Genomic DNA, 57,671 nt, shown 5'->3' with positions numbered 1-57,671 from the left:
AGAACGGCAAGAGCGAGCGTGACGAATCTGGAGATCATCCGCCACGCTACCGCCTCCACCGCTCGCTGTCAGCGGCCCCGCGACACGATATTGCGCGCGGCAAAGTTTTGCTTGGGTTTGCACGCCCGCACGCAATGCGTATCCGGGGAGCGATGACCGATCTCGCCATTCTCTACGAGCACCCGCTCTGGTTCGAACCGCTGTTCGCCGCCCTCGACCGCCGCGGCGTCGACTTCTCGTGCACGATGCCGGACGGCTTCTGGAACCCTGCTGACCAGAGCGCCCCCGCCCCTATCGTCTTCAACCGCATCGCGATGTCGAGTTTCCTGCGCAACGACGAGCATCCGATCTTCGATACGATGGCGATGCTCGATCACTGGCGCCGCACTGGTGCGCGCGTGGTAAACGGCACCGACGTCCTCGCGATCGACGCGTCGAAGGCGCGGCAATTGTCGCTGATCGCCTCGCTCGGCCTAGCGATCCCCGAGACCCGCGTCATTCACCGCGCCTCTGACGTCGTCCCCGCCGCGCAAACACTCCGCTTCCCTCTGGTCGTCAAAGCGAACATCGGCGGATCCGGCGCCGGCATCATCCGCTTCGACAGCCTCGACGAACTGCGCACCGCGGTCGCTAACAGCGACCTGCCAAGCAGTGTCGACGGCGTGCTGCTGGTCCAGGAATACGTCCCCGTCCGCGACGGCGCGATCACCCGGATCGAGACGCTCGACCGCAAATTCCTTTACGCGATCGACGTCGCGGGCGGCGGCGCATTCGATCTCTGCCCCGCGGACGCCTGCGTCGTCCCCGGCTCGGGCATCAAGATGGCCGCGGTCGAGCCCTCACAGACCTTGAAGGACGCCGCCGAAGCGATCGCACGCGCGGTCGATCTCGATGTCGGCGGAGTCGAGGTGATGATCGACGACCGCGACGGCGTCGCGCGCTTCTACGACATCAACGCACTGTCGAACTTCGTCGCCAAGCCATTGGATGTGCTCGGCTGGGATCCGCACGACCGCCTCGTCGATTACCTGATCGAACAGATCGAGAAGGCCCGCTGATGCGCTATGGTTACTGGACTCCCGTCTTCGGCGGCTGGCTCCGCAATGTCCCCGACGAAGGGATGGAGGCGAGCTGGGCGTATACCAAGGCGCTCACGCAGAATGCCGAGCGCTGGGGCTATGACCTGACGCTGATCGCCGAGCTGAATCTCAACGATATCAAGGGCATCGAACAACCCGCGCTCGACGCATGGTCGACCGCGGCGGCGCTCGCTGCGGTGACCGACAGCATCGAACTGATGGTCGCGGTCCGCCCGAACTTCCACCACCCCGCGCTGTTCGCCAAGGCCGCGGCGAATATCGACCGCATTTCGGGCGGCCGCCTCGCGCTCAACGTCGTGTCGTCGTGGTGGGCGGACGAAGCGAAGCAATACGGCCTCCAGTTCGACCAGCACGACGATCGCTACGCACGCACCGCCGAGTGGCTGACCGTCGTCGATGGGTTGTGGACGCAGGAGCGGTTCGACTTCGCGGGCCAGTTCTACACCACCGAACAGGCGATCTGCGCGCCCAAGCCCGCAAAGCGCCCAACCGTCTACGCGGGCGGCGAGAGCGAGAAGGCCAAGGCGATGATCGCCGCGCAGTGCGACGCGTACGTCATGCACGGCGACCCGGCGGAGGCGATTGCACCGAAGATCGCCGACATGGCGGCGCGGCGCGAAGCAGCTGGCGGCGCGCCGATGCAATACGGCATGGCCGCCTACGCGATCGTCCGCGACAGCGAGGCGGAGGCCAAGCGCGAGCTCGACCGCATCACCAGCGTCACCGAACTCCCCGCCGGCTATGCGAACTTCGACCAGTGGCTATCGGGCACGCAGCTCGAACGCGAGCTGAAGATCCAGGAATATTCCGTCTCCAACCGCGGCCTGCGTCCTAATCTGGTCGGCACGCCCGAGCAGTTGAAGGAGCGCGTCGCTGAGTATGAGGCGGCCGGTCTCGACCTGCTGCTGCTCCAGATGAGCCCGCAGGCCGAGGAAATGGAGCGGTTCGCCGCGCAGGTCATGGGCACCGCATGATCCGCCTGATCGACGTCATCAAAACCTACCCGGCAAGCGAGGCGGCGGCCCTCGACGGCGTATCGCTGGAAATACCGGCCCGCGGCGTATTCGGCTTTATCGGCCAGTCCGGCGCGGGCAAGTCGACGCTGATCCGCCTGATCAACGCGCTCGAACGCCCGACTTCGGGCCGCGTGGAAGTCGATGGAGTCGACGTTGCGTCGTTGCCCGCGGCCGACCTGCGCGCACTACGCCGCCGCATCGGCATGATCTTCCAGAACTTCGGCCTGTTGTCGTCGCGCACGGTCGCGGCAAACGTCGCGTTCCCGCTCGTGCTGGCCGGTGTCGCCAAGTCCGAACGCGAGACGAAAGTCGCCGCACTGCTCGACCGCGTAGGCCTCGCCGATCACGCCGCCAAATACCCCGCCCAACTCTCCGGCGGCCAAAAGCAGCGCGTCGGCATCGCCCGCGCGCTCGCCACCGATCCCGACATCCTGCTCTGCGACGAAGCCACCAGCGCGCTCGACCCCGAAACGACGCGCTCGGTCCTCACCCTCCTCAGAGAGCTGAACCGAGACCTAGGCCTGACGATCGTCCTCATCACCCACGAAATGGACGTCGTCCGCTACGTCTGCGAACGGGTAGCCGTCCTCGAACGCGGCCGCATCGTCGAGACCGGAGACGTCGCCGACATCTTCGCCAACGCCGCCCACCCTGCGACGCAGCGCATGCTGGCAGCGCTCGCGGCATGAGCTTCTTTGCCAACATCGACTGGTCGGACATCGGCCAAGCCTGCCTCGACACGCTGATCATGCTCGGCGGATCGCTGATCCTCACGATCGCGTTCGGTTTGCCGCTCGGCGTTCTGCTCTACCTCACCGGCCAAGGCCGCCTGTCCCAAAACCGCGTCGCCAACGTCGTGCTCGGCATCGTCGTCAACATCCTCCGCTCGGTGCCGTTCATCATCCTGCTGATCGTGATGATCCCGCTCACCGTCATGCTCGTCGGCACCTCGCTAGGCGTCGCCGGCGCGATCCCGCCGCTCGTCGTCGGCGCCGCGCCGTTTTACGCACGGCTCGTCGAGGGATCGCTGAAGGAAGTCGACCGCACCACGATCGAGGCGGTGCAGGCGATGGGCGCCACCACGCGCCAGATCGTCACCGGCGCGCTGATCCCCGAGGCCCTCCCCGGGCTGATCGCAGGCGCCACCGTGACCGCGGTCGCGCTCGTCTCGTTCACCGCGATGGCGGGCGTCGTCGGTGCAGGCGGCCTCGGCGATCTCGCGATCCGGTTCGGCTATCAGCGCTTCCAGACCGACGTGATGGTCGTCACCGTCGTGCTGCTGGTCGTGCTCGTCCAGATCATCCAATATGCCGGCGACGCGCTCGCCCGCCACTTCACCCGCCGCTAGGAATCGCCATGAACCGCCGCACCTTGCTCGCCTCGTTCTCGCTGCTCGCGCTCGCCGCGTGTGGTGGCGCCAAGACCAACGACGGCAAGACGCTGACCGTCGCCGCGACCGCCGTGCCGCACGCCGAGATCCTGGAGTCGATCAAGCTGACGCTCGCCAAGGAAGGTGTCGACCTCCAGATCCGCGTCTTCAACGACTACGTCCAGCCCAATCTCCAGGTCGAGCAGAAGCAGATCGACGTCAGTTATTTCGAGACCAAGCCGTATCTCGACCAGTTCAACGCCTCGCGCGGCACGCATCTCGTGACGTACGCCGGCGTCCACGTCGAACCGCTCGGCGCCTATTCGCGCAAGTGGAAGTCGATCGCACAGGTCCCCAACGGCGCAACCGTCGCGATTCCAAACGAGCCGAGCAACGGCGGCCGCGCGCTGCTGCTGCTGCAAAAGGCCGGGCTGATCACGCTCAAGAACCCGACCAACCCGCTGGCCAGCCTCAACGACATCGCCACCAACCCGCGCAACCTCGAGTTCAAGGAGCTGGAGGGCGCCACCCTACCCCGCACGCTCGGCGAGGTCGATCTTGCGCTGATCAACACCAACTACGCGCTCGACGCGAAGCTCAACCCGGTCCGCGATGCCCTCGCGATCGAGGACAAGAACAGCCCCTACGTCAATTTCGTCGTCGGCCTGCCCGGCAACGAGAAGGACCCGCGCGTGGTAAAACTGATCGCGGCGCTGCGCAGTCCGGCGACCAAGACGTTCATCGAACAGCATTATCGGGGTGCGGTGCTGCCGGCCTTCTGATACCGGCGCGAGCTCTTTCGTATAATCCCTGAGGCTCCATGACGGTCGTCGCCGCGTATCTCTATCGTCATGGCAAGCGCGTCCGGGCGGTCTCTATCGACGAAAAGGTCGACTGCCCCGCGGACCGTTCGGAGTTCGTCTGGATCGGCATCTGCGATCCGTCGGCCGAGGAAATGCGGACGCTGCAGGCGCAGTACAACCTCCACCCGCTGGCGGTGGAGGACGCGATCAAGGCGGACCAGCTGCCCAAGGTCGACGTGTACGGCGACCAGCTGTTCGTGGTCGCCCGCACCGCGCAGTTGGAAGACGACAAGATCGCATACGGCGAAACCGCGATCTTCGTCGGCCACAGCCACATCATCAGCGTCCGCCACGGCTCGGCGCGGTCACACAAGGCGCTCCGCGAACAGCTCGAAGCCGCGCCCACTCTGCTGATCAACGGCGTCGACTACGTCCTCCACGCGATCCTCGATTACGTCGTCGACGGCTATCTCCCGATTGTCGAAAGCATCGAGGACGAAGTGCTGGCAATGGAACAGCGCACGATCGACGCGTTCTTAGGTCGCGACGAGATCGTCCGCATCTTCGGGCTGAGGCGCGAGATGATCCGATTCCAGCGCATCCTCGGACCAATGGGCGAAGTCGCAGGCAAGATCGTCCGCCTCGACCTGCCGTGCATCGATACCGAGGCGAAACCCTATTTCAGCGACGTGCTCGACCATGTCCGCCGCGTGCAGACGATGGTCGAGGGCCTGCGCGAAGTGCTGACTTCGGTCTTCGAATTCAGCAACCTTCTCGAACAGCAGCGCACCGGCGCGATCACCCGCCAGCTTGCCGCCTGGGCCGCGATCCTCGCGGTGCCGACAGCGATCGCCGGGATCTACGGCATGAACTTCGAGAACATGCCGGAGCTCAAGACCGACTACGGGTATTTCGTCGTGCTGGGCGTGATCGCGGTCGTCTGCTGCGCGCTGTATGCGAAGTTCAAACAGGCGAAGTGGCTGTAGACCCGCGGATCGACCTGATCGTCATTTCAGCCAAGCGGTCAGACCTTCCCCCCCGGCGAAGGCCGGGGCCCAATTGGGGGCCGCCCATGACGGGCGTTACGCTCCGTTACTGCGACCTTTCCAATTGGACCCCGGCCTCCGCCGGGGGGGGTAGGTACAGGAATGGAAGAAGGTTAGCTCAAACCTTGACGAGCATCTTCCCCGTGTTCCCGCCCGAGAACAGCCCAAGAAACGCATCCGGCATCGTTTCCAGCCCCTCGTGCACGGTTTCCTGACGCTTCAGCGTCCCCGCCGCCAGCATCCCGCCCATGTCCTTGTAGAACTCCTCGGCGCGATTCATGTAGTCGCTGACGATGAACCCGCGGATCTGGATCCGGTTACCGATCAACCGCGCGAGATACTTCAGCTGCGTCGCCGCACCGCTGTTATACACGTCGATCATCCCGCAGACCGCGAACCGCGCATGCATATTCGCATGGGCGAGTGCCGCGTCGAGATGCTCGCCGCCGACATTGTCGAAACACACGTCGATGCCCTTGGGCGCGGCTTGGCCGAGCGCCTTCACCACCGGCACGTCACCCTTGTAGTCGATCACTGCGTCCGCGCCGAGCGACTTTACCCACGCGCATTTCTCCGCGCCGCCGGCCGACCCGATCACCGTCATGCCCTTGGCCTTCGCGACCTGCACGACGGTCGATCCGACCGCACCTGCCGCCGCCGACACGAACACCGTGTCGCCCGCCTTCGCCTCTGCAACCTGCAGCAGCCCGAAATACCCCGTCATCCCCGGCATGCCGAGCTGACCCAGGAATGCCTGCGCCGGCACGTCGAGCGCGGGCAGTTTCTGCACCTGCGCGGCCGGAACCACCGCCTCGTCGCGCCAGCCCGCCATGTGCAACACCATGTCACCGACCTTGATGCCGTCGTCGTTGCTCTCGACCACTTCGCCGACAGCGCCGCCCTGCATCGCCTCGCCCAGCGCGAACGGCGGGACATAGCTCTTCACGTCGTTCATCCGCCCGCGCATATACGGATCGACCGACAGCCAGCGGTTCGCGATCCGCACCTCACCGGCGCCGAGCGTCGACTGATCGAGATCGATGATGGCGAAGTCGGTATGCTTCGGCATGCCTTGCGGACGCGCCTTCAAGCTCCATGCACGGGCCATAACGTAACTCCATTCGTTAATATTCGTGCAGTGGGTATGGCGAAACACCCCCACCACGCAACCCACAAAAAAGCCCGGACGTTCCCGCCCGGGCCCCTTGCCGGCCAACGTCATGCAACGGTGGCCGACGTGTTCAGGTGATCAATAGGTACCCGAACCGGTCTTGCCGAGCGTATCGGCCGACGTGCCCGTCATCGTCCCGCCAGTCGTGGCCTGGTCACGATTGCCCATGCCACTGCCCGTCTGGCTGCTCGATGCAAACCCGGTGGTGCCAGCGTCCTTCTTGTCGCCGCCGGTGCGGTCGCCACCGGCCCGGTCACCATAGTCGAACATCGCCGAGTTGCGCTCTTCCTCTTTCCACGCCGCCTTGGCTTCGTCGGCCGACTTCGACAGCGTCACCTTGCCATCGACGGTCTTGATCCAGCGCGATGGGATCGAATGATGCACGCCGCCCGCATCGCGGTCGGTCTTGGTCAGCAGGATGCGGTCGCCCTTCACCTTGTCGACCGTGCCGACATGGCTGCTGTCGGAGCCGACGACTTCCATATGCTCCGAAACCTGCGACAACGCGCTGCGCTGGCCCTGACGCTCGGTCCGCCACGACGAGAACTCGTTCTCAAACTTCGAGCGGTTTTCGGTGCGATACTCGTCATAGTCACGATCGAACGCCGCGATCTGCGTGGTGCGCCAGTTATGATAATGATCGTCGTGCGTGCCCGACGAGCGGCTCCCGAACGAACGATCGCCCGGACTGCCGTAGGAGCGCTCGTCATAGCGTGCATCCGCCTCGCGACGACGCTCCGCCTCGTCGTCGCCGAACCACGAACGCACTTCGTCGCCGGCACGCGCGATGAAACCCCGATCGTCGTAATCATAGCCCTGCGGCTGACGACCGTAACCACGGTTATTGTCCTCACCACGCTCCGCATGGGTACGCCGATTGTCATCGTCAGCGTGGCGGTTGCGGCCTACATCCTCGAAGCGGCGACCGTCGGACGCGTAACTTCCATGGTATTCGGCGTTACCCGAACCCTGGCTGCGCTGACCATAAGACTGTTGGCCATAGCCCCGCTGCCCGTAGGACTGATCGGAGCGCCCCTGGCCATAGCCCTGCTGGCCGGATCGCGGCTGGCCGCGATCACCATTGCCCGATGGCTGCGAGCGGTCGTTGTGACCGCCATAATAATCCCGGCCGCCTTGTTCGCGACCATATTGCCCGCCGCGCCCCTGGTCCTCTCGACCGCGATCGCCACGATTGTCGTCACGATCATATTCGCCGGCGGCTTCATATTCGCGCGCGCTGGAGCGACCATATCCGCCACCGTCGGACCGGAAGTCCCGACCGTAATCTTGTGAGTTGGGCCGGCCGAAATAATCGCCCGATTGGGGATCGCGCGTGTTGCGTTCGTAAACCATAGGAAACTCCTATATTGACGTCCTGCGGCTGCCGGCCCCGTCGGATGCGACGCCGTACATTCCATGCCTTACAAAGGTCGGAAATCGCGAATGTTCCGATAGTTACGCCGCTGTAACGTCGGTCGGCCCTGAACGTGCGACGACCTGCCGAACGGCCTGTCGATACCGCCATCAGACCGGTTGCATGGCGTAAAACGAGTTGGTAATGGCGCGTCGTGGCCGATGGCCAAAGGCGCGGGGCCGTAGCTCAGATGGGAGAGCGCTGCAATCGCACTGCAGAGGTCAGGGGTTCGATTCCCCTCGGCTCCACCAGCGCCAAGATTTTTAGCTCATGCGGTATTATGCGGTGCGACGTACCCCAGCTTGGGTCAGTGCAATCATGTTGGCCGCTGCGTCCGGAGGTAGGGCCCTTCCACGAACTCATCGTCTTGGCGCTTGTGCAGGCCGGGTACGTTTGGCAATGCCACTACTTATTTCGTGACACGCGCTGCGGTGATTTCGTCGATAGCCGCATCGATTTCATCCATATCAATGATGCCATTACGCTCTAGGTAATCCGTAAAAAATCGTTCGGCTGCATCTCCGGTTACATCAGGTTTCCCATTGAAATATGTAGGCAACCAGGGTCTCAATTTTGGCAGCCAAGTGGCGGAATATTGCATCATGAAACCGCCCATCTTCTTTAAGTCTTTAACTACCTTTATAAATTTATCCATGTCGATCGACCAGTACACAATACCGTCACCAGTTCTAATGCTCGCGCCCACTTTTTCATTGGCATGGGCAAATATTAGCATATTGCATCTTGGTTCCCACCGGCAAGAAGAGTGTGCAACTTGGTTTCGCAGCGAAAGAAGTCCCTTAATTATAACGATTAGTCGAGGAAAGTGCTTCTTTTTGTAAAGCTTAACAGGTGAGGACTCGATGGCCTTGGGAAGCCGATCTAACATTTGAAAAAGGGTAGCCTTCTCTTTTCCTCTCGTCGTATTATCGCCATCGGCGAGCAACGCGAAGTATATACGCCGGATGACGAGATCAATTGCCGCAGCCCCCTGCATATACAAACCTATATGAAGAAACACATTATCTGGAGGATATGGAAGAGAATCGTAATAGGTGAAGCTGTGATCGCTGTTTAGCTTCGCCGCCACTTGAAGGCGGTATGCAGTTAAATCGTCCATTGATCTAACGTACGCGTTTTATGCAGAGTGGCAATAGTCGCGGCAGAGAAACGGCAGTCGTCGACCGACGCTCAACAATGAGCGCCGGTCGAGCGGCCTACCTTCTACTGAGCGACGAAAGTGTAACGAACCGTGTGCGCTTTTTTGGGATCACTCGTCATAACCACAGAGCGAACAGACATAACTCCTCCGGGGTAATCGAGCTCATATGTCGACCGCGCCCCACGCGGCTAAAAATCTTCAACTGGTCGCCAATCGGTAATTAGTTGACCTAATAGTCAAGCTGTCTTGGCAAACTCAACCGCATTGCGCGGCCTGATCGGGCGGAGCGCTCAAGCAACTTGGTATCGCGCTGACCTCGCGAATCGCTCGATCGTGGCAAAATAGCGGGGTATTGCGGCACCCTCCCCTCATAAACGCCCGCAAGTGCAGCATTGTGAGCAAGCGAACTGCAAAGGTCAGGCGTTCAGATCCTTTCGACTTTACTAAGACCCTCCCATCCGTATCGCCATCGCGGCAGTAAGATCGCCAGACATGCGTCAGAGCGGATCGTTATGCCGATTAATCGATATTTAACGGCAGCTGGCACATACTCCCGTCGAAGGCCATTCCAAGGCTGTCGGACGAGGCGAATTATGGTGGCATTGCCAAGAATTTAAACGCATGCGCTCGGCAAAATTGTAATTTTATGATTTATAAATCAGTGATTTAGCTTGCGCTTGATCTGAATTATATACATAGATCAAGAATTATACGGAGTGGGTCGGCACCGCGAGTGACGCGATCGACAACGCTTCCGACAGTGCCTGGTATCGTGTTTCTGATCGCGGCGGATATCGACGCTTGTCGACCGCCGACAGTCATGAAGGCTTCGCCCTTGCTTCGGGCGCATTTCACTTTCCTGTTCCAAACGGCTCCCGCTGCTGCGGATGGGAGATCCGGCCCTTCCATCCGCGGTGACTTTCGAGGTGTTCATGTTCAAGTCGACCCTTCGGGCGGCCGCGCTTGCGGCTGTGAGCCCGGTTGCCTTACTGGTTTCGACGCAGGCTGCGGTGGCGCAGGTCCCGGTCGGGGCCGGCGGACAGCTCCAGCAGATCCCGCCGACGCCGCTTATCGACAAGGCTTCGCCCGATCTCGGTTTCGAGCGCAAGACGCCGGTCGCCGTGCCTGAATCGGGCGGCCCCAAGACGCTCGTCCGGTCGCTCCGCGTGACCGGCGCGACGCTGTTCCCCGAGGCCGACCTGGTCGCCGCGTCCGGGTTCACGCCGAACAGCGAACTCGATATGTCCGGGTTGAAGACGCTCGCGGCGCGGATCACCGACTATTACACCAGCCGCGGCTATTTCGTGGCCAATGCCTATCTTCCCGAGCAGGACGTCCAGAGCGGCGCGGTAACGATCGCGGTCATCGAGGGGCGCTTCGGCGCGATCGGCCTGAAGAACACATCGCGGCTGTCGGACCGCGTCGCGAACGGCATGATGAGCGGTCTGGACGTCGGCGATCCGGTCGCGGTCGCACCGCTCGAGCGGCGCCTGCTGATGCTGTCGGACCTGCCCGGCGTGCGCGTGTCCTCGACGCTGAGCCCCGGCACCGCGGTCGGCACGTCGGACCTGCTCGTCGACATCACCCCCGGCCAGACCATCACCGGCAGCGTCGAGGCCGACAATGCCGGCAACCGCTACACCGGCGCCTACCGCGTCGGTGGCGTCGTCAACTGGAACAACCCGACCGGTTCGGGCGACGTGCTGAGCCTGCGCGCGCTGACGTCGTTCTCGGGGCTTGCCTATGGCCGCGCCTCGTACCAGGCGCCGATCGGCCCGGTGACGCTGGGCGTCGCTTTCGCGCATCTCGAATATTCGCTCGGCAAGGAATTCGACAGCCTTGACGGCAGCGGCAATGCCGACGTCGCCAGCGTCTATGCCAGCTACCCGCTGATCCGATCGCGCGACAACAATCTGTACCTGACGGTCGGCGGCGACCTGAAATGGTTCGAGGACAAGATCGGCGTCGTCGATACCGTCAATTATCGCCGCGCTCAGGTCGTCAACATCGGTCTCAGCGGCGATCAGCACGACACGCTGTTCGGTGGTGGCTGGACCGCCTTTTCGCTGAGCTATTCGATCGGCAATCTCGACATTCGCGGTGCGTATGAGCGCTCGGTCGACGCGCTGACCGCGCGGACCGACGGCGGTTACGGGAAGGTGCAGTTCAGCGTCGCGCGGTTGCAGTCGATCGCGGGGCCGTTGTCGCTGTTCGCCTCTGTCCGCGGCCAGATCGCATTCGACAATCTCGACATCTCCGAGAAGATGGAACTGGGCGGTGCCTATGCGGTGCGCGCCTATCCCGAGGGCGAGGCTTACGGCGACCAGGGCTATGTCGCGACGGCCGAGGCACGGCTGGCGTTGCCGCAGATCGTTCCCGGTGCGCTCCAGCTGTTCGGGTTCGTCGACGTCGGCGAGGTCGATTACGTCAAGCATCCGTATTTCGACGGATCGAACCACGCAAATCGCAGCGCATACGGTGCCGGGCTGAGCTGGGCGGGACCGTATGGGATCGCCGCCAGGGCGACCTATGCGCGCAAGCTCGGCGACGAGGACGCGACATCGGCCCCCGACAAGTCGGGCCGCGCCTGGTTCCAGCTGTCGAAGACCTTCTGATCGCGTTGCCCGCACCGAACTTTGCGGCCATCCGCCGCCACCGAGGATACCGCCCATGACCCCCATTCCTTCGTCGATCAGAAACACCAGTCGTCCTGCACCCGCCGCCATCTCGCGCACGCGGCGTGGCGGGCTGTTCGGCACGACCGGCCTCGCGCGGTTCGCCTGGCTGATCGGGTTCAGCCTCGCGGGCACGATCGCGGTGCGCCCGGTCGAGGCGCAGACGCTGCCGACCGGTGGCGAAGTGGTGGCTGGCCAGGCGAGCATCGCGACCGGCACCAAGTCGCTGACCGTGACGCAGACCAGCGACCGCGCGGCGATCAACTGGCAGTCCTTCTCGATCGGCAAGGGTAAGAGCGTCGTCTTCGACCAGCCCACCAGCAACTCGGTCGCGCTCAACCGCGTGCTGGGATCGGATCCGTCGGTGATCCTCGGCAACCTGTCGGCGAACGGCAAGGTGTTCCTGGTCAACGCCAACGGCATCCTGTTCGGCCAGACCGCGAACGTGAACGTCGGCGGGCTGGTCGCCTCGACGCTGAACATCTCCGATGCCGATTTCCTGGCGGGCAAGACCAGTTTCGCGGGCACGAGCGGTGCGAGCGTGCAGAACGACGGCCGGATCACCGCCAAGGGCGGCTATGTGGCCCTGCTCGGCGCGAACGTCGGTAACGGCGGCACGATCAAGGCCAATTTCGGCACCGTGGTGCTGGCGGGTGGCGAGGCGATCACGCTCGACGTCGCGGGTGACGGGTTGCTCAACGTCGCGGTCGACAAGGGTGCGGTGGGCGCGCTGGTCCGCAACGGCGGGCTCATTCGCGCCGATGGCGGTAAGGTCGTGATGACCGCGCAAGGCGCTGGCGAACTGCTCCACACCGCGGTCAACAACACCGGCATCGTCGAGGCGCGCACGTTGCAGAACCGCGGCGGCACGATCCTGCTGCTCGGCGACATGAAGACCGGCACGGTCAGCGTCAGCGGCGAACTCGACGCGAGCGCACCCGTCGGCGGCAATGGCGGCTTTATCGAAACGTCGGCGGCGACGGTCAACGTCGCCGATAGTGCGCGGGTTTCGACCTATGCACCGTCCGGCACGACGGGCATGTGGCTGATCGATCCGCAGGATTACGTGATCGGCGCGGGCGGCAACATCTCGGGCGCGACGCTGTCGGCACAGCTCGTGACGACCAGCGTCACGATCAGCACGATCCCCGCGGCGGGCGACACGACGACCGGCAATGGCGACATCTTCGTCAACGATGCGGTCGCGTGGACCGCGTCGGGCGTGCCGACGACGCTGACGATGAACGCGTTTCGCGACGTCAACATCAACGCACCGATCACCGCGACCAACGGCAATATCGTCGCGTGCTGCGGCCGCGACGTGAACGTCAACGCGGATCTGACGACCACCAACGGCAGCATCCTGCTGAACGCCGGGCGCAACGTGCAGGTGTTTCACGCGATCACGACCACCGACGGCAACATCGCGCTGTGTGCTGGCCACGACGTCATGATCGACGCCGCGGTCACGCTGACCCGCGGTACGACGATCCCGGCACAAAGCCTCGGCCTGCCGGTCGGGCTGACGCTGATCGCAGGATCTGACGGCACCGGTCCGGGCGTCAACGGCGGCACGATCGTCTTCTCCGCGCTGTCGCCCCCGACCACGGTCACCGCGGCGCCGGTATCGATCAACTACAACCCGGTCTCGTACACGACGCCGACCGACTTCTCGACCGAGTTCGTCCTCACCCAGGGCGCCGCGATCACCCAGCGGATGCTGCTGTTCCCGACCGCGCAGAAGGTCGCCGACGGCACCAATGCGGCGGTGCTGAGCGGGTTCAACACCAACGGCACATCGGGCACGCCGACCGGCGTTTCGCTGGTTGCCGGCCCGAATGCGACCGCGACGTTCGACAGCACCGGCGAAGGCACGGGCATCGGCGTCAGCTTCAGCGGCTACACGCTTGCGGGCGCCAACGCGGACCAGTACGCGCTGGCGAGTTCGTGCTGTGTGGCCGGGTTCCGAACGACGGGGACGATAACGGCTGCACCTGCGCCTGCTCCCGCACCGGCGCCCGCTCCCGCTCCCGCTCCCGCACCAGCGCCCGCTCCCGCACCAGCGCCTGCCCCCGCACCAGCACCTGCCCCCGCACCAGCACCTGCTCCCGCACCGGCACCGGCACCTGCTCCGGCACCGGCACCTGCTCCGGCACCGGCACCGGCACCTGCACCTGCCCCCGCTCCGGCACCAGCGCCTGCGCCCGCACCAGCGCCTGCTCCGGCACCAGCGCCTGCTCCCGCACCAGCGCCTGCTCCCGCACCAGCGCCCGCTCCCGCACCAGCGCCCGCTCCCGCACCAGCGCCTGCTCCGGCACCGGCACCAGCGCCTGCTCCCGCACCAGCGCCTGCTCCCACGCCTACGCCCACACCAACGCCGACGCCCGTGCCGGATCTGCCCAACGCGACGCGGCCGTTCCTTTCCGTGCCGCCGGTACCGGTCCGGGTTCGTACGCCGCCGACGGTCGATATCGTCGAGGGCGGCGTGACCTATCCGGCGCCCGAGCGTCCGGGGACGGTCATCGTCGAGACGCCCGACACGCCGCAGCCGGTGCACGCCGTCCTGCCGCAATTCGTGCAACCCACGCCGCCAGCGGCGCCCGTCGTACCGGTCTATCCGCGCAAGCAGGCGCGCCATTGATATGATCGGCGCGCCAGGGCGTCGCGCAGGGCGGTGGGCGAGCGGGTGCTTCCGGCCCGGCCTGCTCGCTCTCTGGATCGTCGTCGCGTCGCCGGTCGCGGCTCAGCCCGACACCGCCACCGCGAACGTCGCGCAGTTCAATGGCGAGACGATCTCCACCGACGCGCGCGACACGGCGAACTGGGTGGCGGCATCGCACGACAATCATGCGCTGCCGTTCGTCGTCATCGACAAGGTGAACGCGAAGGTGTTCGCGTTCGACGGCGCCGGCGTACTGCGCGGTACGGCGCCCGCCTTGCTCGGGATGGCGCACGGCGACGACAGCGTGCCGGGGATCGGCCAGCGCAAGCTCGCGACGATCACCCCGGCGGAACGGACCACGCCCGCGGGCCGGTTCGAAGCGTCGCTCGGGCGCGATTTCGAGCAGGATATATTATGGATCGACTATGACGCCGCGCTGTCGATGCACCGCGTCATCAAGGGTCGTCGCGTGGACGATCGCGCCGGGCGCCTCGCCTCGCCGAGCCCCAGCGACAACCGGATCTCCTATGGTTGCGTGAACGTCCCGCCGGGGTTCTACGACGGGGTGGTCAAGCCGCTGTTCACCGGAACCGTCGGGATCGTCTACATCTTGCCGGAGACCAGGCCGTTGCGCAGCGTGTTCGCGGTGCCGGTCGGGATGGACGAAAAGGCCGGCTGATCCTCCCCTCTAGCGGGGGAAGTATCCGAGAAGTTCGGGGCAATCGGCCTTCGCGTCACTGGCACCAGGGGCGTTCGCGATACCATTTCGTCAGCACGTATTTGACACCCTGTTCGACCGGCATGCCCTGGTGCAGCGACTTCGGGTTCGGCGCGCCATATTCGTCCATGTTGTTCCAGATCACCAGATTGCCCGCTTTCGGCGCGATCATCAGGCTGGCGGTCGGGAAATTCGTCCGCCCGCCCGCCTCGGGTTCGTTGAGGAAGGTCATCGCCGACCAGGTCCGCTGCCCCCCCATCTTCACCTGATCCTGCCAATACTGCTGGCCGGTGTCGAAGAAATCGTGATGCGGCTTGAATTCCTGTCCGACGGCGTAGCGCTGGCCCTGCAACGCCTCCCCGTATGCCGGTTCGAGCCCGGTCAATTGGTCCAGCTTCGCCTCGACCGCAGTGACGGCGGCAGGGCCGGGATAGAGATAACAGGTCTCGCTCGTGCGGTAAGACGGCACCGGATTGTCGGAAACCACCGGCGACGGCACCCGGTTTGCGTCGATCAGCGCAATCAATGCCGCGCATTCTTCGGACGTGAGGAAATTGCGAACGATGTAGAGCTCGACTTCGTTCGCCGGCATCCGGACGGCATCGGCATGACATGCGATCCGATCACGGACCTCCTCCGCGGATTTCGCTCGGTCGAGCGATTCGAACTGTCCGTCGCGCTGGTCGGGCATTGGCGGAAATCCTCCATGTACTGCGTCAGTATTGGCAAAATCGGTCATGGAATCGTCGCCCCATTCATCAATGGCGTCGACAAATACACGGCTGTCACACCTGACATAAGTTATATTTTTCAAGCGTGCATCTTTACCGATTGCTCAACGTTTATTTAGTACGACCAACATAGGTTAAGCGGGATGCGCGACGAGATCGCCTCCACCCTGCCCTCACGGATGCGTCAATCGCACCAGACCGACGTTCGGAAACATCCACGCTCCCCCTGCCGGCGAGAGCAAAGGATGACGTGGTTCCACGTAATCCGGCGGAGACACTCCATGCACTCGAATTTCCGTTCGGGCGTCGGCCATCGGGCTCGCGCGCACACCCTGTTTGCCAGCACAGCCAACGAATACACCACGCTTTTCCCGACGCGCGATCGAGCCGCCGGACCAGTGCGATCCGCGTCTCGCGACGAAGAGATTCATCCGGTTCTGCGCGGTATGCGTAACGCGGCGCTGCCATCCGCGATGCTGTGGGCTGGGATCCTCTACCTCTGCTTCAGCTAGCGGCCGCCGGACGACCGCCGCCTCGCGACGCGGCAACAGCCCCTTAAATCTCGACACTCTCTCGACCCCGCAGCGCGGGGCTAGGATCGTCATGGTCAGAAACTGCCTTGTTGGTGCTGCGGCATCACTGCTCGCGCTGCTTCCGCAGCCTGCACCTGCGCAACGGCTGATCCTGCCCGGCGCGTTGCTGCTTGCCGGATACCGCGCGACGTGCGGACCGGTCGACACCATGATCCAGCCGATCAACGATATCGCGGCGGCGTACAAGGGGCGCATCATCCTTCATCCGCGCGTCCTCGACCTGCCACGCGCAACAGCTTTTCTGGTACACCCACGAATGCGCCCACCAGATCTTCGGCCCGGGCGAAGCGGCCGCCGATTGCTGGGCCGTGCAGCAGGGCAAGATACAGGGCTGGCTTACACGCACCGAATTGAACGCGCTCGGCACATCGATGCGTCAGTTTCCCGGCGATGCCGATCACGCCGATGGCCGGTCACGGCTGGCGTACATGAATGCATGCTATGGCGCCTGAACACTTGTTGGACGCCAAGGCATCGAACGCCGGCCTGCCGTTAGGCTGCGTCCTAAGACTACGCAAAGGCCCGCTACCTATCGTCATCTATGCTGCCGGATCAGCGCCCGCCTTCGCCTTCGCCACGCTCGTTTTCACCGCCCTCATATTCGCCTTCGCCGCGCTGGCCGGCATGCTGTTGCGCTGCACGGGCGCGGCGCGGGTTGCGAACGACATGGCGAGACTTGGCGGAGCGCACGACCTGACGCCCCTCGCCTTCACCCTCGCCACGCTCGCTCTCGCCGCCCTCACCGACCTGATCGACCGACGACGCGAGCGGCTTGGCCGCCGCCTCGGTCAGAATCGCCTGGCCCGATTGCGCGACCACGAAGGCACCGACGCCCATCCACAATTTCGTACGCATGCTGCCTCCTGTATCCCCGGGCGTTGGCCGCATGAGGTCGAACTGATAGGGCGCTCGCCGACGTCACGATGCCACGAGATCCCTGATGCTGATCATGATTGCCAACGTTCTGGACGCCGACAATCTCCGGTCGCTGCGAGATAATCTCGGCAAGACCCGCTATGTCGACGGGCGCCAGACCGCCGGCCGCGAAGCACGGCCCGTCAAGCGCAACGAGCAGGTCGACCGTACCGAACCGCTGCTCGCCGACATGCAGGACCTCGTGATCGACCGACTGCTCGCCAATCCGCTGTTCCGGATGGCGACGCGACCACATGTGGTTCGCCCGCCTCTGTTCAGCCGCTACGAACCCGGCATGGCGTATGGCAGCCATGTCGACGACGCGATCATGGGCGGCATGCGGACCGACGTGTCGGTCACGATCTTCCTGTCCGAGCCCGATACGTACGAAGGCGGCGAACTGGTGATCGAATCCGCGGCCGGCGAACAGGACGTAAAACTGGCGGCAGGCGATGCCGTGGTCTACCCGACGACCGAGTTGCACCGCGTCGCGCCGGTGGTATCGGGCGAACGACTGGCCGCCGTCACCTGGGTTCGCAGCCTGATCCGAGACGCCGACGCACGCGAACTGCTCTTCGATCTGGAGACGGCCCGCCATGCGCTGTTCGAACGGCTCGGCAAGACGCCCGAGCTGGACTTGTTGGCGAAGACGCAGTCCAACCTCCTCCGGCGCTGGGCCGAGGATTGAGATCTCAGGAAACGCGGCGTCTCGGCGATCCCGTGCAGAGGATCTGATAAAGGATCTTTTGGTCGGCGTGGCGGCCATGGCCGGCCCTGCGACGAACGATTCTCCGCTTGCGGTTCGGCAACGGTAGTTGCCGTCTGACACAGCTGCCGGGCGGCATGGCAGAGCAGTGGTTATGCTCGCCTGACAAAGGGAGCGGGTGCCCATATACAGCCTGGACCGAACAAGCCGTCAGCGATGAGAGTGATCCCCGTCGGCACCAAGGGAATAGTTTTATGCGGCCGTTTCTCCTCCTGTGTGCATGCGTCCTGATGTCGGCATGCAACTTCGGCGCCCACGAGGCGACGGTCATCGACGGAGGCAGCCCGGACGCGTTCAAGCGGACGTTAGCGGCAGCCAAGGCGGATCTCGGACCGAAGGACCGCTTGAAGTTCGAGGCCGCGCTCTCCGAGTTCAAAGCCCGAACCTTCGCCAAAGCGGACTCGCGCGCCGAGTATGATCGCCTGCTGCGAAAAGGCTTGAACGGGCTGACGGCACCGCGCGTCGTCGCCCAGTTCGATCGGGATGTCGATCGGGTCGGAGGCAAGGCCGCCGACGCGGTATTCGACGCAAAGCGCGCTTTGAACGGTCGGTAACGCTTTACCGGCAACGTGTTGCAGACTGGGTTCGCGCCGTCTCGACAGCCGACGGCGCGGATGGCTGGCCCGTTCGAGTGGACGTTGCAGGCGACCGCCTCCTCCGGCTGTCGCCATAGTGACATATGGGCGACCTATTGGGAGCGCTACCTTTAGCCACAGCGTGAGATTGCGTGCCTGTCGTCCGCCCTATCGACTGCTGGTTCATCGAGGAGGTTCTGCCCTTCGAACGCGATCTGCTCGATGCGGCGTACCGTTTGTGTCGCGGCACGGACGAGGCCCGCGATCTGGTGCAGGATGTGCTCGCCCGCATGCTGGCGACGGAGGCTTGGGGCGCGATCGGCAACCCCAGGACGTACATGATGCGGATGATGCGCAATCTGGCGATCGACCGGCTGCGCCGCGCCAAAATCATCGATTTTCGCCATTTCGTCGATCTCGAGAATTTCGATGCGCCCGACGACACCCCCGACCAGCATCGCATCGCCGAGGATCGTCAGCAGCTCGACGATCTGGCACGCGCGATCCGGGCGTTGCCGGAAAGGTGCCGCATCGTCTTCGAACGCTGCCGCGTCGACGGTCAATCGCCGCGACGGATCGCCGACGAACTCGGCGTGAGCCTGTCGACGCTGGAAAAACGGCTTGCCCGTGCAGTTTACCTGCTCACCCAGGCGCTTGAGCCACGGCGTCGGGACACGTACGAGGGGCAGGAACCGGCGCTCGAACACCGCCCGCCCGCGAGATTACGCACCCCCCATTGAGTGCCGCCTTGGCGGGTCGCGGTGCGGCATTCGTCTAAAGGAGTATGTACGTGCTGAAAGAGGATCGCGCATGACGCGGTTCGGTGGTCCTGTTCGTGACGATGCCGATGTCGATGCCGCCGAGGCCGCCGCGTGGCTGGCGCAGCATCGTCTGGGGACGCTCGACGAGGTCGCGTTCCAGACGTGGCGCGACGGCGATGTCGCGCACGCGATCGCCTTCGCGCGTGCGCTCGCGATGTGGAACAGCGTCGGCGTCGACACCCCGCAAAGTGCCCCCGGCGCTACACCCAAAAACGACGCCACTCCCGAACCCGACGCACGCGCCGAAGCCGGCTCGACCCATTCGCGTCGGAATTTCCTGCAGGCGGCATGCGCGGTGCTAGCGGTCGGCGTCGTGGCGGCCGGTGCCACCGCGACGCGCGCCTATGCGTGGGAAAGCGAAACGACCCGGCTTGGCGAAAGCAAGACGATCCGCCTGCCCGGCGGGGGTTCCATCGCGCTCAACACCGACTCCCGCCTGTCCTGGCGCGTGTCCGGCACCGAACGGACGTTCTGGATCGAACGCGGCGAGGTCGCGCTCGATCTGCCGAACGGGCCCGACGCGGTGATGCACGGCGACGGCCGTTCCGTCATGCTGTCGGCGGGGCGCTTCAACGTTCGCGCACGCGGCGAGGCGCTGGACCTGCTGGTGCTGCAGGGCGTGGCCCGCGTCGCCGGGCGGTCCGGTTCGGCGATCGATGCCCGCGGCGGCGCGACGAGCATGCTGGTATCGTCCGAAGCCGCCATCGTGCGGCCCGCCGATACGGATCAGGTCGACCGCATCACCGCCTGGCAGCGCCGGGAAATCCTGTTTCTCGACGCGACATTGGGCAGTGCGGTCGAGGAGTATAACCGTTTCTTGGCGCGCAAGATCGTCATCGTCGACCGCGAGCTCGCCAGTATTCCCGTCGGCGGACGGTTCGTCACGAACGATCCGACCGCGTTTCTGGCCGCCGTCTCGACCGGGCTGAACATCCGGGTATCGCGCTCGCCGACCGCCTATCTGCTGACGCGCTGACGCGCTGACGCTGCCAACGACGCGCACCGTCCTCGCGCCGATCGAACGCAAGAAAGTTTTCACGGAGTTGGCGGTTGGCCCTGCGCTGATCGTCTTTCGTGATGAAGACGCTTTCAGCCAGCTCGTACCAACAGAGGTTTCCACATGCGCCCGAAATTCGCCGGGACATCGCTTCTCGCGGTGCTCCTGATGACGCCTGCCGCCTACGCTGCGCCGATCGCCGCACCCGCGCTGCAAAGCTTCGATATCGCCCCGCAAAGCCTGGCGAGCGCCCTGACCGAATTCGGCCGTCAGGCGAACGTGCAGATATTCTTTCCCCGCGCCGCGATCGCGCAGGTGAGGTCGACGGTGATCCGCGGCGCAATGTCGCGACAGGCAGCCCTCAGCCTGTTGATCGCGAACAGCCCGCTCCGGCTGCGCAGCGACGATGGCAGGACCGTCGTGCTGGGCGCGGCAGACCCGCAAAGCCGCGCTAGCCTTCGCCATTCGGTCGCCCTGACGATGAATGCCGCGGCGCCAGATCCCCAGCCCGCCGCCGGTACGGCTGCAGATCCAGTCAGCGATCCCGGTAGCGAAATCGTCGTGACCGGCGCAGTGCCACTCGAGGAGGAACGCGCGCTCGCCTGGAAACGACAGCAGGTCGGCACCAACGCGGTCATGTCGGGCGAGACGATCGCCCGGCGTCCGGGCGGCAACATCGTCGACATCCTCGCCGTGCTGCCGGGTGTCAGCGCCTATGCCGATATGGGGCTCGGTCAGGCGGCGACCGGCGAAGCCGAGTTCATCTCGATCCGCGGCATCGATTCCAGCTACAACGCCTATTCGATCAACGGCATGCGCGTGGTGGAGTCGGATCCGGCGACCCGCGCGCTGTCGCTCAAGATGATCGCGCCCTACGGCCTGCGCTCGGCCAGCGTATCGAAAACGCCGGGCGCCGCCGATTACGGCGACTCGATCGGCGGTACGGTCGACATCGCGACGCCGACCGGCTTTCAATATGGCGACCATTATCTGAAGGTCACCGGCGGCTCGAACTACAACGACCGCGCCGACAAGCTGGGCTTCAAGGCGTTCGGCGGGGTCGGCCAGATCGAACTCGCCCAGACGTTCGGCGCGAACCACGCCATCGGCATCTACGCGACCGCTTATTACGAACAGCGCCGTTCGGCAGCGGAAAGCACGGAAGCCGTCACGTATATTCCGGCGACCGCGACGTCGGGCCCGGGCGACCTGACCGCGATGGGGATCAAATACGACCTCTACGATTCGAACATCGAGCGCTTCGGCGGCAATGTCTCGCTCGATTTCCGGGGCAATGCGGTCTCCGCCTTCATCCGCGGCACCTATGGCCACTACAAGGTCTCGTCGATCGACGTGCAGCACAGCATCACGGGCGGCATCCAGCAGCAACTCGGCACCGCGCCCTATTACGGCGCGAACGGTGCCTATACGCCGCTCGGTACGCTGGCCGGCAGCTACTTCCAGGCGCGCGACCAGATCTCGCAGCTCGGCACGATCCAGGCCGGCAGCGACATCAAGATGTCCGACACGGTGACGGCATCGCTGCGCGCGTCCTACGGCTACGGCCAGCAACGCCGCCCGAATTACGTGGAAGGAAGCCTGTACAGCGATGCCAGCCTGCTGACGGACAGCGCCGGTAATCCGCGCGGCAGCGTCCTGATCGACACCTCAAATCCGACCAATATCGGTCTCGCGTTCGCCGATCCGTCAGTGCGCAACGCGGTCTTCAGCGCGGATTCGATCCGTGCGTGGAAATTCCAGGCGCGCGACGTCGAGTCCGACGACAATCTGTACGAGTTGAAACTCGACATGGATTACGCCCCCGATGGATTGATCAAGCACATCAAATGGGGCGCCGACTTCAGCCTCTCCGACCGCTCCCAATATGATCGCGGGTTGCTCGGCAACAACGGCGACAATTTCGTCATTCCGGCCGCCGATGGCAGTCGACCCGATTTCGATGCCGGACAAGGCCCGACAGGCTCCGCGCTGCCCGGCCGCAACGTCGATTTCATGGGCACGAACTATCCCGGCTTCCGCATCTACGACCGGACATATTTCGAAAAGAGCATCCTGCCCTACGCCTATACCAACCAGTTCACGCCGGACGGGACGCCCAATCCGGGGTATTACACCACCAACGACTATGCCCGGAACACCGTGTTCGGCACCGAGACGGTCCTGGCCGGCTACGCACAGGCGGATGCGGCGCTCGGGCCGGTGCAGATGGTCGCCGGGCTTCGCTTCGAGCATACCGACTTTTCCGCGACGCACTGGGTGGTGGTCACCGATTCCGGTGGCACGTCGCCGAACGATACCGGCCATTTCACGTCGGACGGCAACAGCTACAACGAGTTCCTGCCGAGCCTGAACCTCGCCTATCGCCCGACCGATCGACTGGTCATTCGCGCAGCCGCACGACGCAGCTTCGCGCGGCCTGCCTTCTCGCTGGTCGCGGGTCCGGAAACCTACAGCTATAACGACGTCACGGGTGCGCTCGCGTTCGTCAACCGGTCCAATCCCGATCTGAAGCCGACCACGGCGACCAATCTCGATCTCGGCGTGGAATGGTATCCCGATCATAGCGCGGTGATCGAGACGGCCGGCTTCTACAAGCATCTGTCGAACTTCGTCTTCACCGCGACGGCAACCGGCAGCACGCCGAGTTCGAGCGGGGGGACCAACACGGTCGGCGGGGTCGTCTATACGATGCCGCTGAACGGCAGCAACGCCGACCTCTACGGCGTCGAATTTCACGCGCGGAAGCAGTTCTTCGAACTCGGGCGCTTCTTCGGTGGCTTCGGGATCGAGGGATCCGCCACGTTGCAGGACAGCAAGGCCGACAGCGGCGTCACCGGGCGCGGCACGACGGTGCTGCCGCGCGCGCCCAACGTCATCTACAATACCGAGCTGTTCTATGAGCGCCCGGCATTCTCGGGCCGCCTGGCCTGGCAATATGTCGGCCGCCAGTTGCTGAGCCTCAACGACCAGCTCGACACCTATCTCCAGCCCAACCGCCAGCTGAACTTCAATGCAACCTATCACATCGGCAAATGGTCGCTGTCCGGACAGGTGCAGAACATCCTGAACAAGGAAAGCTTCTACAAGACTATGGGCAAGACCACACGCTATCTGGGCGTCCAGGATGGCGGCGGTAACGGCTCCTACGTCGAGACGGGTCGCTTCTTCAAACTGACGACGTCGTTCCAGTGGTAAAGGACTGGGCGCGGCGGCTGGCGGCCACGGCGTTGCTGGCGTTCGCTGCAGCGGTTCCGGCGGCGTCGCGGCATGCCGACCGCGTCGAAGGGCTGCCGGCGACGCTCCGCCTGGATCAGGTGCAGCTGCTCGGCTCGCACAACAGCTACAAGCGCTACCCGTCCGCCGACGAGGAAGCACGGATCCGCACGCTCGCCCCGCAATATTGGGACGAGCTCGACTATGGCCACCCGCCGCTGGAGGCGCAGTTCGGGCTCGGCATCCGCCAGATCGAGATCGACGTCGCGCCCGATCCGCAAGGCGGGCTGTATGCCACGCCGTACCAGATGGCGGCACCCGCGACACGCAAGGCGATGACGGCGCCCGGTGCAAAGGTGCTGCACTTTCCGCAGCTCGATATCGAGAGCCATTGCCTCGTCTTTCGCGACTGCCTGGCGATCCTGCGGCGCTGGTCGGACCGCCACCCCGATCATCTGCCCGTCACGGTGCTGGTCAACGCCAGCGACTTCCCGCCGATCGCCGGTTCGTGGCTGCACGACGCGAAGTTCGAGGCGGCGGATCTGGACGCGCTCGATACCGATATCCGCACCGTCATGGGTGAAGATCGGCTGATCGTCCCGGACGACGTGCGCGGCGCTCACGCGACTCTGGCGGAGGCGGTGCGCGCGCACGCCTGGCCAACGCTCGCCGCGGCGAAGGGGCGTTTCCTGTTCGTGCTCGACGGCGATCAGCGGCACTACGCGCTCTACCGCGCGGGCCACCCGTCGCTGCGCGGGCGTGCCATGTTCGGCTATTACGACGAGCAGTCGCCCGAAGCGTCGGTATTCAACATCCAGGACCCGCGCGGCGAAGAGGCTCGTATCGGTCGCCTCGTGCGGGCCGGCTATCTGGTTCGCACCCGCGCCGACGCCGACACGAAGGAAGCGCGCGCGAACGATCCGACCCGCCTCGACGCGGCAGTGGCATCGGGGGCGCAATTCGTCAGCAGCGACTATTACGACGGTGTGCCCAACCCGCACGGCTACGCCTATCGCGCGAGCTTGCCCGGCAACGTCCTACAACGCTGCGACCCGGTCGCCGCGCGCTGCAGGCGCGTTCCGTCGAACCGGGCGGACCGGTGATGCGTCCGCTGCTCCTCGCCACGGCGGCGCTGGGCATGGTCCCGCTTCCCGTCCCCGCTCAGACCGCACCCGCTTCCCTGCAGGACGTGGTGATCAGCGGCGTGATGCGGGACAGCGACCGCGGCAGTTACCGCGAGCTCCCGTTCGACGTACCCGCAGGCGTCACCAAATTGACGATCGACGTCGAGGGCGCGGATCATAAGGACGGCACGTATCTGGTGCTCGGCGTCTACGATCCGACGCGCGAGCGCGGCTGGGGCGGCGCGATCAAGCCCCACATCGTCATCGCCGAGACCTTCGCCTCCACCTCGTATCTGCCGGGACCGTTGCCGAAGGGGCGCTGGCGGTTGAGCATCGCGGTGGCGTCGATCCGGCCCGGTATCGTGTCGCCGTACAGGATGACCGTGCATTTCGATCGGGGGGCAGCGGCGCAAGCGATCACGACCACGCCGCTCAGGACCGGTCCGGGCTGGTATCGCGGCGACTTCCACACCCATACCGGGCAAAGCGACGCACTCTGCCGGAGCGAGCCAAGCCGCAATCCGGTGCCGTGCCCGGTATATTTCACGCTGAAGGCCGCACGCGATCACAAGCTCGATTTCGTGACGGTGACCGATCACAACGTCCGCTCTCAGGTCGCCGAACTCGCCGAGCTCGCGCCATTCTTCGACGATCTGCTCGTGATCCCCGGTCGCGAAATAACCACGCAATATGGCCATTATAATCTGCTCGGCGTCACCGATTTCGTCGAATACCGGCTGGGCGCGGTCGGCGCACCTGACATCGATGCGATGTTCGACGGGTCACGCAGTACGGGCGCGGTCATCTCGATCAATCATCCGGAGATTCCTACCGGCGAGAATTGCCTCGGCTGCGGATGGTCGGCGCCCGGCACCGATTATGCGAAGGTCGGCGCGATCGAAGTCGCCAATGGCGGCATCGCGGCGGATCACGGCGGCGCGTTCGACGATGGTATCGGTTCGGGCACCGCATGGTGGGAAAAGCTGCTCGATCGCGGCTACCACCTGACCGGTATCGGCGGCAGCGACAATCACGATGCGATCGACGGCAAGGCAGGCACCTCGCCGGTCGGCGCACAATCGCCCGTCGGCACGCCGGCCACCGTGGTCTACGCATCCAACCTGTCGCAGGCAGGCATTCTCGCGGGCCTCCGGTCGGGGCGGATGTTCGTCGATCTCGAAGGGGCACACCCCGGACGCGTGCTCGATCTGACGGCGCGCGCAGGCGCTCACGCCGACACAGCGATGGGCGGGACGTTGCGCCGCGATCCGGGACAGCCGATCCACGGAACTGTCCGTGTCGCCGGCGCAGACGGAGATGTCATCGATCTCATCGCCGACGGCAGACATTTATTTGGGGGTCGCCAGGGCGCCGTCACGGGTACCGATGCCAAAGTCCCCTTCGTTATTCCCGCAGGCGACAAGGTCCGTTGGCTGCGTGCCGACGTACGCACGCCCGACGGTCGACGGGTCCTCATCGGCAACCCGATCTATGTTATTCGGTAGCCGGTCGTACGCCCCCATAAACGGTCTCGCGGCCAATTTCTGGCTCGGTTCAAGACGAAATTTACGTTCTCTCCGTGACTAAAACGACGAGCATCAAGCCGGTTGACGAGGGGTTATGAACGGATCGCTGCACGTAATTCGGCCGGGGGCGTCGATACGCCCCGATACCCGGCGCAGATAGTTCGGGACCGCCGCTGCGATGACCGTGATGTCGTACCACCCATGGCTCTCGCCCAGCGGCCAGCTGCGTTGCGCTGTCGTGAGCGGCGTCACCAGAGCAGTCTGACCGACCCGTTCGACCCGCGCGACCAGGCTATGGATGTGGTGCCCGGCGGGGAGAAGCAACGTCATCTCAGTCGGGCTCGCGCGCCAGCCCAGCCCGGACAACGACGTCGGGTCGTCCCGGTGCCCCGTGAAGTGCCGGTGAAACCCGTTCGGGCCGACCACCCAGAGATCGTAGCGGCCATCGCCATCGAACCCCCAGCGCCCGTCCAGCGTTCGTTGGGGCTCGACCGTGAAACGGCGCGGCGCTCGGGCTAGGTCGGTACGGTCGTAGACGTGGAACACCGCGGCCTGCGTGCCTTCGGCAACGAAGCGCAGTTGGACCGCGCCGTCGGCGATCGTCTCGCTGACGGCCAATGCATAGGGTAGCGGGCGGGCACGGCGGATGCCGGGTTCCTGCCAGGGAAGCGACGAACCGGCCGGCGCCTGCGGGCTCACCTGCTTGGGGATCACTGCGGCCCGCGCGGCATCGGCACGCGGATCGGGCATGGCGGCGAATGGCGCAGGGTCGGCGGCGGTGAAGTCGAACGCCGAGGTCAGGTCGCCGCAGACCGCACGACGCCACGGTGCGATGTTGGGCTCCTGAAAGTCGAACCGGCGTTCGAGGAAACGGATCACCGAGGTGTGGTCGAATACCTGTGAATTGACCCACCCGCCCCGGCTCCACGGCGAGACGACGTACATCGGCACGCGCGGGCCCAGCCCGTAAGCCCGGCCGCGATAGGCGGGCAGGTCGAGCGCAGCGTCGCCCTTGCTCGGGTGGAGATGATAACTGCCCTCGAGATCGACCGTCGAGCCGCCGAGGACCGTGCCGTCTGCTGCGTGCGACGGCGGCGCCGGCGGCGGCATGTGATCGAAGAAACCGTCATTCTCGTCGAACATGACCAGCAACGCGGTCCGCGCCCAGACCTTCGGGTCCGCGGTCAGCGCGTCGAGCACCTCGGCGGTATAGGCCGCCCCTTGCGCCGGGCTCGACGGGCCGGGATGCTCGGAGCCCTTCGCGGTGGCGATCACGTACGACACTTGTGGCAATCGTCCGGCGAGCACGTCGGCGCGCAACACGTCGAGCCCGCGGGTCGTCAGCGCGCGCTCGCGCAATGCCGGGTCCCCGCCACCCCGGTGCGCGTCGCGGAACGCGGCGAAGCCGACCAACGGGTTGTCGGTGAAATTGTCGGCCATGTCCTGGTAGATGCGCCAGTCGACGCCCTTCGCCTGCAACCGCTCGACCACCGTCGTCCAGCGGTAAGGTTCGGCACTGCCGCCATCCTCGGGAAAGCTGTCGTGCGAATTGCCGATCGCCGGCCCGCCCAGCGTGCCGCCAGGGTCGTTGGTGCCGCTCCACAGGAACAGGCGGTTGGTGTTGGTGCCGGTCTGGACCGAGCAATGATATGCGTCGCAGACCGTGAACGCCTCGGCGAGCGCGAACTGGAACGGGATGTCCTCGCGCCGGTAATGCCCCATCGCGCGCTGGCTCTTGGCTTCGGGCCAATGCGCCATCCGCCCCTCGTCCCAGCCGCGCTGCGCATCGGGCCAGCTATGCGGCGTGCCCTCCATCCGCATCAGGTCGAAGTTCGTGCGCGTCGCCAGGTGGAACGGCAGAACGGTGCGCGCGCCGCCGGGCGCCGTCCGGTCGCGCTGATACCAGACCGATCCAGACTTCGTCGCACCGGACTCCGCGGGAACGGGGATCGGCAACCGGTCGGCGAACCCGCGCACGCCCCGCAGCGATCCGAAATAATGATCGAAGCCGCGATTCTCCTGCATCAGGATGACGACATGCTCGACATCCATGATCGAGCCCGTCTTCACGTCGGGTGCGATCGCCGCCGCCCGCGCGATCGCCGCTGGAAACGCGGACAGCGTCGCGCCGGACAGGCCGGCGGCGAGCAGCGTACGGCGGGAAACGTCGGTCATTGGGCAGATCCGGATGATGAACGGGCACGATCCGAAAACGCGCGGATCGTGCCCGTATAGCCTCGAAGATACCGCGTCAGAAGTCGAGCGACAGCGACGCGGTCACGGTCCGCGGCGTACCGAGGAACGCCGAGCCGCCATCGGCACTCGACAGATAGCGTTCGTCGGTCAGGTTGGTCGCCTGCACCGTCAGCGACACGCCCTTCAGCTGCTCGTTCACCGCACCCAAATCGGCACCGACATAGCCGCTGACCAGCGTGAAGCTGCCGGCCTTGGCCAAACCCTGCGTGTCGATGTTGCGGTCGCCGACGAACTTGGTCGCGACGCCCGCCTTGAAGATCGACTTCTTATAATCCGCAGAGACCACCCACATCGTGCGCGGCGAATTGATCACCTGCTGACCGGGCGTCACGCCGACGTCGGCATCCTGCGCGGCGTCGCCGGTGCCGATATAGGTCGCATGATTGTAGGTGAAACTGCCCGACAGCGTCAGCGGCGGCAGCACGCGGTAGGCGAGCGCCGCCTCGATGCCGCGACTCTTCACCCCGCCGACGTTCAGATAGACGCTGTCCTGCTGCTCCAGATAGTCGATTCCCGTGACGAGGTTCGAAGAGATCGATACGATCTGGTTCTTGAACTTGATGTCGTAGCCGGTCAGCGACGCCTGGATCCGCCCGGTATTGTAGCGTGCACCGATCTCGATGTTGTTCGCTGTTTCCGGCCGCAGGTTGCGGATCGCCTCGGGCGGCTGGCCGAGCGGACCGTTGCCGATCGCCGCGAAATTCTGCGAATAGCCGGCGAACAGCTCCATGCCCTGAAGGGGTGTCACATAGGTGAGCCCGGCGTTGATCAGCGGATCGGAATGCGACTTGATCGACGTCTCGCTCAGATTGCCGAGCAGCTCGGTGCGGCTCTGGTCGAGGAAGAACTGCTTGACCCCGAGCCGTGCGGTCAGCGCACCGTAGGTCACCGCGTCCTCCGCGTAATACATCACCTCGTCGAGCCCATAGTCGGTGCTGAACTGCATGTAATAGGGCGTGCCGTCATAGGCGGGGCCGATCCGCGCATTGGTCACCTTGTGCCAGTCGCGCAGCTGGTTGGCGCGGCTGTGCTCGAACCAGAGGCCGGCGCGGAACTGGTTCTGCACCACGCCGAAGTCATGCTGCCAATCGACGTCGCTGGTGAAGCCCATGCGGTCGTTCTTGTAGTGGGTGTGGCGGTACGACATGACCGGCGTCGCGTTCGACGCGTAGCAGGTCGGCGAATATTCGGCCGGCACGCCGCTGGTGCCGACGCATCCCGGCGTCGGCGTGGCTGCCGCACCGGTCGGCGTAACGAAGTAAATCTTGCCGAGCGCGTCGCTGCCTCGCACCGTCGGGCCGCCGACATATTCGCTTTCGGGATTGCCGGCGCCATCGTCGCGGACGTCGACCAGATACGGCGGCGCGAAATCGCCGCGACCGCGCATCCGGTGATAATAGCCTGCCGCCTGCAGCTTCACCTCGCCGACCTCGGTCCGCGCCTTCAGATAGCCGAACAGGTTTTTCCGCAATGCCCGCGATGTCGAACGGTAAGCCTGATCGACATACGGCAGGCCCGTCCAACTGTCGGTATAGGCATCGTGGTTCGGGTCGTTGGCGAACTGTGCGGGTGATACCGATCCGAACTCGGACTCGTCCGCATCGTCGTACGAGACGAAGCCGGTAAGATCGACCGTGCCGACCCGGCTGAGCACCTTGGCGTCGATATGGTCGCGGCTGGTCTTGCCCGATCCGCCGATCCAGTCGCGGACGCGCGAGGTGGAGGCGCTGATATACGCGGTCGTGTTCGGCGCGATCGTGCCGGTATCGCCGCGCACATAGAATTTGCGCGCACCGAAATCGCCCCCGGCGACGGTGAAGCGCAGACGGCTGTCCGCGGTCGGATCGGACGTTACGTAATCCAGCGTCGCGCCCAGCGCTTCGTTGGACCGCGACGAGATGTCGGCGGTGCCCTGCGACACGTTGACGGTCTTCAGATCGAGGACATCGATATAGCGGTTGGCACGCGATCCGCCGCCATAGCCCGAGCCGCCGTTCGGCAGGCCGTCGATCGTCGAGCCGATCTGCTGGCCGCCGCCGCCGCCGCTGTTGAACCCGCGGATACTGATCGACGTCACCCAGTCGGACGACCCGAACGCATCGCCCTCGCCGACGAACACGCCGGGCAGTTCGTTGATGACGTCGTTGACGCTGGCGAGCGCGGACTGGCGCTCGATCATCGGCGCGGTCACGCGCGTGTTGGCAAATGCGGTCGCCTGCCCCGTGACGACGATTTCGTCGGAACGCGACTGATCCGTATCGTCAGCCGGAGTCGCTGCCGGTGTGCCCTTCGTCTGCGTACCCGTCGTCTGGGTGCCGGTCGTCTGCGCGCGCGCGTTCGTCGTCGCCGCGATCGCCAGGATCGCCGCGCCCATCATCCACCTGTTCATATCGTCGTCCCCTGCCGCGGTCCGAATATCGCCGGGCATCCCGTGCCGCCCCCTTGCAAGCACGGTGTGACATGGTTGTGACATTATGTGGATATGCTTGGTATTTTGTGGCTTGTGCGCAACAGGTGATCGGGAGAAACAGGCGCTTCAGGAGACACCGTGTGACGCAGTCGGATCGTATCGCCAGTCTGATCGCGCTGCTCGAGGCGCAGGGTTCGTGTTCGATCACGATGCTCGCCGATCACTTCGGTGTGTCGGACGAGACGATCCGGCGCGACGTGCGGCAACTCGAGGCGAGCGGTCGCGCGTACAAGGTGCACGGCGGGGTGAAGCTCCCCGACAATCGGATGGAGGCGCCATACCGGTTGCGGATGCATGCGCAGTCGGACGCGAAGCAGGCCATCGCGCGCCGGGCCGCGACGCTGATCGAGGACGGCATGACCGTGCTGATCGATTCGGGTACCACATCATGCTGGGTCGCCCGCGCCCTGGCGGACCGGCGGCGACTGACGATCGTGACGAACAATCTGGAGGTCGCGGGCGACATGCTCGGGCGCGACGGCATCCGCGTCTTCCTCGCCGGCGGTGCGGTCAACGTCGATTACCGTGCGACGTTCGATGCCGAGGCGGTCCGCTATTCGCGCTGCTTCTCCCCCGATGCGACGATCCTGTCGATGGGCGCGATCGAGGCGAAGCGCGGCTTCATGGATTTCGAACCCGACGAGGCCGCGTACAAGCGCGCGCTGCTCGACGGCGCGCGGCGGGTGATCGTCGTCGCCGATGCGGAGAAGTTCGATCGCGCCGGCACCGTCCATGTCGCCGACTTCGCGCAGGTCCACGATCTCGTCACCGACCTCCGCGTACCGCCCGCGATCGCCGATGCAGCGACCCGCGCAGGCGTCCGCCTTCACACCGCCTGAACGCCCTCACCGCCCCTGCGGATGGCGGACGAACCAGAGTGCCGAGACGAACGTCAGCACCAGCAACGCCGCTCCGGTCAGCATGCCCGCATCCAGGAACACCCCGAGCCAGTCGCGTCCCGGAACGGTCGCGCTCCGCACGAGCAACAGCCCGATGCTCCCCGAATAGCCGAATGCGTCCGCCAGATAGATCAGGAACCCGGCCGTACCCGGCGAAGGGCTGACGGCCATGATACGATCGAACAGGATCGCGCTGAACGGGGCATAAGCGAGATAGATGCCGATGCCGGTGAGGATCATGCCGGTAACCGGGCCGATCGCCCCTGCGCGCAACGCCAGCATCGATCCCCCGAGGATCGTCGCGCCGGCGATGATGACGCCGTGGATCGCGACCACCCCATACCGGTTGTCGCGCACGAGACCCAGCATCGCCAGGCCGAGCAGGACGATTATCGCCACGGGCACCTCCGTCGCGAGGTACAGCGCAGGCGTCGCCGGACGATCGAGCGCCATCCATAGTTCCGGTGCGAAATTGTCACGCAGGTCGCGCAGCGCCGCCAGCATCGTATAGCCCGCGATCAGCGCCGTCACGGGAACCCAATGTCGCCGCAGATAGGCGCGCCGCGCAGCAGCATTCATCGGCCCGCGTATGCCTCTGGCATCGGCATCCGCCGCATCCGGCGCTGGGGATCGCGCAAGAGCGACCATGCCCACCAGCAGCAGCGGCGTGAAGATCAGCCCGGTCAGCGCCGGCATCCAGAACGCGCTGACGCCGTGCACGAGCAACAGGCTGCCGACCGATCGCGTCGCGCCCGACGACAGGATGAAGCTCGCGGTCAGGATCGACGCCAGCACCTCCGAATTGCGCCGCCCCTCCAGATAGCTGAAGACCAGCCCCCAGATCATCCCGAGCGGCAGACCGTTCAACAGCATCGCCAACGGTCCAAACCGGGCGGGCAGAAGCGCGAGCAGCAGCAACGCCCCCCACGCCGCGCCGATCAGCGACAGGATCAGGCGCGTACGATGCTCCGGCCGATGGACCGAGACGACATGCACCCCGATCATCTTCGACAGCGCGTAACCGACCGCCTGCGACAGGATCAGCGCGGTCTTGTAGTCGAGCCCGGCAAACACCGCCGGTATGCCGTCGAAGCCTGCCGCGGCGATCGGCTTGCGAAACCCGTACATCGCAAAATACACGCAGAACGCGGCGACGCCCGGCATGATCGTCAGCAGCTTTGCCGAAACGAGTTTTTTCGACGCCAGGAACCAGGAGTTCACCGGCAGTCACTGATGCAAAGACGTTTCACCGGCGTGACACCGCCCTGGTTGTCGGCAAACTCCAGCGCACCCGGAAACCCCTACGGGGGCAGCCCCGCGATCCGTCATTCCTCGGCATGGGCGGCCTGCACTATCGCCAGGCCCAGCGGGGCCGCCCATCGGCCGCAGCATCAGAACGTAATGCGCGCCACGCCGCTGATCTGCCGGTCGCTCATGATCGAATCGCGCGGCCGGGTGGTGATGCCGTAGAAGGTCGACCGCACCGTGTTGGTGAGGTTGGTGCCGTTCAGCGTCAGCGACAGATGCGGCGTCACGTTGGCGGTGATCGACGCATCCAGCTGCCCCGACGCCTTCTGGAACTGCGGCAGGTTGCCCGTGCCATTGGCCGATGTCGTCACCAGGAACTCGCTGCGCCAGTTATAGGCGACGCGTGCCGAGATGATCCCGCGCTCGTAGATACCGATCAGATTGTAGTTATACTTCGACAGCCCTTCGAGCGACAATTTCGTCACCGGACCGTCGCTTGCCGGGCTCGGCGCCTCGGAATCGACGAAGGTGAAGTTCGCCTGGACGCCAAGTCCGGCGAGCGGACCCGGCAGGAAGTCGAAGAACTGCTGATACGCGACTTCCGCGCCCTTGACCTTCGCCTTGCTGGCATTGTTGTAGGTGGTGACGTCGTAGGTTGCCGTGACGCCGTCGGTGAAGGTCACGTCGCGCGGGGTGATGACCGTCTGGATGTAGTTCGAGATATCCTTGTAGAATCCTGCGACCGTCAGCGATCCGCTCTTGGCGAAATACCATTCGAGCGAAGCGTCGAAATTGGTCGACTTCATCGGCTTCAGATACGGATTGCCGGTCGACGTGACGTGCTGCTGGTCGATCTGCGCGGTACCGGGTTCGGTGATCGTCAGGCTTGGATTGAGCTGGTTGAAGTCCGGGCGCGAGATGTTCTTCGACGCGGCAAAGCGCAGCTGGAGCCGGTCGGTCAGGCGCCCACGCAGATTGAGGCTCGGCAGGACCGACGTGTATTTGGTCGCCTCGTCGACCTCGGTGAAGGTCGGCGCCGCGGTCGACTGGGTGCCGTCGGGCGCGGTGATCAGGTCCACCTGCTGATAGAAGCCCGATACCGCGACCTTACTCTGGACCACGCGCACGCCGATGTTGCCGTCGATCGGCACCGGCAGGTCGTCCGCCTTGAAGAACGCAGCGACATAGCCGGTATAGGTCTTCTGCGCCTGCGTGTTGGTGCCGCTTGGCACATAGCCCGGCGTCGTCGTGATACCTAGCGACTGCCGCGTATCGTCGTAGTTCAGGACCGTCGGCAGCGAGAAGGCCTGGATGTCGCCGAACAGATCGGCCTGGCCGCGGAAGAAGCCGCCGAGGTCGACATAGCGCAGGTTGGTCGCAGCACCGGCCAACCCGGTATAGCGATAGCCGGTATCGCTGGTCCGGTTGCGACGATCCGCGAACCGGAACCCGGCCTTGATCGAGCTTAGAATGCCCTCGTCGAAGCGATATTCACCGTCCAGGCGACCGACCTTGTCGGTGCCCTTCGAGTTGTTGAGGTTGTCGAGGTAAAAGCCCTTGCTGTAGGTCGCGGGGTTCGCGAGCCCACCGGCGGACGTGATCTGGAACGACGGGATCTCGCCCGAGATATCCTGCGTCAACGTGGTGGCGACGCCGCTCAACCCGACGATCGAGTTCAGGTTGTCGGTCTTGGAATCGACATATTGAAGATCGCCGGTGATCGTCAGATTGGCGGTCGGCTTCCATTTGCCGTTCAGCGAATAATCGGTCGTCACCGAATGACGCGAACCGAGCGAGGTGTTGTTGCCGATCGGTACGTCGGTGAACGTGCCGCTCTGGAAATCACCGTTCGGTGCATAGGTGAACGGAGCGCCGGCCAGCGGCGTGATCGATGCGCCGCTGGTGTAGGCGAAATAGCTGTAGCCATAGGAGCGCAGCTTGTAATCGTTGCGGAACACCTCGCCGGTGAACTCCAGCGTGTCCGTCGGGCGCCACTGCAGCGACACGTCGATGCCGAGGCGGCGGCGGTCGCCGAACACTTCGCCGATCCCGTTGCCGTGCGGCAACGTGGTGGTCTGGCCGGTACGCCCGAGGAGCGCCGCGGTGGCGGCATCGCCAGGATTGCTCTCGTCGAGCGTATAGAACGGCTCGGTCGAGATCGTATCCTGGCGGAAATTGGTCTTCTGATACGACGCGCTGGCGAGAATGCCGATCTCGCCGATGCTGGTATTCCAGCGATCGCTGACCAGCAGCGACGCGGCCGGCTGGCTCTTCTCGATCAGGTCGTAATAGGTGTTCGTCGCTGAACCCGAGATCTTGAAGCCGTCGAAATCGAACGGCTTGCGCGTACGGAAGTTGATCGTGCCGCTCAGCTGGTCCTCGATCAGGTCCGCCGACGGGTTCTTGTAGACGTCGATCCCGGCGAGCAGCTCGGACGGTACGTCCTCGAGGCTCAGCGCGTTGCTCGAACCGCTCGCGGTGAAGATGTCGCGACCGTTCAGTTCGGTGCGGACCTGCGTCAGGCCGCGGATCGCGACCGAGCTGCCTTCGCCGAAGTTGCGCTGGATCTGGATGCCCGAGATGCGCTGCAACGCCTCGGCGATGTTGCGGTCGGGCAGCTTGCCGATGTCTTCGGCGACGATCGAGTCGACGATCTGCGACGAGTTGCGCTTGATGTTCTGGGCGGACTGAAGGCTCGCGCGGACGCCGGTGACGACGATATCGCCGCCCGCCTCTGCTGGTGCATCGGCGGCGGGTGCGGCGGGTGCGGTGTCGACCGTCTGGCCCTGATCGGCGCTCGGCGCGGCAGTACCGCTGGTCTGCTGCGCTGCTGCCACCGGCGCGGGCGGCGCATCCTGCGGTGCCACGACCTGCGCCTGCGCCACCGAACCGACCATCATGAGCGCCAGCAGCGACACGGTCGTGCTGAGACCCTTGATGCTGCCGCTTCGAATCTGGGTACGCTTCATCACACTCTCCTTCAGCTGGTCTGGCCCCGAAGGACCGCCTGCGTTTCACCCTTGGATATCGTGCGCGGCGTGCCGCTGCCGTATCGTCCGCGGCGACTAACGAAGGAATTAGCGTATTTATATGCTAAATCGTTTTACGCCGACAATTTGCAGAGTATGATGGCAAAAATGTCGCACTTGCAGGTATCGTCCCAGATTCTCGACCGCCGCGGCATCAAATTATTTGGCTCAACTAGTCCGAATCGGCCCAAAATCTCGCGGGAATACTTTTAGCGACGGCAAGCGTCCCTAAAGATCAAACATCGCAATTGTCGGACTTAACAGGCGCGCGTCTTAATATCGAGCGTGGTTTGTAATCGGCGCTTGATCGGGCAGTCGAACCGTCAGGGGAGGGAAACGTGCTCCAGCATCGGGGCCATGATCTGCACCTCATCGGGCCGGTCGATCAGACGCAGCATGCGGCGCCACGCATCGAGCAAGTCGCGGTCCGCGGTCAAGGTGTGGCCGGACAGGATTTTAGCGTTTGCCTCCAGTCTATCTCGCTCCCCTCCCTGGAAGGGAGGGGTTGGGGGTGGGTCGGCCTGCTTGGGTCTCTCTCGCGTGCATATGCGGAAGCCGACCCACCCCCTGCCCCCCTTTCAGGGAGGGGTGAAGACAGGTGGACGCTATGCCCCCCCCGGCGGAGGCCGGGGTCCAATTGGGGGACGGTAATGACTGAGGGTGGTGCCGGCGCGATAGATCAACACCTCGCCGTCGATCATCAACTGCTTTCGCCCCGCACTATGAGGCTGACGACCGGCCGATAGCTTTCCGGCAAAGGGTCGATGCATCGGGCTGAACTTGTACAGCCCCACATTCGGCATGGCGGTCGACGTCAGGCCTTCTTCGCCTTCGCGGGCGACCGTCGAAGCCAGGTCCGCGATAGTCGCGTCCATCGCCCGGCCATGTCATGCCGGACCTATCATATCATGGCCTCCCCCTAGGCGGACGAGATCATCGTCGATGAGTTGAAGCCGTTCAGGTTCGCCGAACGGGATGGTCAGCTAGGCGATATCCTGAAGACCATGGTCGCGGATGGCTGAGCGGATGTCGGTAGCGCCAGACCGTGTGGCCGAGCCTTGGCCGCGTCAGGTCGCATTTCACGGCTGCGCGGCTTGCGCGTTACCGCCCTGTACGCGTGCCCTTGCCGACATGAAGGGTCCAACCGGACGCCGCTCCGGCGCGAACCGCTGTAGGCCTACCGGCTCGGGCATGGCGACGTACAGCGCTTCCACGCCGCCCTTGGCGTGATAGGTCTCGTGCCAGAAGCCTGCCCCTGCCGACAGCTCGCGGACGCGGCGCCACCAATCCGCGTGGGGCTCGCTCCGCGTGAAGCGTTCGAGCGCTTCCAGATCCCGCCAATATTGGCGAAAGCCCAGATGCGTCAGGCTGAACATCATGCTTTCGTGCGCCAGCAGGCCGTCGGGCTGACGGCGCGCGATCGCGTTCAGGCCCGGCCCGATGCGGCGCATCGCCAGCAGCCCTCGCCATCCTTTCAGGCGGAAGCCGAGCATGATCATGACGAGGTCGGGATAGGCGGCCAAGTCGACCGACTGACGATCGATAGGTGCTTGCATCGTCGTACCCTTTCCTGTTTACACCGTAGACCTAAGCCTAGAAGTGTACGATGTAAACATGGTCGCAGAAAATAAGCCCGATCTGCGCGCTCGGCTGATCGCTGCCGCGCTGGCCACGCTGGTGCGCGGCGAGGAGGTAGGGTTGCGTGCGGTCGCTCGCGATGCGGGCGTCTCGGCGATGGCCCCCTACCGGCACTTTCGCGACAAGGCGGCACTGTTGGGGGAAGTCGCGAAGTCCGGCTTCGACGATCTACGCACGGCGCTGCTGACTGCCGATGCCCAGCAAGACGCACGGACGGCTTTGGTCGCTCAGGGCGAGGCCTATATCGCCTTCGCGCGCGCGCGCCCTGCCCTTTTCCGATTGATGTTTGCCGGTCACGATGGCGGTCCACCGCCAGTCCAGGACAACGCGTATGGCGTCATGGTCAGGCGCGTGCAGGAACTTGCGCCCGCCGATGTAGACGTGGCGACGCTCGCTTGCTGGGCGGCCGTGCACGGCATGGCCACGCTCGCACTCGACGGCGGCCTCCCGGCGGACGGCTCGCCTCACGAGCACGCCGCGCTCACGCTGATCGTGGCCGGCTTGGCCTCTACCGGTCGCCAGCACCCGGACACGGACGTTCGACCCTATCGAGCGTGTACCGCACGCAGCTGACCGAACGTCGCAAGTGGCAGGGATAGCTTACGTCGCTTCAGTGGCCCGCTGGGGTAACGCCTTCGCAATGCCCGAACATGGCGTTGAGATACGCCGCGAGCCGTAACCCCGATTTCGTCATGCGTTCGTGCAGCAACGGACGCAGTGCGATGACATAATCGCCATCGATCACCCCAGCCTTGGGATAGATCGTCTTGTGCAACGCGCGCGCCTCGTTCACCCAAAGCTCGGGATCGGCACTGGACCAGGCGATCGCCTGTTCGGTCGTGATCCGCGGCAGCAGATAGTCGGTCCATTCGGTGTACGACATGTCCTCCATGTCGATCAGCCCCGAATCCCATACCGCATGGAGATTGGTCTGCTTGCCCCCCATCGTCACGATCTCGTCGTTGCCGCCGCGATCGCGGCCATTGCCGGAATGCAGCGGCTGGCCGAGATCGCCGACGATATGGACGATCATCCGAAGCGCATCGCGTCGTTCACCGGCAGGCGCCTTGCGATCGACCACGATGGCGCGGAATTTCGCGAGCGCCGACAGGGCATCTCCCTGGGGTGGCGCGCCGACTTGGCGATAGGTCTTGCCGTCGGGAACGGTGACGAAATGCCAGTTGAAGGTCGTCTTGCTCCAATAGGGATCGGTGCCCATCCGTTTGTAATCGGCCCAGTTCGACGCGTCGGCTAACGTTTCCGGGCCGAGCAGGTCGCGGATCTCCAGGCGGGTCTGTCCGCAGATGAAATGATCCGCCAGTGCGCCGCTGACGCGGTGCCCGGTCGCACCCCAGGCGAACGCCGCGCTCGGCATCATGACCGCCGCCGCGGCAAGGCAGGATAGCAATAGACGCATAGGAATAGTCCTGAATTACAGCCTGAATTACGAGAGACGGGGGCGGCGCCGTCGCCACCCCCGTCTCCGGTCAGAAGTCGAACCGCATGCCGACCCGCATCTGCCAGAGCGATGCGCTCTGATACGTCGTCGCGGTCTGCGTGCTGGGGTTCGAGTAGAGATAGCGCCCGCAGGTGCTCTGCGCGGTCGCCACGCACGACACGTTCGCGACGCTGACCGAATCCGAGAACACCTTGTAGGTGTTCCAGTTGCGGTTCAGCAGGTTCAGCACGTTCTCGACATCGGTGAAGATCTTCGCCTTGCCGAAGAAGAACGGGATCTCCTGCGAGATGTGGAGATCGAGCTTCGAATAGCCCGGCGACGTGCCGATGTTGCGCGACGCGATCGCGCCATAGTGGTTGCGCAACTTGCTGCCGTCGACCGTGGCACGGATCGCGTTGAGCGTGGCCTGGTCGGCGAATTCGACCACGCCGACCTGCGGACGCCCCGCGGCGTTGATGATCGCGGCCTGATCGAAATCGGGGACGTAGAACAGGTGCCGCCCGTTGCCGCCGACCGTACCGAACACCTGCGATCGGCCGTTGCTGGCATCGGTGAAGGTGTAGCTGAACGGACGACCGCTGCGGAATTCGCCGAACAGGTCGATGCGGAATTCATTGTCGCCGAACAGGTCGGCGCGATAGCCGATCTGCACCTTCCCGTTGTGGCGCGTCTCGAAGCTCGACCGGCCCAGCGTGCCGCGGTTGGGGTCCGCCGTCGTGACGCCCAACAACTCGGTCGGCGTATAGCCGGTGAACGATCCGACGTCCTTCACGTCGGAATAGATGTAGTTCGCGCCCAGCGACAGGCCGCCGATCCGCTTGCCGACACCGAGGCCGACCACGCGCGAACTGCCCTGGCTGGTGTTGCGCAGGACGATGTCCCAGTTCGATCCGCCGGCGTTGGCATAGCGCGGACGACCATCCGGCAAAGTACCGATTTGACTGGTGCGCAGATCCGTGGCGACGAACCCGTTCTGCACTTCGCTGGCGAGTGCGCTCAGGTTGAACTCCCAATCGTCGGCGATCCAGTTCGGTCCGAACGGCAGGTCGCCCGACCAGGTGAGCGCGACATTCGCCTTCCAGGTGGAGGCCAGCTTCAGGTTGGGATCGAGTGCCGCAACCGACGCGGCCGCCGGTGCGCCGGTGCCGGACAGATACCGGTCGACCAGCGACGGCACGCCGGTCCCCGAGACGTTGTCCAGCGCGGCCGATCCCAGCCCGGGCGCGATGTTCGCCGCCGCGCCCGACTGGGTGGCATCGACGAAACCGGTTGCGGTCCGCTGGAACAGCAGATTGTTCTGGCGCACGCCGTCATTGGCGAACGAGTTGGAGAACCAGACGTCGGGCGTACCGCCGCCGAACAGGCCACCGCCGGCACTGACCCGCAGGTTCGGCTTCACGTCCCAGGTCACGCCCAGGCGCGGCTGCAGCACGCCCCCGGTCGGCATCGCCGCGTTGGTGAACCCGTAGGTGGCGAGGAACCGCTGGTTGAGCATCGGCCGTTCGGCGTCGATCCAGTCGTAGCGGAGGCCCGCCGTGACCGTGATATCCGGCGAGACCGACCAGCTATCCTGCAGCCCGAAGGTGTAGGACATGTAGTTGAACCGCGCCGCCGCGTCGCTCGGGTCGCCCGACAAGGCGTTGGCATAGGTCAACTGGTTGGCGCGTCCGGCCGCCAGGTCGGCGATCGAATCGAAATAATATTTCCCGCGGGTCGCCGGCACGAACAGGTTGTTGATCTTGACGCGCTGCCCCTCGGCGAGGACCTTGATCACGTGACCGCTGCCCGAATACTGGCCCGACCACGACACCCCGGTGTTCTGGAGGCTCAGATAGTTCGATTGCCGATACTGGTCGGGCCCGAGCAGCACGCGACCATTCGGGCTGGTGCCCGTCGGCGCGAGGCAGTTCAGCCCGCTGCCACGCGACACACCGTCCAGGCAGACCTCGAATTCCGGAAAATCGGTGCCGCCATAGGGATCCTGACGGCGCTCGTAATCGCGCCGCGTGACCCGGAACTCGGTCGAGAAATTATCGCTCCAGTTGGAATTCAACTGCGCCGCATAGGCGTTGGTCTTTTCCCCCAGCAGATAGAAATTGGATTGCAGGCCAACCGACGGGTCCGACCCGCTCTCGCTGAAGCCGACATCGCGCGGCACTTCGTTCTCGTGATGGATGTACGTCAGCGCGAGGCGCTGCCGATCGCTGATGTTCCAATCGAGCTTCGCCGACGCCTTCTTGTCCTTCTCCGGCAGCGTCTTGGCGATATCCAGCGGATCGAAGCCATAGCGGCTGTTCAGGATCCCGCGGACCTGGTCGACATTGGTGCGCGTGACGAACGGGATCTCGGTGCTGGCGCCCTCGCCCGCCAGGCCGCGTGCGCTGACCTGGCTTTCCTCGAGCTGTTCATATGCGACCGCGAAGAACAGCTTGTCCTTGATGATCGGCCCTGAGAAGTTTCCACCGAAATCGCGGAATTTCGGGACCGGCGTCAGGCGACCCGACGCGGCCGGGACGACAGCGCCGTTGGACCGGACATTGTCGTAGGTCTTCGTGCCCTGGAGGTCGTCGTCGCCATAGATGCCGAACAGGCCGCCATGAAACTTGTTGCCGCCCGATTTCAGGATGATGTTGACCGAGCCGCCCTGAAGATCGCCTTCGGAAATGTCGATCGGCACGGCCTTCACGTTCAACTGGTCGATCGCGTCGAGCGACACGATACCGCGCGCAGACGGCAGGCCACCGGCGTTAAGGCCGAAATCGTCGCCGATCGCGACGCCGTCGATGGTGAAGCGGTTGCCGCGCGGGCTGGCGCCACCGATCGAGATCGCCCGGCCGCGTGGATTGGGATCCAGGCTGGTCAGCGGATCGCGGCGCAGCAGGTCGCGCAGGTCGCGGTTGACCGAGGCGATGCCCTGGATGGCGTCCGCGTTCAGGCTGGTCTGGCCCGCAAGCGCAAGGCCATTGCGGTTCCGCGCGGCGGTGACGACGATGTCCTGCCCCGCTGCGGCCGCGAGCGTGACGTTCAGCGTCAGCGTCGTACCCGCCGCGGTCTGGATGCCCTCGACGGCCTTGCTGTCATAGGACGGTGCCTCGACCGTCACGCGGAACGGCCCGCCCGCGCGCAGGCCCGACGCGCTGAAATTGCCGGTCGCGTCGGTTGACTGGCTGACCTGCGTGCCCGACGGGATATGGACGATGGTGACGGCCGCGTCGGCAATGGGTTGCCCCGCCTGATCGCTCACCCGTCCGCGAACGGACGAGGTCGTTTCCTGTGCCGATGCAGGCTGAACGCACGCCACCGTCAGCGCCAGAACGCTGGCGCCGAGTATTGAATGTCTCATGATGCTCCCGGGGATTGTCGCGATCTTTATCGCCTGATGCGGCCGCCTATGCGCAGCGATCATGTCATGTTTGTTACGTCTGCGACGGATCGAGAATTTCCCTGTATCGAAGATACGGGACTGCATCGCATCGGGCCTATGCAGGCGCGGCATCGTCTTCACCGCACCCGCATTGTTCGGTCGATCGAAGGTGATGCCGGTGCCGGGTTCGTTCCCGCGTCAGCATCCGCTCGTGACCGCGCGTGTTCTACTGGTGAACCGTTCGGACGCGAGTTCACCTCCGCGATTTGGCCAATTTCGGCGTCCGGCTATGCGGCGAAGTTCTTCCAAAGCCTGTTCCAGGACAAATGGTCACGTCGACGGCACAAGACGTCCACGAAGCGATGCGAGCTTTACAGGCCGATCTGGACACGCCGGACAGTCCGGCGACTGCACCACCCTCATGGGACCATTGGTCTGGGCGACAGAAACATCGTTACCATCGTCGGAATTATTACCGATTGTCATATATCTATCATGTGCCCCGCATAGCACCCGGTTCGGCCTAACGAGGCCAATCGGGGGATTGAAGACATGCTGACGAAATCGAATGGCGCGAGCCTGCACGTACTCGCTTATGCCACGCTCGTTGCAGGTCTCGCCCCGAGCGCATCGTCGGCGCAACAGGCGATCGTCGTCCGTCAGGGCACGACCGACACCACCGCGAAAACCGTCGGCGGTACCGACACGATCACCGTCGAAGCAGGCGGAACGCTGGCGCCCGGTGCAAACCCTGCGATCAACTGGTCGACCGCCTCGAGCGACCTTCGGATCACGAACGCGGGGACGATCCGCACGACTGCGGCCGGCGCGCGCGCGATCAACGCATCCGGCGCCCGCAACGCCCGCACGGTCACGCTGACCAATGCTGCGGGCGGCCTCGTCGAATCGCAGGACGACGCCTTCCGCATCAATGTCGCACCGACGTCGGGCACGATCCGGGTGGACAATTACGGCATCATCCGCACTACCAACGGTGGTCAGGCACTCGACTTCGACGCGGTTGCGGGCGACGCGACGGTCATCATCAACAACTATGCCGGCGCCGAGCTGCGGTCGTTCGGTCAGGACGCGATCCGTCCCGGCCAGGGCGCGATCGTCACGAATGCCGGACTGATCATCTCGGATGGTCCCGCCAACAACAATTACGATGGGATCGACTGGCAGGCGCGGTCGGGCAGCGTCATCAACCAGGCGGACGGAACGATCTCCGGCCTGCGCCACGGCATCACGAGCGACACTGCGGTAACGGTCGACAACGCGGGCACGATCCTCGGCCGCAACGGATCCGGGATCGGCTCGGACGGGACCGGTACGGTCGTTAATAGCGGCACGATCACCGGTCGCTGGGACGGCGTGGCGATCAACGGCGATGGCGACGGCGTCGATATCGACTTCATCGGTTCGGTAACCAACAGCGGCACGATCCAGGGCCTCAGCGCGAACGGCGTCGACTCCGGCGGTCGCACGAACAGTGCCGAGGGTATCGCGATGGGCGGCGGCACGATCGTCAACACGTCGGGCGCGACGATCTTCGGTGCCGGCAACGGCATCCTGATCAACCACGATACGAATGCGGGCGGTGTCGCAGACGGTGCGACGACCATCACCAACGCCGGCACGATCGCGGGCGGTGCGGGTCGCGCGATCACCTTGATCGGCAACTTTGCGGACACGATCACCAACTCGGGTACGATCACCGGCGGTACTGCCGGCGCCATCGACATGGGTGGCGGCGACGATATCCTCAACATCGATAGCGGTTCGGTGATTACCGGCACGGTCGATGGCGGCGCCGGCACCGATACCGTCCGCCTCGGCTTTCCCGGATTGAACACAGGCGGCAGCTTCGCCGGCGCGGTCAATTTCGAGAAGCTGCAGACGATCACCGGCGACTGGACGCTGTCCGGACCGCAAGCCTATGCCAACGGCATCGAGGTCGGCAGCGGCACGACCGTCTTCGGCAATGCCGCGACGCTATCGCAGAGCAGCATCACCACGCGCGGCTTGCTGACCATCAACGAGGCGACGAATACGACCTACACCGGTACGATCTCCGGTAACGGTGCGGTGTCGAAAACCGGGGCCGGCAATCTGTCGATCGGCGCGCAGACCTTCACGGGCGGACTGAACGTCACCGGGGGCACGCTGACGCTGACGGGGCAGCAGGCCGCGTTCGGCTATTATGTCGGCACTGGCGCGACGCTGACCAGCAGCCTCGCCGCGACCGTGGCCGGTGCGGCGGGCGTTGGTTTCATCGGCAACAGCGTCACCAATCTGGGGACGGTATCGAACCGCAACGCCAATGGCCGCGCGATAGATCTCTCGACGACCGGCCTCATCAACCTCAACATCGGCAACGAGGCCGGCGCACTGATCGAAAGTGCGAACGACGCTATCCGCATCGCCGGCAACCCGCGCGGCGCGAACGTGTCGATCCGCAATTCGGGTACGATCCGCTCGACCAATGGCGGCCAGGCGATCGACTTCGACGCGATCGCCAACGGTTCGTCGATCGAGATCATCAACACCAGCACCGGAATCATCCAGTCGTTCGGGCAGGATGCGATCCGTCCCGGCCAGGGCGCGATCGTCACCAACGCCGGGCTGATCTTCTCCGATGGTCCCGCCAACAACAGCTATGACGGGATCGACTGGCAGGCGCGCTCGGGCGTCGTCAACAACCAGGCGAGCGGCACGATCTCCGGCCTGCGCCACGGCATCACCAGCGACGCGACGGTGACGATCAACAACGCCGGTACGATCCTTGGCCGCAACGGGTCAGGCGTCGGCTCGGACGGCACCGGTGCGGTCGTCAACGGCGGCACGATCACCGGCCGATGGGACGGCGTGGCGATCAACGGCGATGGCGACGGCGTCGATATCGACTTCATCGGTTCGGTGACCAACAGCGGCACGATCCAGGGCCTCAGCGCGAACGGCGTCGATTCCGGCGGCCGTGCCAACAGCGCGGAGGGCATCGCGATGGGCGGCGGCACGATCGTCAACACCGCCAACGCGACGATCTTCGGTGCAGGGACCGGCATCCTGATCAATCATGACACCAATGCGGGTGGCGTCGCAGATGGTGCGACGACCATCGGCAACGCCGGCACGATCCGTGGCGGCGCCGGCCGTGCGATCACGTTCGTCGGGGCGTTCAACGACACGATCACCAATTCGGGCACGATCACCGGTGGCAGCGCGGGTGCGATCGACATGGGCGATGGCAACGACACGCTCAACATCCTGAGCGGATCGATCATCACCGGCACCGTCGTTGGCGGCGCCGGAATCGACCGTGTCAATCTGGGCGGCAATGGCGGCAGTTTCGGCGCGACGACCGGCTTCGAGGCGCTCGCGGTCAATACCGGCTCCTGGACGCTGACCGCACCCTCGACCTACGCGAACGGCACCACGATTGCCGGCACTGCCAGCCTGATCGGCGACGCGACCACGCTGACGGGTGGCATCGCCAACGCCGGCACGCTCGTATTCGACCAGCGTCTCGACGGTACCGCCGCACTCGCGTTGACCGGCACGGGACAGCTCGTCAAGATCGGCAGCGGCGCGCTCACGCTCGGCAGTCAAAGCGGGTTCACCGGAGCTACTGCAATTAACGCCGGACGCCTCGTCCTTGCCGGCTCGCTCCCCACCGCCGTCACGGTCGGCAATGGCGCGACCCTCGGCGGTGTCGGCACGATCGCCGGTCTGGTGGTCGCGACCGGCGGAACGGTCGCACCGGGCAACAGCCCCGGCACGATCGCGGTCACCGGCAATTTCGCCCAGGCGAGCGGATCGACCTATCTCGCCGAGACGAGTGCGGCCGGGCTGTCGGACCGCATCGTCGTCGGTGGCACGGCGACGCTGGCCAGCGGTGCCATCCTGACCGTCACGCGCGACGGCGGTGCCTATACGGTCGGTAGCCGGTACACGCTGCTGACGGCGGATGGCGGCATTACCGGTGCCTATACCGTCGTTCAGGTACCGACAGCCGGGACCGAGTTTCGGACGCTCCAGAGCAACACCGCGATCGCCGTCGCCGTCGCGCGCACGGCGTCTTCGCTGTCCGGACTGGCCTCGACGCGCAACCAGGCCGCGGTCGCGCCCGCCTTTGCAGCGCTCGGTGTCGGTAACGCCGCCTATGCCGCGCTGACGCTGGTGCCTGACGATGTGGTCGTGCGCGATGCGTTCGACGACCTGTCGGGCGAAGTCCATGCGACCGTCCGCACGACGATGCTGCGTGGCGCGCAGACCGGCGAGGAGGCGACGCGTAACCGCCTGCTCGAGCCCGACAATGCCAGCGGAATCTGGGGCCAGATGGTCGGGCAGAGCGGTTCCGACGACGGCGAGAGCACCGCTGCGCGCGCCACCCGCTCCGGCCACGCCGCCTTCGCCGGCGTCGACGTGGCGCTCGACGGCGCCCGATTGGGTGTCGCCGGCGGGTACACCCGCACCGACCTGTCGATCGCGACGCGCGGTAGCGACGCGGAAGTCGAAACCAAACAGGTGCTCGGCTATGCGGGCGGCGTGCTCGGTCCGGTCGCGCTGCGCACCGCAGTCGGCTATGCCTGGACCAACGCCGACGTCACGAGGGGCATCGCCTTCCCTGGCTTCGCGGCGGTCTCGCGATCGAAATACGACGGCGACGTACTGCATGGGTTTGTCGAAGCTGGGCTGCCTGCAGCGATGTTCGGCGGAACAGTCGAGCCTTTCGCGGGGATCGAACACTACCGCGTCCACACCGATGGTTTCGCCGAGACGAGCAGCGCGGTGGCGTTGATCGGGCGCGGTACCAGGGAAACGTTCACGCTGACCACGCTGGGCATACGCGGCCAGACGCCGATCACCGAAGGCCTCAGCGCGCGGTCGCGGATCGGCTGGCAGCATGCGCTGGACGACGTCGCACCACGCTCACTGGTCCAGTTCGCCAGTGGCGGACAGGCTTTCCAGGTCTCCGGTGCGCCACTGTCGCGCGACGCTGCACTCGTGTCGCTCGATCTTGCCTGGCAGCCGGCCGAGCGACTGACGATCACGTCCGGCTATTCCGGGAGCATCGGCGGTGCCAGCGAAGACAACCGGTTCCGCGTTACCCTGTCCTTGGGTTTGTAACTCAGGCGCAAACTACTGATAGAGCCTGGGTAACCAGCGAGCGGGCTCGGCATGAAACGTGACGACACGCCGGTCGTCGCGCGTCAAGCCGGGCCCGTACATCCTGATCTAGAACTTCGGATTGAAGTTGAAGAACACCGGGTTGGACAGCGCTACCATGTTGCCGGCCAGCGCCATCGAATTGGGTACCTGCGGATAGGGCGTCTGCGGTCCTTCGACGACGACGCGGTAATAGGTGCGGCCCTGCACGGCCGGCGTGTCGGTGAAGCTCGCCGTTCCGGTTGCCGGATCGGTATAATATGCCCCGAGATCCTCTCCGTTCTTGATCACCTTGATGTGATACGCGGCACCCTTGATGCCGCCGCCGACCATCTTGGCCTGGAACGTCACCGGCTTGCCGCTGGCCACGGCGTTGTCGCCCATCATCATGTCCATCCGCCCGTCGCCATCGACATCGGCGCGCAGTTCGACCCGCGGGTCGTCGGGGTTGGCACTGACCGATACGCGGCCGTTGGTCAGCGCGTCGACCACGGCCTGACCCGAGCGATTCTTGGCGAACACCCAGGTGGTCGGCGTCCCGACGTAATTGGCGGTCGCCTGGATGCTGTTCGCCACCGTCTGTGCCGGCGTGTCGGGCACGCCGTGATGGGAATCGCTGCCGCCGCGGCCGGTGAGCTTGCGGCCCGACCGCAGCATGTCGTCCCAGATCATCATCGCCGCCGCGTTCTGCGGCCAGGAGGCTGAGTTCCAGACCTCGACCGAATCGACCATGTCGTAGGAGAAGCCGAAATGGTCCTTGCCGCTCGGGTGGTTGGCCGACAGGTGAATGCCGAGCGACTTCTTCACCGCCAGGATCTTGGCGTCGCGCTCGTCGCGGACGTCGTAGAGGCGCTGGTGATCATAGGGCTTGGCGGAAAAGACGTTGCCGTGGCCGCGATCGGTGGTCCATTCGGCGCCGTACAGCAGGATCACCGACTTGGATTTGAACTCCGGATCGGTCCAGGTGTTGTGCGCGACGTCGCCGTCGACATGATTGTCGTGATCCGTGATCGCGATGTAATCGAACCCGGCATTCTCGGCGAAGCGGATGATCTTCGCTTCCGGATTGTTGCTCGAATCCTTGCTGTGGCGCGAGTGGAGGTGAAGGTCCCCCTTCAGCCACACACCGTCGGTCAGGCTCGCGACCGGCGGGATCTGCGGCGCGACGACGGGCGCGGCGAGCGCCGACGAGGACAGGATGAGCGCGACGAGCGCGAGACGATTGAGCATGACGAAAGTCCTTCGAACCGGGATGTCGGGCGTGGCGGCTTAGAAGCGATAGGTGACGGCGGCGCGGACGTTGCGCTGGTACAGCGAGCTGCCGATGAAGACCGCCTGCCCCGCCTCGCTGTTGTCGATCGTTCCGGCGCGTGGATTGCCGTTGGTCAAACCCAGCGTGTTGGTGACGTTCTGCGCGATCAGCTGGAATTGCAGCTGCGGCGTGACGTTGACCTGCGCCTGCACGTCGACGCTGACATAGGATGGCAGGCTGACCTGGTTGGCGACGTCGGTATAGAGCTGGCCGTTGTAATTGACGTCGGCCTGCAGGCGCAGGCGGTCGCCGAACAGGGTAAGGCCCGGCGTGATACGGAAGGTGTTCTCCGGGATGCCGTTCAGCCGGTGGTGCGAATAGTCCGTCAGCTGACCCGCGCTGTTGGTGTAGATGAACTTCGAGAAGCGCGAGTCCTGATAGGTCCAGGATGCGTGCAGATCGAACCAGGCGACCGGGCGGATCGTCGCCTCGAACTCGACACCCTTGGTGTTGGTGTCGCCGTAAACCGTCACCGGTGAGAGCAGCCCGCTCGGCAGCGTCTGATAGTCGCTGATCGCATAACTGTTGTAGATCGTCCGGAAGCCGGTGACGTAGAGGTCGAGCGGCCCGCGCGAGTATTTGATCCCCCCCTCCAGCATGTTCAGCTTCTGGACGACCGGCGCCGCATTGGCGTTGGTGATGAAGTTGGAAACCGCCGGCAGGCGAAAGGTGTCGGTGTAGCGGACGAACGCGCCGACATAGGGCTGCAGTTGATAATTCGCGCCCGCTGTGTAGGCGAAGCCGTCATATCTGCGCGAGAATGGCGTGAAAACCCCGGTGCCGACGCCCACGGAATCGTCGGCGGCCGTCGGACTCTGGCCCAGATTGACCTTCTGCGTACCCTCGACATTGCCGGTCGTCTTGATCTGTTCGTAGCGGACGCCGCCGTCGAGCCGGAACTTCGGCGTGATCTGCCATTCGTCGCTGGCATAGACGGCGACGTTGTCGGACTTGCCGTTGGCATCGGCATATTCCGCGCCATAGCCGAGCACGCCGTTCTCGGTGAATGCCGAGATCTTGTTGCCCCGCGCGTCGAGCAGATAGGCGTCGAGCGCCTCGGCATGGTGCTTCACGTCGGTCAGCACCGATGCGCTCAGCGCGCCATATTGCTCGTCCTCATGCGCGTAGTAGAACCCGATCGCCAGGTCGTGCTTGCCGAGGAAATCGAGCTTGCCGACGATGCGGGTGTCGTCGATGAACTCGTTCAACGGCACCGTGTGCGTGCGCGCGAGATCGACGAGCGCGAGACCGTTGCCGTTCTGGTTGACGAGATCGAACGCCGCCCCGCTGTCACGATAGAACAGGCCGAGCGTCTGGCCCGCCGCGGCGTTGGCCGCCTTGCCGTAGTTGGTCTTCAGGAACGCCGATGCGGAGGCGACCGAATAGGGCGTAACGCTGTTACGCTGCGTGAAGCTGTCGCGGTACCGCATGTTCTGCTGGACCTTGATCGCATCGGTCAGGGCATAATCGGCCTGAAAGCTGAGTTGCGTCAGGCGGACGGTGGTGCCGACGGAATTGTCGAAGCGTTTGGACCCGGTGGGCGTACGGAAGTCGAAATACTGGGTGTCCGGCCCGGCGATATTGTCCTTCGAATTGTTGAGGCCAGGCACGCTGATCACGTCGCCGCTACGATCGGTGGTGTAGACCCCGCCACCCCAATAGCCGACGGTCTCGTCGATCCGCTTGACGCCGAACGTCACCGATCCGCGATCGAAGTCGTGCGAAACATTGGCGCGGAACTGCCCGCCCTTGTCCTGGGTAAACCCGGAATTATGCGGTCCGTCGGACAGCCGGTAATAGCCGCCGGTCAGGAAGTTCCAGCCGGTCGAGCCGATCGGCCCGCTGATCCAGCCGTCGAGCCGGTGCGAATTGTAGCTCGACGCCTCGTAGCGCGCCGTCCCTTCGAGCGTATCGCCGCCCTTGCGGGTGATGAAGTTGATCGCCGCGCCCGGCGCATTGGAGTAGAAGATCGCCGACGGGCCGCCCCGCACGACTTCGATGCGCTCGACCGTCTGGTCGATGCGCAGCGACTGGTCGCCGTTCAGCCAGCCAAGGCCCGGATCGCCCTGGATCGGAATGCCGTCCTCGAGTAGCGCGACGGTCCCGAACCCGTCGCTCGGAATGCCGCGGACGCGAACCCCGGCGCTGACTTCGCCCGAGGTCGGCGTACTGTAGAACCCCGGCACCTGTTTCAGCGCCTCGGCAACGCCGATGGGCGCGCGCAGGCGCAGGTCGGCATCGGAGATCGTCGAGATCGCATAGCTCGTCTCGACCTTGCGCTGGCCGCCGGTACCCGCCCGTCCGGTCACGACGATGTCGTCGCCGTTCGTTGCGTCCGGGACGGCGGTCTCGGTCTTCGACCCAGTGTCGGCGGCCTTGGGGGCCGACTGCGCGAGGGCAGTGGCGCTTGGCATCGCGGCAGCGAGCGCGACCGCCAGGGCCGTGCGGGATACGAACGTACAGGTCATGGTCAGCCCCAACCGAGAAGGTGTTGGCGCGCATATGATAGCGGTTGATATCGTTTATATGACGGTTTTTCGCGTGTATTATTACAATCGTGCAGTTTGGCTTCGGTTATTGGTCCGCGTTGGCGGGCACGCGATACTCCGGATACGTGAACATCGCTTTGAACACGAAACCAGCATCATCGAAGGTCGCTTCGGGGTCGACATCCTCCTCTTTCAGCATCTCGTCGATCGAATACGCGAACTCGACGGACAGCCGGACCCGCCGCCGCAGCAAGGCACGATCGACGTGGGGAAGATAACGCCAGTAAAGGTCGGTCAGGGCGTCCGCGACCAGATTATGCGACTGAAGCCGGATGTGGGTGAGGCTCGGCACGGCATGCAGCGATCGCATGATCCACAATGCGCCCGGCTCACTACCGGTGATGGCATGCATCGTCCGCAACAGTTCGACGGTCTTGTCCGCGAGGGTATCGAGTCCGGCATCGCGATACCGGGAAACCCAGTTTTCGAGCGCGACATTCTGCCGGAGCAGCAGGCGCTGCGCCAAGGTGGCGATGATGGCGTATTTGTCGTCGAAATAGCGATACAGCGCCGGCGGAGTTGCCCCCGCACGTTCGCAGATCATGTTCGTCGAAATCCGCTCGATACCCACTTCGCCCAGCAGATGCCCGGTCGCATCGAGGAGCGCATCATAGGTCTTGCGCGATCGCGCCTGGACCGGTTTGCGATGATCGTTCAAACTATGCCCCACGGTTGGATCGCGCCCCACCCCGAGACATAAGTGCAGTCGTCGATGCGTCGATCACCTCCGTTTCAGCATCCCGGCTAGCGTAAGGCAATCCCGCTGGCGCGTTCGCCCCTCAGGCCGGACGGATACCTCAGTTGCCTTCGGCATCTACCGTGAAGACCATCGGCTTGCCGCGCGACATCGGCTCCCACCCCGCCGCCAGCGCTGCACGAACGCTCCGAGAAACGGTTGCATCGTCGATCTGGAGACGCCCCCGCGGCAGCCCCTTCAACAAGCGCTTCGGGGCAGGAAATTCCATCAATGCCTCCCGTTGGGTATCCTTCTGCAGCAGGCAGATCGTCATCCCCTTCCAACCATCGCCATCCGACCATTGCGGCTCGCGCTGGAGTTGCCAGTCGTATTTGAGGCCATCGACATCGACGGTACCGGTAGTGCTTCGAATGTTTGACATGGCGGCCGCCCTATCACGCCTGGCCCGCCAAGCCATCAGCACGCGGAAATCCGCGTCCGGTCGGCGTGCGGATCAGGTGTTGAATCCAAACCCGGTCGGTTTCCCGCTGCCCGCGTTGCGGTTGCGTCGGCGTAGGCCTAGCCTCGCTCCGGGGGGCATCGATCGCATGGAGGGCAAAGACCGGATTGGACGGGGTTTCGTAACGAAGCGTTGTCGTCTGTCCGCTACCCAAGGGCCGATGCAGATCGAGAGCCCCCACCAGCGCCACGGCATATGTTCGCCATCTTCCTGACGCCCGCCTACGCGCCGTTCGCGATCGCGTTCGTCGTGATGATCGGGATCGGGCTGATCGAGGCGATCGGCCTCGGCCTCGGTCATCTCGATCTCCACGCGGACGTCCATGCCGAAGCCGATAGCGGCGGCATGCTCGACTGGCTGGGGCTCGGTCACGAACTGCCCATTCTGATCTGGCTGACATCATTGCTTGGCTGTTTCACGCTGGCCGGGATCGCGATCCAGCAGGGCGCGGTGGCACTCACCGGCGGTCCGCTCCCTTGGGGGCTCGCCTCGGGAGGCGCGCTGATCGCGGGCAGCCTGCTCAACACGCTCGCCGCCAACGGCCTCGCCCGGATCATGCCGGGCTTCGAAACCAGCGTGATCTCGACCGACGACTTTCTCCGCCGCCGCGGTACGATCTTGGAGGGCACCGCCCGCCGCGGATCGCCGGCCCGCGCGAAGATCGTCGACCAGCACGGCCAGGCGCATTTCATCATGGTCGAGCCGCACGACGATCACGACGCCATCGCCACCGGCGAGACCGCGCTGATCGTCCGCCGCGACGGCAAACTCTTCTACGCGCTGCCCGACGCCAACGCGCTTCTGCAGTCGATCTGATCACAATCATAACCGGGGAGGGTTTCATGCCCGCACAGCTTCTGAACGTCCTGATCTACGCCGGCATCGTGCTGTTCGCATTGGTGGTGATCGGCATCATCCTGACCCGGCTCTACCGCCGCGCGACGAAGGACGTCGCGCTGATCCGCACCGGCTTCGGCGGCGAGAAGGTCGTGCTCAACGGTGGCATCATGGTCATCCCGGTGCTCCACGAACTGATGCAGGTCCGCCTGACGACCGTGAAGCTGGAGGTGTCGCGTCTTAACAAGGACGCGCTGATCACGCTCGACAAGCTGCGCGTCGACGTCGTCGGATTGTTCCACATCAAGGTGAAGCCCGACGCGGAATCGATCGCCGCCGCCGCGCAGACGCTCGGCGATTCGGTCAACAGCCCCGACGCGGTAAAGTCGCTGCTCGACGGCAAGCTCGTCTCCGCGCTGCGCTCGGTCGCCGCGACGATGACGATGGAGCACCTCCACGCCAACCGCGCCGACTTCATCCAGAAGGTGCAGGAGGCGCTGATGACCGATCTGGACATGAACGGCTTCCAGCTCGAGTCCGTCAGCATCACGCATTTCGATCAGACCGCGTTCGAGCATTTCAACGAGAACAACGCGTTCGATGCTGAGGGGCTGACCGTGCTCACGCGGACGATCGAGGAGCGCAAGAAAATCCGCAACGACATCGTCGCCACCAACCGCGTCGAGATCGAGCAGCGTAACCTCGACGCGAACAACCAGTCACTCGAGATCGCTCAAGCCGCGGAACAGGCGCGCCTTACCCAGGAGCAGACGCTGTCCGCCCGGCGTGCGGAACAGGCGACCGCGATCGCTACCGCAGAGGCCGAACAGACCCGCCTTGCCGAGATCGCGCGGATCACCGCGACCCAGGCGCAGACCGTTGCGCAGACCGAGGCGGACAAGGTGATTCAGACCGCGACGATCGCCCGCGACGGCGCGATCCAGACCGCGACGATCGAACGCGACCGCACCATCGAGATCGCGCGCATCACGACGGCCGTGCAGACCGCACAGAAGTCCGAGGAGGAATCGACTGCGACGGCCGCCGCCAACGAAGCGCGCGCACTTGCTGTCCGGGCCGAGGAGAGCGTCGCGACCGCCAAGGCAACCGAGATCGCCAACCGCAACAAGAACGTCGCGGTGATCGCCGCCACCCAGCGCGCGCAGGAAGAAGCGGTCGGCATCACCGTCGCCGCGACCGCCGAAAAGGAAGCCGCCGAGGCTCGCGCCAGTGCCTTGCGCACCGAAGCGACTGCCGAAGCCGATGCCGAGAAGGCGCGAGCGGAAGGGCGCGAGGCGGCCTTCAAGGTCGACGCCGCTGGTCAGGCATCGCTCAACGAAGCGACCAACCTGCTGAGCGACGCGCAAACCGCGTTGCTGATCCGCCGCGCGATGCTCGAAGCGCTGCCCGGGATCATCGCCGCGGCCAGCAAGCCGATGGAGAATATCGACAAGATCAGCATCGTCGACGCGAGAGGGCTGCACGGTGACGGCGGCAGCGATGGCGCAGCGGGCGGTGGCGCAGGCCAGGGCAACCTCGCCGACGCAGCCGTCGCCGCGGCGATGCGCTACCGCGTCGGCGGCCCGCTGATCGATGGTCTGATGGCGGAACTCGGCATGACCGGCAGCTCGCTGAACGGCATGCTCGCCGGCAGCGGCGCGGACGCAAGTTCCGCACGAAACCCGGCCACCAATACCCACAAACAGCCAGCCACCCTCAATGGTGGATCGGGCAGCACACCGGCCTGATCACATGATCGCAGCGGCTGCTACGCACGATACCGATCTGCGCGTCGACGAAGACGGCGCGCAGATCTTTGCGGGAGCGCTGGATCCCGCCGCATGCCGGGCGATCGAACAGGCGATTGCGGGTTTACCACGCGACGTCCCGGGCGTGAGGATTGGCGCGGCCCCTGCCCTGCGCACGATGCTCGCCGCGGACGGTATCGTCGGCAGCATCGCCGCATCGGCGCTGGGCCGCGACGCACGCCCCGTCCGGGCGGTACTATTCGACAAGACGGCGGCGCGAAATTGGGCGCTTGGCTGGCATCAGGATCGCACGATCGTCGTCGAGCAGCGCACCGACCTCGACGGCTTCGGTCCCTGGACGGTAAAGGCCGGCCTGACCCAAGTCGAACCGCCCTTTGCGACTCTGGAGCGGATGGTCACGATCCGCGTCCATCTCGACCCGGTCGACGCGACGAATGCGCCGCTCCGCATCGTTCCCGGATCGCACCGGCTCGGCCGCCTGCCCGAGGCGAGCATCAAGCAAATCGTCGACGACCATGGCGAGCGCCTGTGCATCGCTAACCGCGGCGACGTCTGGCTCTACGCGACGCCGATCGTTCACGGTTCGCGCGCAGCCGATCCACCCCGTCGCCGACGCGTACTCCAGGTCGATTATGCAGCCTTCGACCTGCCCGCCCCACTTCGGTGGCGCGGACTGTGACCGTCGGTTCAGGCGGCGCTTGTGATCGGCGTGGCGCCCGGTGCCCGCTCCGATAGCCACGTAACGAACATCGCCGGCTCCATCGGCCGCGCGAACAGGAAGCCCTGGGCCTCCTCGCATCCGATCTGGACCAGCACGTCGGCCGCTTCCTCGGTTTCGACGCCCTCCGCGACGACCCGGTAGCCCAGCTGCTGCGCCAACCCGATCATCGTTTCGACGAGGACGAAGTCCGGGCCGGACGGTGCGCGGAGGTTGCGTACGAACGCCTGGTCGATCTTGACGACCTGGGCCGGCAACCTCTGCAAATACGCGAGACTGCTATGCCCCGTCCCGAAGTCGTCGATCGCCAGGCAGATCCCGGCCGCCGCGAGTTCGGCCAGCATCGCCAGTGCCTTGTCGGGATGGTCCATGATCGCACTCTCGGTCAGCTCGATCTCGAGCTGGTCGGGGCGCAGCTTACGCCGCATGAGCGCCAACTGGACGCGCTCGATCAAGTCCGCTTCCTCGAGATTGGCCGCAGAAATATTGACCGAGATCGCGACGAACACGCCGGCCTCGTTCCAGGTGACGAGCTGGTCCATCGCCGCGTCCAGCACCCACTGCGTGGTCGGCCGGGCAAGCGACGTCTGTTCGATGATCGGGATGAATTCGGCCGGGGATATTTCGCCGAGCAGCGGATGACGCCACCGCACCAGCGCCTCGACGCCGACGCACCGCCGCGTCGCAAGTTCGATACGCGGTTGGAACACCAGCCGAAGCTGGTCGCCCGCTTCGAGTGCCGCTCCGAAGTCCTGCAGCAGGCGATACTGACGGCGATGCGCGATATCGCTCTCGGGCGAATATATCGCGATCGCACCATCCGTGCTCCGGGCATCCTGCGCCGCGCTTGCGGCTGCGCGCAGCACGTCGTCGGCCGACACATGGCCGAGCGTGAAGGATCGAACGCCGATCGCGACGTTGGTCACGAACCGCGACGACGACGATGCCCGGATCGCGGCGAAACTCGATTGCAGGTCCACCATATACGCGTCCTGATCGACACCGACCGGGCCGAGAAAGGCGAATTGCGCCGCCCCGACATGATACGCGATCCGCGTGGAATCGAGCGCGCGGCGGATCGCCCGGGCGGCCTCACGAATCAATTCATCGATCCGCGCCCCGCCCATCGCGCGCAATATCCGGTTGATCTGATCGTCGCGCGCCAGGTCGACGAAGACCAGCAGCCGAGGCTCGCCGTGATGATCCCGCGTCAGATCGAGCAGGTCGTCGCGAAACTGATTGCGGTTGGGCATGCCGCTCACCGGATCGACCCGGCCAAAGGCATGCTGCAGCTCGATCTGCGCCATCACCATCGCCGCAAGATCGATCAGTGCGGCCAT

Annotated in this window: 42 protein-coding genes and 1 tRNA gene (2 of these 43 cut by a window edge); 23 read left to right on the top strand and 20 right to left on the bottom strand. The window is 64.9% G+C overall.

All coding sequences use genetic code 11. The features are described 5' to 3' along the window. Positions 1 to 38: the beginning of a peptidylprolyl isomerase gene (locus U1707_RS08975; RefSeq protein WP_332799721.1), read on the bottom strand. Its footprint begins 583 nt before the window's first position; only the first 38 of its 621 coding nucleotides appear in the window; the start codon lies at positions 36 to 38; its stop codon lies beyond the left edge, outside the window. 96 nt (positions 39 to 134) lie between these two features. On the opposite strand from U1707_RS08975, the gene U1707_RS08970 reads away from it, so the two are divergent. The 6 genes from U1707_RS08970 to U1707_RS08945 are packed head-to-tail and all read left to right on the top strand — an operon-like array spanning position 135 to position 5,274. Then, entirely contained in the window at positions 135 to 1,058 is a 924-nt protein-coding gene (locus U1707_RS08970; RefSeq protein ID WP_332799720.1) for an ATP-grasp domain-containing protein, read from the top strand. Further along, entirely contained in the window at positions 1,058 to 2,074 is a 1,017-nt protein-coding gene (locus U1707_RS08965) for an LLM class flavin-dependent oxidoreductase (protein ID WP_192145103.1), read from the top strand. Before U1707_RS08970 ends, U1707_RS08965 begins: the two co-directional genes overlap by 1 nt. Then, complete coding sequence (locus tag U1707_RS08960) at positions 2,071 to 2,805, top strand: methionine ABC transporter ATP-binding protein (RefSeq protein WP_332799719.1); 735 nt, start codon at positions 2,071 to 2,073, stop codon at positions 2,803 to 2,805. Before U1707_RS08965 ends, U1707_RS08960 begins: the two co-directional genes overlap by 4 nt. Continuing rightward, positions 2,802 to 3,464, top strand: a complete 663-nt coding sequence (locus U1707_RS08955) for a methionine ABC transporter permease (RefSeq protein ID WP_332799718.1) — start codon at positions 2,802 to 2,804, stop codon at positions 3,462 to 3,464. Before U1707_RS08960 ends, U1707_RS08955 begins: the two co-directional genes overlap by 4 nt. Positions 3,465 to 3,472: 8 nt before the next feature. Beyond that, complete coding sequence (locus U1707_RS08950; protein WP_332799717.1) at positions 3,473 to 4,267, top strand: MetQ/NlpA family ABC transporter substrate-binding protein; 795 nt, start codon at positions 3,473 to 3,475, stop codon at positions 4,265 to 4,267. A 38-nt stretch (positions 4,268 to 4,305) separates the two neighbouring features. After that, a complete protein-coding gene (locus U1707_RS08945) occupies positions 4,306 to 5,274 on the top strand; it encodes a magnesium and cobalt transport protein CorA (protein ID WP_332799716.1) in 969 nt (322 codons plus the stop codon). Between the two features lie 178 nt (positions 5,275 to 5,452). Here U1707_RS08945 and U1707_RS08940 read toward each other — a convergent pair whose 3' ends face one another. Together U1707_RS08940 and U1707_RS08935 are read right to left on the bottom strand one after the other, a co-directional pair. Continuing rightward, positions 5,453 to 6,442 carry an NADP-dependent oxidoreductase gene (locus U1707_RS08940; protein ID WP_332799715.1) on the bottom strand — a complete coding sequence of 330 codons (990 nt, stop codon included), beginning with the start codon at positions 6,440 to 6,442 and terminating at the stop codon, positions 5,453 to 5,455. Between the two features lie 141 nt (positions 6,443 to 6,583). Beyond that, a complete protein-coding gene (locus tag U1707_RS08935) occupies positions 6,584 to 7,858 on the bottom strand; it encodes a DUF2171 domain-containing protein (protein WP_332799714.1) in 1,275 nt (424 codons plus the stop codon). A 236-nt stretch (positions 7,859 to 8,094) separates the two neighbouring features. On the opposite strand from U1707_RS08935, the gene U1707_RS08930 reads away from it, so the two are divergent. Further along, positions 8,095 to 8,170, top strand: a tRNA-Ala gene (locus U1707_RS08930). Between the two features lie 158 nt (positions 8,171 to 8,328). Here the strand turns inward: U1707_RS08930 and U1707_RS08925 are convergent. Then, positions 8,329 to 9,039: a hypothetical protein gene (locus U1707_RS08925; protein WP_332799713.1), complete on the bottom strand. Its 711-nt coding sequence runs from the start codon at positions 9,037 to 9,039 to the stop codon at positions 8,329 to 8,331. A gap of 974 nt (positions 9,040 to 10,013) precedes the next feature. Here U1707_RS08925 and U1707_RS08920 point away from each other — a divergent pair. The 3 genes from U1707_RS08920 to U1707_RS08910 are packed head-to-tail and all read left to right on the top strand — an operon-like array spanning position 10,014 to position 15,097. Continuing rightward, the gene (locus tag U1707_RS08920) at positions 10,014 to 11,696 is read left to right on the top strand and encodes a ShlB/FhaC/HecB family hemolysin secretion/activation protein (RefSeq protein WP_332799712.1); all 1,683 of its coding nucleotides are present in this window, start codon (positions 10,014 to 10,016) and stop codon (positions 11,694 to 11,696) included. 55 nt (positions 11,697 to 11,751) lie between these two features. Further along, positions 11,752 to 14,397 (top strand): two-partner secretion domain-containing protein, encoded by a 2,646-nt coding sequence (locus tag U1707_RS08915; RefSeq protein ID WP_332799711.1) that lies wholly within the window; start codon positions 11,752 to 11,754, stop codon positions 14,395 to 14,397. 1 nt (position 14,398) lies between these two features. Then, positions 14,399 to 15,097, top strand: coding sequence for a L,D-transpeptidase (locus U1707_RS08910; RefSeq protein ID WP_332799710.1), 699 nt, complete (start codon positions 14,399 to 14,401; stop codon positions 15,095 to 15,097). Positions 15,098 to 15,152: 55 nt separating this feature from the next. On the opposite strand, the gene U1707_RS08905 is transcribed toward U1707_RS08910, so the two are convergent. The 3 genes from U1707_RS08905 to U1707_RS08895 all read right to left on the bottom strand — a co-directional run bounded on the left by U1707_RS08905 (position 15,153) and on the right by U1707_RS08895 (position 17,315). After that, on the bottom strand, positions 15,153 to 15,827 hold the full coding sequence (locus tag U1707_RS08905) for a prolyl hydroxylase family protein (RefSeq protein ID WP_332799709.1): 675 nt from the start codon (positions 15,825 to 15,827) through the stop codon (positions 15,153 to 15,155). A gap of 827 nt (positions 15,828 to 16,654) precedes the next feature. Continuing rightward, positions 16,655 to 16,861, bottom strand: a complete 207-nt coding sequence (locus U1707_RS08900; protein WP_332799708.1) for a hypothetical protein — start codon at positions 16,859 to 16,861, stop codon at positions 16,655 to 16,657. A gap of 151 nt (positions 16,862 to 17,012) precedes the next feature. Then, positions 17,013 to 17,315, bottom strand: a complete 303-nt coding sequence (locus tag U1707_RS08895) for a hypothetical protein (RefSeq protein WP_332799707.1) — start codon at positions 17,313 to 17,315, stop codon at positions 17,013 to 17,015. An 85-nt stretch (positions 17,316 to 17,400) separates the two neighbouring features. On the opposite strand from U1707_RS08895, the gene U1707_RS08890 reads away from it, so the two are divergent. The 7 genes from U1707_RS08890 (at position 17,401) to U1707_RS08860 (ending at position 26,397) form a co-directional block, all read left to right on the top strand. Continuing rightward, on the top strand, positions 17,401 to 18,063 hold the full coding sequence (locus tag U1707_RS08890) for a Fe2+-dependent dioxygenase (RefSeq protein WP_332799706.1): 663 nt from the start codon (positions 17,401 to 17,403) through the stop codon (positions 18,061 to 18,063). Between the two features lie 272 nt (positions 18,064 to 18,335). Then, complete coding sequence (locus U1707_RS08885) at positions 18,336 to 18,695, top strand: hypothetical protein (protein WP_332799705.1); 360 nt, start codon at positions 18,336 to 18,338, stop codon at positions 18,693 to 18,695. A gap of 173 nt (positions 18,696 to 18,868) precedes the next feature. After that, the gene (locus U1707_RS08880) at positions 18,869 to 19,456 is read left to right on the top strand and encodes an RNA polymerase sigma factor (protein WP_332799704.1); all 588 of its coding nucleotides are present in this window, start codon (positions 18,869 to 18,871) and stop codon (positions 19,454 to 19,456) included. Positions 19,457 to 19,526: 70 nt separating this feature from the next. Then, positions 19,527 to 20,513: a FecR family protein gene (locus tag U1707_RS08875; protein ID WP_332799703.1), complete on the top strand. Its 987-nt coding sequence runs from the start codon at positions 19,527 to 19,529 to the stop codon at positions 20,511 to 20,513. Between the two features lie 144 nt (positions 20,514 to 20,657). Further along, the gene (locus U1707_RS08870; protein WP_332799702.1) at positions 20,658 to 23,750 is read left to right on the top strand and encodes a TonB-dependent receptor; all 3,093 of its coding nucleotides are present in this window, start codon (positions 20,658 to 20,660) and stop codon (positions 23,748 to 23,750) included. After that, positions 23,744 to 24,871 carry a Ca2+-dependent phosphoinositide-specific phospholipase C gene (locus U1707_RS08865; RefSeq protein ID WP_332799701.1) on the top strand — a complete coding sequence of 376 codons (1,128 nt, stop codon included), beginning with the start codon at positions 23,744 to 23,746 and terminating at the stop codon, positions 24,869 to 24,871. Before U1707_RS08870 ends, U1707_RS08865 begins: the two co-directional genes overlap by 7 nt. Further along, positions 24,871 to 26,397 (top strand): CehA/McbA family metallohydrolase, encoded by a 1,527-nt coding sequence (locus U1707_RS08860; protein ID WP_332799700.1) that lies wholly within the window; start codon positions 24,871 to 24,873, stop codon positions 26,395 to 26,397. The genes U1707_RS08865 and U1707_RS08860 overlap by 1 nt, the downstream gene beginning before the upstream one ends. A gap of 93 nt (positions 26,398 to 26,490) precedes the next feature. Here the strand turns inward: U1707_RS08860 and U1707_RS08855 are convergent, their stop codons facing one another. Continuing rightward, on the bottom strand, positions 26,491 to 28,593 hold the full coding sequence (locus U1707_RS08855; RefSeq protein WP_332799699.1) for a phosphocholine-specific phospholipase C: 2,103 nt from the start codon (positions 28,591 to 28,593) through the stop codon (positions 26,491 to 26,493). A gap of 76 nt (positions 28,594 to 28,669) precedes the next feature. Beyond that, positions 28,670 to 31,063, bottom strand: coding sequence for a TonB-dependent receptor domain-containing protein (locus U1707_RS08850; RefSeq protein WP_332799698.1), 2,394 nt, complete (start codon positions 31,061 to 31,063; stop codon positions 28,670 to 28,672). A 161-nt stretch (positions 31,064 to 31,224) separates the two neighbouring features. Between U1707_RS08850 and U1707_RS08845 the strand changes: the two genes are divergently transcribed. Continuing rightward, complete coding sequence (locus U1707_RS08845) at positions 31,225 to 31,983, top strand: DeoR/GlpR family DNA-binding transcription regulator (protein WP_332799697.1); 759 nt, start codon at positions 31,225 to 31,227, stop codon at positions 31,981 to 31,983. A gap of 6 nt (positions 31,984 to 31,989) precedes the next feature. Here the strand turns inward: U1707_RS08845 and U1707_RS08840 are convergent, their stop codons facing one another. The 4 genes from U1707_RS08840 to U1707_RS08825 all read right to left on the bottom strand — a co-directional run bounded on the left by U1707_RS08840 (position 31,990) and on the right by U1707_RS08825 (position 37,876). Next, the gene (locus tag U1707_RS08840; protein ID WP_332799696.1) at positions 31,990 to 33,264 is read right to left on the bottom strand and encodes a DUF5690 family protein; all 1,275 of its coding nucleotides are present in this window, start codon (positions 33,262 to 33,264) and stop codon (positions 31,990 to 31,992) included. Positions 33,265 to 33,434: 170 nt separating this feature from the next. Further along, positions 33,435 to 36,260 (bottom strand): TonB-dependent receptor, encoded by a 2,826-nt coding sequence (locus U1707_RS08835; RefSeq protein WP_332799695.1) that lies wholly within the window; start codon positions 36,258 to 36,260, stop codon positions 33,435 to 33,437. Between the two features lie 383 nt (positions 36,261 to 36,643). Beyond that, on the bottom strand, positions 36,644 to 36,757 hold the full coding sequence (locus tag U1707_RS08830) for an AraC family transcriptional regulator N-terminal domain-containing protein (protein WP_332799694.1): 114 nt from the start codon (positions 36,755 to 36,757) through the stop codon (positions 36,644 to 36,646). A gap of 642 nt (positions 36,758 to 37,399) precedes the next feature. After that, positions 37,400 to 37,876 (bottom strand): monooxygenase family protein, encoded by a 477-nt coding sequence (locus U1707_RS08825; RefSeq protein ID WP_332799693.1) that lies wholly within the window; start codon positions 37,874 to 37,876, stop codon positions 37,400 to 37,402. 58 nt (positions 37,877 to 37,934) lie between these two features. On the opposite strand from U1707_RS08825, the gene U1707_RS08820 reads away from it, so the two are divergent. Next, positions 37,935 to 38,531 carry a TetR/AcrR family transcriptional regulator gene (locus U1707_RS08820; RefSeq protein ID WP_332799692.1) on the top strand — a complete coding sequence of 199 codons (597 nt, stop codon included), beginning with the start codon at positions 37,935 to 37,937 and terminating at the stop codon, positions 38,529 to 38,531. A gap of 37 nt (positions 38,532 to 38,568) precedes the next feature. Here U1707_RS08820 and U1707_RS08815 read toward each other — a convergent pair whose 3' ends face one another. Further along, complete coding sequence (locus U1707_RS08815) at positions 38,569 to 39,375, bottom strand: S1/P1 nuclease (protein ID WP_332799691.1); 807 nt, start codon at positions 39,373 to 39,375, stop codon at positions 38,569 to 38,571. A 70-nt stretch (positions 39,376 to 39,445) separates the two neighbouring features. Continuing rightward, positions 39,446 to 42,760: a TonB-dependent receptor gene (locus U1707_RS08810; RefSeq protein WP_332799690.1), complete on the bottom strand. Its 3,315-nt coding sequence runs from the start codon at positions 42,758 to 42,760 to the stop codon at positions 39,446 to 39,448. Positions 42,761 to 43,333: 573 nt separating this feature from the next. On the opposite strand from U1707_RS08810, the gene U1707_RS08805 reads away from it, so the two are divergent. Further along, positions 43,334 to 47,911, top strand: a complete 4,578-nt coding sequence (locus U1707_RS08805) for an autotransporter domain-containing protein (protein ID WP_332799689.1) — start codon at positions 43,334 to 43,336, stop codon at positions 47,909 to 47,911. Between the two features lie 108 nt (positions 47,912 to 48,019). On the opposite strand, the gene U1707_RS08800 is transcribed toward U1707_RS08805, so the two are convergent. The 4 genes from U1707_RS08800 to U1707_RS08785 form a co-directional block, all read right to left on the bottom strand. Beyond that, positions 48,020 to 49,180, bottom strand: a complete 1,161-nt coding sequence (locus U1707_RS08800; RefSeq protein WP_332799688.1) for a CehA/McbA family metallohydrolase — start codon at positions 49,178 to 49,180, stop codon at positions 48,020 to 48,022. Between the two features lie 39 nt (positions 49,181 to 49,219). Continuing rightward, positions 49,220 to 51,730, bottom strand: coding sequence for a TonB-dependent receptor (locus U1707_RS08795; RefSeq protein WP_332799687.1), 2,511 nt, complete (start codon positions 51,728 to 51,730; stop codon positions 49,220 to 49,222). 106 nt (positions 51,731 to 51,836) lie between these two features. Further along, positions 51,837 to 52,469, bottom strand: coding sequence for a TetR/AcrR family transcriptional regulator (locus U1707_RS08790; RefSeq protein ID WP_332799686.1), 633 nt, complete (start codon positions 52,467 to 52,469; stop codon positions 51,837 to 51,839). Positions 52,470 to 52,608: 139 nt separating this feature from the next. Next, positions 52,609 to 52,929 carry a hypothetical protein gene (locus U1707_RS08785; protein WP_332799685.1) on the bottom strand — a complete coding sequence of 107 codons (321 nt, stop codon included), beginning with the start codon at positions 52,927 to 52,929 and terminating at the stop codon, positions 52,609 to 52,611. A gap of 273 nt (positions 52,930 to 53,202) precedes the next feature. On the opposite strand from U1707_RS08785, the gene U1707_RS08780 reads away from it, so the two are divergent. From U1707_RS08780 to U1707_RS08770, 3 genes are read left to right on the top strand one after another with little or no spacing between them, the layout of a single operon-like run. Then, complete coding sequence (locus U1707_RS08780) at positions 53,203 to 53,823, top strand: OB-fold-containig protein (RefSeq protein ID WP_332799684.1); 621 nt, start codon at positions 53,203 to 53,205, stop codon at positions 53,821 to 53,823. Positions 53,824 to 53,849: 26 nt separating this feature from the next. Continuing rightward, positions 53,850 to 55,592 (top strand): flotillin family protein, encoded by a 1,743-nt coding sequence (locus U1707_RS08775; RefSeq protein ID WP_332799683.1) that lies wholly within the window; start codon positions 53,850 to 53,852, stop codon positions 55,590 to 55,592. A 4-nt stretch (positions 55,593 to 55,596) separates the two neighbouring features. Then, positions 55,597 to 56,292: a phytanoyl-CoA dioxygenase family protein gene (locus U1707_RS08770; RefSeq protein ID WP_332799682.1), complete on the top strand. Its 696-nt coding sequence runs from the start codon at positions 55,597 to 55,599 to the stop codon at positions 56,290 to 56,292. Between the two features lie 8 nt (positions 56,293 to 56,300). Here the strand turns inward: U1707_RS08770 and U1707_RS08765 are convergent, their stop codons facing one another. Continuing rightward, positions 56,301 to 57,671 carry the 3' portion of a sensor domain-containing phosphodiesterase gene (locus U1707_RS08765; RefSeq protein WP_332799681.1) on the bottom strand. The gene runs 411 nt beyond the window's last position, so the window shows 1,371 of its 1,782 coding nt (coding positions 412-1,782); its start codon lies off the right edge, out of view; its stop codon occupies positions 56,301 to 56,303.

It is taken from the genome of Sphingomonas sandaracina (genome assembly GCF_036663695.1).
Classification (GTDB): Bacteria; Pseudomonadota; Alphaproteobacteria; order Sphingomonadales; family Sphingomonadaceae; genus Sphingomonas.
Note: the sequence above shows the minus strand (reverse complement) of the source record. Positions and strands in the feature narration are given on the sequence as shown.

What these genes read in the sequence shown, in the direction of transcription:
- U1707_RS08935 (WP_332799714.1), bottom strand. Translation starts at nt 7,858, where the DNA reads ATGGTTTACGAACGCAACACGCGCGATCCCCAATCGGGCGATTATTTC.
- U1707_RS08950 (WP_332799717.1), top strand. Translation starts at nt 3,473, where the DNA reads ATGAACCGCCGCACCTTGCTCGCCTCGTTCTCGCTGCTCGCGCTCGCC.
- U1707_RS08925 (WP_332799713.1), bottom strand. Translation starts at nt 9,039, where the DNA reads ATGGACGATTTAACTGCATACCGCCTTCAAGTGGCGGCGAAGCTAAAC.
- U1707_RS08920 (WP_332799712.1), top strand. Translation starts at nt 10,014, where the DNA reads ATGTTCAAGTCGACCCTTCGGGCGGCCGCGCTTGCGGCTGTGAGCCCG.
- U1707_RS08940 (WP_332799715.1), bottom strand. Translation starts at nt 6,442, where the DNA reads ATGGCCCGTGCATGGAGCTTGAAGGCGCGTCCGCAAGGCATGCCGAAG.
- U1707_RS08820 (WP_332799692.1), top strand. Translation starts at nt 37,935, where the DNA reads ATGGTCGCAGAAAATAAGCCCGATCTGCGCGCTCGGCTGATCGCTGCC.
- U1707_RS08780 (WP_332799684.1), top strand. Translation starts at nt 53,203, where the DNA reads ATGTTCGCCATCTTCCTGACGCCCGCCTACGCGCCGTTCGCGATCGCG.
- U1707_RS08775 (WP_332799683.1), top strand. Translation starts at nt 53,850, where the DNA reads ATGCCCGCACAGCTTCTGAACGTCCTGATCTACGCCGGCATCGTGCTG.
- U1707_RS08770 (WP_332799682.1), top strand. Translation starts at nt 55,597, where the DNA reads ATGATCGCAGCGGCTGCTACGCACGATACCGATCTGCGCGTCGACGAA.
- U1707_RS08795 (WP_332799687.1), bottom strand. Translation starts at nt 51,730, where the DNA reads ATGACCTGTACGTTCGTATCCCGCACGGCCCTGGCGGTCGCGCTCGCT.
- U1707_RS08810 (WP_332799690.1), bottom strand. Translation starts at nt 42,760, where the DNA reads ATGAGACATTCAATACTCGGCGCCAGCGTTCTGGCGCTGACGGTGGCG.
- U1707_RS08805 (WP_332799689.1), top strand. Translation starts at nt 43,334, where the DNA reads ATGCTGACGAAATCGAATGGCGCGAGCCTGCACGTACTCGCTTATGCC.
- U1707_RS08905 (WP_332799709.1), bottom strand. Translation starts at nt 15,827, where the DNA reads ATGCCCGACCAGCGCGACGGACAGTTCGAATCGCTCGACCGAGCGAAA.
- U1707_RS08835 (WP_332799695.1), bottom strand. Translation starts at nt 36,260, where the DNA reads ATGAAGCGTACCCAGATTCGAAGCGGCAGCATCAAGGGTCTCAGCACG.
- U1707_RS08960 (WP_332799719.1), top strand. Translation starts at nt 2,071, where the DNA reads ATGATCCGCCTGATCGACGTCATCAAAACCTACCCGGCAAGCGAGGCG.
- U1707_RS08870 (WP_332799702.1), top strand. Translation starts at nt 20,658, where the DNA reads ATGCGCCCGAAATTCGCCGGGACATCGCTTCTCGCGGTGCTCCTGATG.
- U1707_RS08890 (WP_332799706.1), top strand. Translation starts at nt 17,401, where the DNA reads ATGCTGATCATGATTGCCAACGTTCTGGACGCCGACAATCTCCGGTCG.
- U1707_RS08955 (WP_332799718.1), top strand. Translation starts at nt 2,802, where the DNA reads ATGAGCTTCTTTGCCAACATCGACTGGTCGGACATCGGCCAAGCCTGC.
- U1707_RS08910 (WP_332799710.1), top strand. Translation starts at nt 14,399, where the DNA reads ATGATCGGCGCGCCAGGGCGTCGCGCAGGGCGGTGGGCGAGCGGGTGC.
- U1707_RS08885 (WP_332799705.1), top strand. Translation starts at nt 18,336, where the DNA reads ATGCGGCCGTTTCTCCTCCTGTGTGCATGCGTCCTGATGTCGGCATGC.
- U1707_RS08785 (WP_332799685.1), bottom strand. Translation starts at nt 52,929, where the DNA reads ATGTCAAACATTCGAAGCACTACCGGTACCGTCGATGTCGATGGCCTC.
- U1707_RS08850 (WP_332799698.1), bottom strand. Translation starts at nt 31,063, where the DNA reads ATGAACAGGTGGATGATGGGCGCGGCGATCCTGGCGATCGCGGCGACG.
- U1707_RS08800 (WP_332799688.1), bottom strand. Translation starts at nt 49,180, where the DNA reads ATGCTCAATCGTCTCGCGCTCGTCGCGCTCATCCTGTCCTCGTCGGCG.
- U1707_RS08965 (WP_192145103.1), top strand. Translation starts at nt 1,058, where the DNA reads ATGCGCTATGGTTACTGGACTCCCGTCTTCGGCGGCTGGCTCCGCAAT.
- U1707_RS08915 (WP_332799711.1), top strand. Translation starts at nt 11,752, where the DNA reads ATGACCCCCATTCCTTCGTCGATCAGAAACACCAGTCGTCCTGCACCC.
- U1707_RS08970 (WP_332799720.1), top strand. Translation starts at nt 135, where the DNA reads ATGCGTATCCGGGGAGCGATGACCGATCTCGCCATTCTCTACGAGCAC.
- U1707_RS08855 (WP_332799699.1), bottom strand. Translation starts at nt 28,593, where the DNA reads ATGACCGACGTTTCCCGCCGTACGCTGCTCGCCGCCGGCCTGTCCGGC.
- U1707_RS08860 (WP_332799700.1), top strand. Translation starts at nt 24,871, where the DNA reads ATGCGTCCGCTGCTCCTCGCCACGGCGGCGCTGGGCATGGTCCCGCTT.
- U1707_RS08895 (WP_332799707.1), bottom strand. Translation starts at nt 17,315, where the DNA reads ATGCGTACGAAATTGTGGATGGGCGTCGGTGCCTTCGTGGTCGCGCAA.
- U1707_RS08945 (WP_332799716.1), top strand. Translation starts at nt 4,306, where the DNA reads ATGACGGTCGTCGCCGCGTATCTCTATCGTCATGGCAAGCGCGTCCGG.
- U1707_RS08815 (WP_332799691.1), bottom strand. Translation starts at nt 39,375, where the DNA reads ATGCGTCTATTGCTATCCTGCCTTGCCGCGGCGGCGGTCATGATGCCG.
- U1707_RS08825 (WP_332799693.1), bottom strand. Translation starts at nt 37,876, where the DNA reads ATGCAAGCACCTATCGATCGTCAGTCGGTCGACTTGGCCGCCTATCCC.
- U1707_RS08875 (WP_332799703.1), top strand. Translation starts at nt 19,527, where the DNA reads ATGACGCGGTTCGGTGGTCCTGTTCGTGACGATGCCGATGTCGATGCC.